Source organism: Actinokineospora sp. NBRC 105648, assembly GCF_030269645.1.
In the GTDB taxonomy this organism is placed as follows: domain Bacteria; phylum Actinomycetota; class Actinomycetes; order Mycobacteriales; family Pseudonocardiaceae; genus Actinokineospora.
Genome location: NZ_BSTR01000037.1, coordinates 1 through 46,932, shown reverse-complemented (window position 1 = coordinate 46,932; position 46,932 = coordinate 1). Strand labels below are relative to the sequence as shown.

Genomic DNA, 46,932 nt, shown 5'->3' with positions numbered 1-46,932 from the left:
CCCGACGAGGCCGCCCTGCCCAGCTGGGCCACTGTGCCCGGCCTGGCCCACTGTGTGCCCGGCCTGGCAACCGTGCTGGGCAAGCCGCTCTGCTCGGCTGGGTCACTGTGCTCGGTCGGGTCACCGTGCTCGGCAAAGCCGCCCAGCCCGGCGGGTCACTGTGCCCGGCCCGGGCCTGGCAACCGTGCTCGGCAAGCCGCTCTGCCCGGCCGGGGTCACTGTGCTCGGCCACGCCGCCTTGCTGGGCCGGGTCACCGTGCTCGGCGGGGTCACTGTGCCCAGCCGGGCCACCGTGCCCAGCTGAGCCATGGTGCCCGGCCAGGCCACTGTGCTCGGCCGAACCGCTGTGCCCGGCCAAGCCGCCCTGTGCGGCTGGGTCACTGTGCTCGGTCGGGCCACTGTGCCTGGCCTAGCTGCCCTGCTTGGCCGGGTCACGGTGCTTGGCGGGGTCTCTGTGCCCAGCCGGGCCACCGTGCCGGCGGGGCCACCGTGCCGGCGGGGCCACCGTGCCGGCGGGGCCACCGTGCCCAGCTGGGCCATGGTGCCCGGCCAGGCCACTGGGGCCTGGCCAAGCCACCCTGCCCGGCTCGGTCACGGTGCTTGGCCGGGTCACCGTGCTGGCGGGGCCACCCTGCCCAGCTAAGCCATGGTGCCTGGCCGAGCCGCCGTACTCGGCTAGGCCACTGTGCCCGGCCAAGCCCGCCCTGCCCGGCGGGTCACTGCGCCCGGCCTGGCAACCATGCCCGGCCAGGCCCCCTGTCCGGCGGGGTCACTGTGCCCGGCCTGGAAACCGTGCCGGCCAGGCCGCCTTGCCCAGCCGGTCACTGTGCTCGGCGGGGGTCACCGCGCTCGGTCTGGCCACTGTGCTCGACAAGCCGCTCTGCCCGGCGGGGCCGTGCTCGGCGGGGCCATCGTGCCCGGCCGGGCCACCGTGCCCAGCTGAGCCATGGTGCCCGGTTGGGTCGCCCCGCCTAGCCGAGCCGGCGGGCCGGATCCGGGCTGATCTGACCCGGTCCGGCCCAACCGGACCCGGTCTGGCTTGGCGCAGCCCGGCTTGGTTCGACCGGGCCGACCCGCCTGGCTCAGCTCGACTCAGCTAACCGGCCAGAGTTCAACCCAGCCCTGCCCAGCCCAGCCCTGCCCGAGTCCAGCCCGCCCCAGTCCGACCAGCCCGCCCCAGTCCGACCTAGTCCGACCCAGTCCGGTTGGCTCGGCCGAGCCTGGTTGCTCGCGCCGGTTGGCCTAGTCGATCAGCTGTATCTGACCGCCGTGACCTGAGCCAGTCCGGCCGTGCCGGTTTGTCTAGCGGTCGGCCGGAGCCGACCTCGCGCTGTACGACTCAGCCTGGTCTGGCCCGGCTGAGCCGACTCCTCCGTGCCGGTTCGGCCTGGCCGACGGCTGGATCTGGCGTCCCGCCCGATCCAGCTCAGCCTGCCTGGGTGGTCTGTCCCGGCTGTAATGCCACTGGCTCCCGCAGGGGTGCGGTGGCGAACGCCTGCACGCCCTTCTCGAAGGTCACTCGCGCCTGGAAGCCCAGCAGGTCTCGGGCCTTGGCTGGGTCCGCGACCACGTGCCGCACGTCCGCGGCGCGCGCGCCGCCCACGATGCGTGGTTCTGGGCCGCCGCAAGCGTTTGCCAGCTCGCGGGCCAGGTCGCCGACCGTGTGCGGGGTGCCCGAGCACACGTTGATCGGGATCAGTTCTCCGGCCGTGCCGGGTGATTCGCAGGCCAAGAGGTTGGCCAGGGCCACGTCCGCGGAGTGGACGAAGTCTCGGCGTTGGTCACCGTCTTCGAGGACCGTCGGCGCTTCACCGCGTGCCAGCGCGGAGCGGAACAGGGAGGCGACCCCTGCGTAAGGGGTGTCTCGCGGCATCCGCGGGCCGTAGATGTTGTGGTAGCGCAAGGCCCACACGTTCCCGTCAGTCTGCCGGGCCCACGCCGACGCGAGGTGCTCCTGCGCGGCCTTGGTCGCGGCGTACGTGCTGCGCGGGTCCATGGGCGCGTCCTCTGGCACCAGGCGCGACGCGAGTTGTGCCCCGCACACCGGGCACGGCGGCTCGTAGCGGCCCGCGTCGAGGTCGACGGTGGTGCGCTTGCCGGGGCGGACGACGCCGTGCTCGGCGCACTCGTACCGGCCCTCGCCGTAGACGACCATCGACGAGGCCAGCACCAGCCGCTGGACGCCTGTCCGGTGCATCGCGGCGAGCAGCACCGCGGTGCCGAAGTCGTTGTGCGAGGCGTACTCGGGGGCGTCGGAGGGGTCGAGCCCGTGCCCGACCACGGCGGCCTGGTGGCAGACGACGTCGGTGTCGCGGAGCAGGCCGGTGAGCAGGTCGGCGTCGCGGACGTCACCGAGGACCAGGTCGTGCTCGCGGGTCCACGGTGGTGGGTCGGCGTGGCCGTGTGCCTTGTCGAGCAGGTTGTCCAGCAGGGTCACCTGGTGCCCGCGGTCGGCCATCAGGTCGGCCACGTGCGACCCGACAAACCCCGCGCCGCCGGTGATCAGTACGCGCATGCCCAGGACGTTATGGCCGGTCCCGGGGGTCTGCCGCGCGGGCGGCGCGACCGTCACAGAACCGTCAGGTTTGGCCGGTCGGACTCAGGTCACCTTCAGCGGCTCCGCCGCGCGCGGAAGGCTACGGTTGCACCCATGGAACGCAGCGCGCAGCGGCTTGGCAGGGCTCTCGTCGTGATCGTGGACGACCGGGTGGCGCACGGGGAGCACGACGACACCGTGGGCCCGCTGGTGACGGAGTTGTTGGAGGAGGCGGGCTTCATCGTCGACGGCGTCGTCCCGGTCGAGGGCGAGACGGTGGCGATCCGCAACGCGCTCAACACCGCGGTCATCGGCGGTGCCGACCTGGTGGTGACCGTCGGCGGCACCGGCGTGTCCCCGCGCGACGTCACCCCGGACGCCACCCAGGGCGTGCTCGACCGCCCGATCCCCGGCATCGCCGAGGCCCTGCGCTCCTCGGGCCTGGCCGCGGGCGCCGTCGACGCGGGCGTCTCGCGTGGTCTGGTCGGCGTGTCGGGCAGCACCCTGGTCGTCAACCTCGCAGGCTCCCGCAGCGCCGTCCGGGACGGCATGGCCACCCTGTCCGCCCTGGTGCCCTACGTCATCGGTGAGCTCTCCGGCCTCTCCGGCCTGGAAGGCAACTGACCACACCCGCCCACCTGGGCCCCAGTCGGTGTCGGGGCCCAAGGTGCGCGACCATGGCGGCCATGCCCCACCCGCCCACCCACCCTGCGGACAGCCTGCCCGCGGACGATCGACGGCCGTCCCCACCCGAGCACGACCACCGCGCCGAGCCCGCGGGGTCCTCGACGGACGCGGCACCCGCGGAGGTCCAGGCACGCGGCCGCGAACCGTTCACCGCCGCCGACTCGGCCACGGCGCCGCTCGATCCAGCGTCCCCAGCCCCCGCCCCGGCGCGGGCCCCGGCCCCGGCCCCAGCGCTGGCTTCGGCTGACCCAGCCTCAGTCACCGCGGACCAGGTGCCGGTCCCAGTCACCGCAGACCCAGTGCCGGCAGTGGACCTCGCTCCGGCCCCGAACCTGGGCGCCGGCTCTACCTCAGACCCAGACTCTTCGCCGGCCCCAGCCGTGGCTTCGCTCGCGGACTCGACCCCCGGCCTGGCCCGAGACCCAGGCCTGATCTCCGGTCCTGCTCCGCTCACAGACCCGGCTCCCGCCTTGGACTCAGATCCAGGGTCGGTCTCCGGTCTTGCTCCGTTCGCAGACCCGACTCCCGACCCAGTCCCAGACTTGGTCGCGGGTCCTTCTTCGTTCGCAGACTGGGCCTCGGACCCAGACCCAGGCTTGATCCCCAGTCCTGCTCCGGTCGCAGACTCAGCTCCCGCTTTGGACCCAGACCCAGACTTGGTCGCCGGTCCTGCTTCGTTCGCAGAATCGGCCTCGGACCCAGACCCAGGCTTCATCCCCAGTGCTGCTCCGTTCGCAGGTCCGGCCTCCGCCTTGGACCCAGGCTCGTTCTCCGGTCCTGCTTCGTTCGCAGGCCCGACCTCCGGCTTGGACACAGACCCAGGGTCGGTCGCCGGTCTTGCTTCGTTGGCAGACTCGGCCTCCGGCTTGGACCCAGACTCGAACCCAGGCTCAGTCTCAGGCCCAGCGTCGGTTCCGGCCCCGGTCCAGGACTCGACCGTTGCCCCGCCCCCGCCACCGCCACTGCCCCCGACCGTGGGCTCGGGCTCGCCCCTTGGCTCGGGTGCTGATCTGGTCCCGGTCCCGCTCACTGACCTGGGCTCGGCTCCGGTCGCTCATCCGGACCCGGCCTCAGCGGAGGGTGTGTCGGCTGAGCGGTCTTCGGTCGCTCCGTCGTCCGACGCCGGTGGTCCAAAGTCGACCGAGCCGGCCGTCGAACACCCGAAGCGCGTGGACTCGGAGCCGTCAACCGCGGCCCGTGCCTCCCGCCCACCTCGGCGCCCGACACTGGACCAGATCTTCGGCGACGTCCTCCCGGACACAACCTCCGACGAACGCGGCTCATCGGCCCCCACCTCGGACGATTGGTACGAACGCAACCGCCCACCCCACCACGGCGGCTGACGTACCCACTCGCTCAGCCACTTCTCGGCAGAGACCCACCCCACCACGGCGGCTGGCGTACCTACTCGCTCAGCCACTTCTCGGCGGAGACCTGCCTCCACCACCCTGGTCCAAGCCGACATCACCTACTCAGCCACCCAGAGCGGCGTCGCCTACGCCGCCCAACCGACCAAGGCAGGGGGCGGCTCATGGATGTCGCCCACTGCCCGTTGGTGCGTGCTTCCGTGCAGGTTGCCCTGCCGACCCCGGCCGGGTCGCGATCCGTGGATGTCGCTCCCCAATTCGTAGGGGCAATGCCGTGCACAGGCTGCCCGCCCGCCGAGCTGCCAGTACCGCTTGGGCCGCGTGGTTCCGACTATGCGACCCGTCCGCCACGCAACCCGTCCGTTCCGCGACCCGTCCGCCACCCGGTCGGTTCCGTGAAGCGGTGGGACTCGCGACGCCGTGGGCCTGTGTTGCCGGTGGGCGATGTGCACGTCTGGCCTGCTGGAAGCGTGGTGGTGAACCGGCACCGCAGAAAGTTCATCCACCACGCCGGCCCTGGCTGGGTCAGCGGCTCTGCTGCTGGCGGAGCAGGTCGCGGATCTCGGTCAGCAGTTCGACATCGGTGGGCTCGGAGGGGCCAGGCTCCTGACCGCGCTTGCGGCGTTCCTGGATGTGCTTGACCGGCAGCACGATCACGAAGTACACGATCGCGGCGACGATCACGAAGTTGACCGCGGCGTTGATCACCGTCCCGAAGTCCATGAACGTCGACGGGTTGGTCCCGATGATGCGGAACCCGAGGCCCTCCGCGGCCTTGGTGCCACCCGCGGAGTTGATCAGCGGCTTGATCAGGCCGTCGGTGAACGAGGTCACGATCGTGGTGAACGCGGCACCGATGATCACCGCGACAGCCAGGTCGATGACGTTCCCGCGCATCAGGAAGTCCTTGAAGCCCTTCAGCACGTGCGCACTCCATTCTCGGCGGGACGGTGCCGTCACCGTCCGGGATTCGGGCTACCGGAGCGTAACCGCTACCTGTTGTCCCAGAGAGACTGAGGCGACCTGTGTCGCGGAATCCCTCATCAGGGCGATGACCACCAGGCTGCCCCGGCCGCCGCCGTCCTCGGGTGGGCGCACGGTGACCACTGCCGCGTCCCTGGCCAGCACGATCGGCCGGCCGGAGTCGGGATCGCTCGTGATCACGTCGACGCGCGCGCCCGGCCGCAACAGCCCCGCGACGCCCGGGTCGGCCAACCGCACCGGGACGGCGGCGGCGTCCTCGCCCATGGTGGCGGCGATGTTCTCCCGGCCCACCAACCGAACGCCGGTGATCGGCTCACCCGGGTCGATGGCGGCGGCGGGCACCCGCCCCGGGATCTCGTCCGGATTGGCGATCGCCGAGGGCGGGCGAAGATCAGGCGGCGCGCGCACTACCCGAACATCAGCCGCGGTGAGCGCGACACCGGGTGCTAGTGCGCGGGCGGCGACCAACAAGGGAACGGAGTCGTCCGCGGGCGGCGGTCGCAATGCGATTGCGGCCGCCGGGACAACGAGCGCCGCAGCGACTATTCGGCGGAGTGTTATCGCGCGCGGCAGGGGCGGGAGCAGGGCGCGCAGGCGGCTGAGGTCGGGTCGGAACATCGGATTCTCCCTGGTCGGATCGGTGATGATTCGACTTTAGGTGGGGAATCCGATGTTCGGCACCCGGTGTTTTCGAACTGTGGACGGGGCCGCTGATTGTGGATAAGTGCGGCCCTGTGCACAACTCAGGACGCCTTTGCCGCCGTTCCGCCACCATTGGACTTGGCGGGAGCCGCGGGCGTTGACGTGGGAGTCGCCGCCGGAGTCGACGGCGTGGGAGAAGAGGAAGGAGTCGACGATGACTCGGTCTTGGTCGTCGCGTCCGTTTTGGCGCCGCTCGTGGCCTTGGTGCCGGAGCGGCTGTCGTTGCGGTAGAAGCCGCTCCCCTTGAAGACCACGCCCACGGAGCCGTAGAGCTTGCGCAGGCGGCCGGAGCACTCCGGGCACTCGGACAGCGCCGAGTCGGTGAACGACTGCACCGCCTCGAAGCGGTGCTCGCATGCCGTACATGCGTACTGGTACGTGGGCACGAGGGCTCCCTTTCGAAACCTGGCACTCGGTCGGCGAGAGTGCCAACCGATTCTGCGGCAACGCGCAGGCGGAGCGCAAATATTCCAGCAAGAAGTCACACCCGCTCGGGCGGCCCCACCTATCGGGGCCGGCTTGGTCCCGGGCCCGGGCACAGCCGGTGAGCAGGGCAGATGTGAAGGAGGGAGCTTCTGGCGAGTGGCGTTCGCACCCGGTGGTGACCGGGCTGGGGCAGGTCGGCGGACTCAACCGGACCGAACCGGGCTCACGCTGGACCTAGCCGGGCCGACCGGACCGAACACCGCCGGACCGGACCTGGTTAGCGCTGGACCGAACCGGCCCGGCCGGACCAACCTGGCCGGACCAACCTGGCCGGACCAACCCGGACCGGTCCGGACCCGGCCAGACCGGATCCGGCTAGCCGGACCGGGCCTAGCCGCACCGGGCCGGAGCTGGCCGGGCCGGACCTGGCCGAGTTGCGGTGGGATCTTTGGCCGCGCTGGCGGGGACCTGGCCGGACTGGCGGGGACTTGGCCGTGCCGGATCGAACCTGGCTGGACGCGGCTGGGCCTGCCAGGACCAGACCTGCCAGGACCAGACCTGCCAGGACCAGACCCGGTGGGGCTTGATCAGTGCTGGCTGGACCTGGCCTGACCCGCCTCCTTGCCCCTGGTCGGGCTGGATCGGGGGCCGCACCTCAACCGATCGGCTGGAACGGGTCGGGTTGGTCGGACGTGGCTGGGCCTGGCCCCATCCCGCTGAGGCGGGGTGGACTGGACTCGGCCGGAGTGGGCTCGCGTTGGACTGGGCCTGTGCTGGCTGGCCTGGGTCGGGCTGGCTGAGCTGGGTCGGGCCGGCTGGGCTGGGTCAGGCTGGGTCAGGCTGGGCGGGGCAGGTCTGGACCTGGCCTAGGCTGACTGGGGCCGGGTCGACCCTGGGGCTGACCGGGCCACTGCCGCGGGGCCGTTACGAGGGAGGAATCACAGAGGCCGTGGTGTGCAGGCTGCGCTGTGGGTGGAACAGGCGTGACGAACGGAGGTGGGTCAGCGGAGGCGGAGGAGGCCTCGGGTCGGGGTGAGGACTCCGCTCATGCGCACGTCGTGGGGTTCGGCCGGGAGGACGTCGAAGAGCTCCGGGTCGCGCACCACGGCGATCAGCGGCGTGTCCGGGGCCGCCAGGGACAACGACCGGTCGTAGTAGCCGGCGCCGCGGCCCAGGCGGGTGCCGTGGCGGTCCACGGCCAGGGCCGGGACCAAGACCACGTCGGCGATTCGCAGGGCTGCCTCGCCGAGGCGTTCGCCGATGGGTTGGCGGAGGCCGTACGGGCCGGGGCGGAGGAACTCGTGGCCGTCGTACCAGGCCCAGTCCAGCGGCCCGGCCCCCGCGACGATCGGCAGCAGGATGCGCACGCCGTGCTCGGCGACCTCGTCGAGCATCTGGACCGACCCCGGCTCCGAGCCGATCGGCACGTAGGCGCACAGCGTCTGACCGCGGCTGACGACCCGGCCGCTGGTCAGCAGCGCCGTGAGCTGCATCGCCTCGTCGAAGCGGACGCTCGCGGGCACGCGCCGCCGCTCCGCGAGCAGCGCGCGGCGCCATTGGTCCTTGGTCCATGCGCGCGTCGCATCGAGATCACTCCCAGGCCCGGCCACACGTCGAGGTTAGGCTCCGTGTCCATGAGCGTGTCGACCGCATTCACCGCCGCCATCGTGCCCGCGGCGGGCCTGGGCACCCGGTTCCTGCCCACCACCAAGGCCGTGCCGAAGGAGCTCCTGCCGGTGGTGGACACCCCCGGCATCGAGTACGTGGCCGCCGAGGCCGCCGAGGCCGGGGCCACCCGACTGATCATCGTCACCTCACCCGGCAAGGACGCCGTCGCGCAGTACTTCCAGCCGCGGCCCGACCTGGAGAAGACCCTGGAGGAGCGCGGCAAGACCGACCTGCTGGCCAAGGTCCGCCGGGCCCCCGCCCTGCTCGAGGTCGAGACCGCCATCCAGGAGCAGGCGCTCGGCCTCGGCCACGCCGTCGGCTGCGCCGAGGGCAACCTGCGCCCCGAGGACGAGGCCGTCGCCGTCCTGCTCCCCGACGACCTCGTCCTGCCCACCGGCGTGCTCACCCGGATGGCCGCCGTCCGCGCGGAGAAGGGCGGCACGGTCCTGTGCGCCTTCGACATCCCGCGCGCCGAGATCTCCGCCTACGGCGTCTTCGACGTGGAGGACACCGACGACGCCGACGTCAAGAAGGTCAACGGCATGGTGGAGAAGCCACCGGCCGACCAGGCCCCGTCCACCTTCGCCGCGGCGGGCCGCTACCTGCTCGACCGGGCGATCTTCGACGCGCTGCGGCGCATCACCCCCGGCGCGGGCGGCGAGCTCCAGCTCACCGACGCCATCGCCCTGCTGATCGCCGACGGCCACCCCGTGCACGTGGTCGTGCACCGCGGCGGGCGGCATGACCTGGGCAATCCTGGCGGGTTCCTGCGCGCCGCCGTGGACTTCGCGCTCGACCATCCGGAGTATGGGCCGGGGCTGCACCAGTGGCTCCGGGAACGAATCAGCGCAGAGTAGACGAACAAAAGGTAACCGGATGAGGTCTGTCGACGAGCAACTCGCCAGGGCACTGGCGGCCGCGGTCCGCCCCGCCCCGGTGCGGGTGGCCATCTCCGAGGCGCAGGGTTTGCTCTGCGCCGAGGAGGTGGTGGCCGAGCGCGCCCTGCCGGGGTTCGACCAGGCCGCGGTCGACGGCTACGCCGTGCGCAGCGTCGACACACAGGGCGCGGGCAGCGAGCCGGTAGTGCTACCTGTCGTCGGTGAGATCCCCGCCGGTTCGCGCCAGCCGAGCAGGTTGCAGCCGGGGCAGGCCGTGCGGGTGGCGACCGGCGCGCCGCTGCCCACGCTGGCCGACGCGGTGGTCCCGGTGGGTTTCACCGACGGCCACCACTCCCGGGTCACCGTCAACCAGCCGGTTCCCTCGGCGGGTTACGTCCGGCGCACCGGTGAGGACGTGCAGACCGGTGACGTGGCCGTGCGCCGCGGTTCGGTCATCGGCTCGGCCCAGGTGGGGCTGCTCGCCGCGGTCGGGCGGTCCAAGGTGCTGGTCTACCCGCGGCCGCGGGTGTCGATCATCTCCGTGGGCGACGAGCTGGTCGACATCGACCGAACCCCTGGCCAGGGGCAGGTCTACGACGTCAACTCCTACTCCTTGGCCGCCGCGGCGCGCGACGCGGGCGCGGAGGTCAACCGCGTCGGGATCGTGCCCAGCGACGCCAAGCGGCTGCGCGAGGTGGTGGAGAGCAGGCTGCTGCTGGCCGAGATCGTGGTGATCGCGGGCGGCGTCGGTGGCGAGCTCTCGCACGAGGTCCGCGCCGCCATCCTCGAGCTCGGCGAGATCGACCTCACCCGGGTCGCCATGCACCCCGGTTCGGTGCAGGGCTTCGGCAGGCTCGGCCCGGACGCGGTGCCCACGTTCCTGCTGCCGGGCAACCCGATAGGCGCGCTGGTCGTGTTCGAGGTGATGGTGCGTCCCCTGATCCGCGCGGCCCAGGGCAAGCGCAACCCGCACCGGCGGGTCGTCTCCGCGCGGCTGCTCTCGCCGATCACCTCCACCAAGGGCAGGCGCGGCTACCTGCGCGGTCAGCTGCTGCGCGACGAGTCCAACGGCGAGTACCTGGTGCAGCCGCTGGGCAACTCCGGGTCGCACCTGCTCGCCTCGCTGGCCGAGGCCAACTGCCTGGTCCTGGTCGGCGACGACACCACCGACGTCGCGGTCGGCGAGCAGGTCCAGGTGACCTTCCTCGCACAGCGTGGCTAGCCCGCAGGCAGCCGGTCGGCACCCCGGTTGGCCCGCGCGCCTGGGCCCGCTGCGGGTGCCCGCCGGGGTGGTGGAGCTGCGCGGGCCGCGGCTGTTCGACGGCGGCGCGTGGAGCCGGGTCCGGTTGCGCGACCAGGCCCACCTGGAGAAGTGGGAACCGACCGCGCCGGGCGACTGGGCCGAGCGCAACGCCACCATCGCCTGGCCCGGCCAGTGGTCCACGCTGCGCGCGCTGGCCCGGCGCGGGATGTCGCTGCCGTTCGTGATCACGGTGGACGGCCGGTTCGCGGGCCAGGTCACAGTGGGCAATGTCATCCGGGGCTCGCTGTGCTCGGCGTGGGTCGGCTACTGGGTGGCCGCCGACCTCGCGGGCGGGGGTGTCGCGACGGCGGCGACCGCGCTCGTGGTCGACCACTGCCTCGGCGTGGCGGGGCTGCACCGGATCGAGGCCACCGTGCGCCCGGAGAACGCCGCCAGCCTGCGGGTGCTGGGCAAACTGGGCTTCCGCGAGGAGGGCCTGTTCCGCCGCTACCTCGACGTCGCGGGCGACTGGCGCGACCACCTGTGCCTCGCACTGACCACAGAGGACATTCCGGCCGGCCTGGTGCCGGGCTTGCTGGCCTGCGGGAAAGCCAGCCTCCCATAACGGTTTCACGTTCTGCGGCCGGTGAAGTTTGATCACACCCGTTACGGGGAACGGTCCACAAGCGAACTACCCGATCGAGTGGGTGGGGTCGGCGCGCCTCCGCCACGGGTGTGACTGTTGTGACTAACGTGGCGAACGAAGGACGCGCGCGGAGCCAAGCGAACGGGGAGGTGCCGGGACATGCCGAGCTCGTTGATCGTGGTCGGGCTCGTGGTGGCGTGGCTCGTCGTCCTCGTCCCCATGGTGGTCCGCAAGCGCCAGGAGATCGCTCGCACGGCCGACTCCGCGCTCGCCGCGCGCGTCGTGCACAGCGGTAGTTCGCACGACCTCGACGCCGACGACCTCGCGGCCGACGACGACGAGGAGGACACCCGGGAGGACCTCGTCATGCGCGACAGCACCGACGGTGCGGACCTCGACGAGGACCCCTCGACCGACGAGGCACCCGTGACCGCCCGCCGCTACCGGCCCGGCCGCGGTGGCTTCGACCCGGAGGCCGCCGCCCGCGCCGCCCGGGCCAAGTACGCCTTCCGCCAGCGCGTCGTGCTGCTCGTGATCATCGCCGCGGTCGCCACCGCCATCACCGCCGCGGTGGCGCTCCCCGCGCTGTGGTGGGTGCACGGCGCCCTCGACGTCGGCCTGGTCGGCTACCTGACCTACCTGCGCAGGCAGGTCCGCATCGAGGAGGAGATCCGCCAGCGCCGCGCGGCCCGCCTCGGCTCGGTGCGCCGCTCGCACGCCCGCCCGGCCACCGAAGAGGACTTCGACGCCGACGAGCCGCTCCGCCGCGAACACGTCACCACCATCCCCGCGCGCGTCGTCCACCCGGGCACCGTCGTCGTCGAACTCGACGACGAGGACCCCTGGTTCGACGAGCTCGGTGAGCCCGGCATGCCGCACTACCGCCGGGCGGTCGGTGAATGAAGGACCCCGTGACAGGGGGCGTGCTCGCGGGCTGCTAAGCTTCCCGAGCACAACCAAGGGGCTGTAGCGCAGTTGGTAGCGCGTCTCGTTCGCATCGAGAAGGTCAGGGGTTCGATTCCCCTCAGCTCCACAAGTGGGAGGCTCGTGCTCGCAAAGAGCGCGAGCCTTTCTTGTTCCGCGTGTTCTTTGGGGGCCGAGCCCCCAAGCCCCAGCCGGGGGCGTGCCCCCGGACCCCCGGTCGTGGTCGCGTCGGGTGGGTCGAGGTTCGAGTAAGTTGCCGGCAGTCCCTGCATTCGTGGCCCGTGCCGTAAAGGGGCGCGGGCGTTTCGCGTGTCTTGTGGGGGTGCAGCCCCCCCACGGCCTGTCCGGGGGCCTCGCATTCGTGGCCCGAGGTGGTTGCGTTGGGTGGGAACCGGTCGGGCGGGAGTGTTGTGGGTTTTAATGTTGGGTGTGGGTTGGTTTAGGCGGGATAGGCGGGATAGGCGGGGTGGGGGTGCGCCTGGGGTGCTTCCGCTTAGTGGTGGTGAGTTGGAGTGGGTGTCGGCCACTCTGGTGGCTCTTGGTGACTTGGGTGTTGACGTTGCCGATGTTGAGCAGTTGGGCGCCTTGTACGACTCGCAGCTTGGTGAGTGGGGGGTGGGTGGGGAGCACTTTGGCTTGGACCCGAATCCGACCATCAACCTGATCGGGATTGGGCTGGGGGAACACCTGGTGCGGCGTTGTGGTCTGCGCTGGGTGGTGGCCACGGACGAGCAGGGTGCTGAGATCGCTGTGCATGGTGCACCTGGTGATGTGTTGATCTACCCGACGAACGTGGTTGCGAAGCGTTGGGTCGCTCGGGAGCGGGGGTTCCTCCCGGGGTTCGCAGACCAGATCGCGCAACGGGTCGAGGAGATCCGGCGGGCGGGTTCGTGAGAGGTGGGCCGGCACCAGGTGGTCGGTCACCCGCTTCGTGTGCTCTTTGATCAGCCGAAGGTGGAGTGGGTGCGCCAGAGGTCGACGATGGTCGTGTCGCCCTCGATGGTGACTGTGTTGCCGCGGCCGTACAGGTAGGTCAGCAGGTTGGTGAGGGTGCCGTGCACGGTCGCCGTGGCGGTTTGGTCGCTGGGCTTGCAGACCAGGGCCGTGCCGGTGAGGTCGATGAACCAGGCGGTCGTGTCGGTGGTGAAGCGGATGGTTCGGTGGGGGCCGAGCAGGGCGCGGCGCTCGGGGTAGATCTCCAGCATCTCCGGGCGGGTGGCCAGGTCGAAGAACTCCTGGATCGCGTCGGCCGCCACCTCTGGCGCCACGGCGAACGGGGTGCCGGTGGCCAGGGTCGCGTCCGCTCGGTGGATCAGGGTCTCGTGGGCGAATCGGCGGGCGAGGAAGCTCGTGGTGCCGTTGGGGAACGGCGTCCAGACATCGGTACCGGCGCCTGCGTCGGTAAGAGCGGCGGATAGCGCTACCGCCTGCTTGTTGATCCAGGTGCCCAGTTCGGTGGCCTGGTGGTCTGTGTGTTTCGGGAGGGCGCGGAAGTGGGTGTCGGACGGCGGCTCTTGCGACCGGGTCCGCACGATCGTCTCGGCCCAGGAGAGCGCGCCGCCGAGGTGGCGGAGGAGTTGGCCGAGGTTCCAGTCCGGGCAGGACGGCACCGGGGCCGCGAGGTCCGCGTCGACGAGGGCGGGGTGGAGCAGGTGGGCCTGGGTGACGATCTCCGCGCAGTGGCGGGCGTAGGTCAGCGGCGGGATCTTGTCGGTCACGGTGGTCCTTACCTCGACGGGGTGGTCGTTACCAAGACGGAGCCGACTGCGCGATCTTGACACCGTACGGCGGGTGGACAGCGGATCGCACCGGCGTCAGGCTAGGGCTCGACTCGATCTTGTGGGGGTGCGGTGGCGGAGACCTGGATCCCGCGCGGGCGGCCGGACGCCTCCGCCGTGACGGGGGTGCTCTTCGCGCTCCCGGCGTTCGCGAGCAGCCTGGTGGTCGTCGCGCTGGTGGCCCGTCTGATCTGGCCGTCGACGACCTGGGCGGTCTGGCTGGTGGTCGGTCTGTGGGTGCTCTCCGGCGCCGCGACGTTCCTGCCGTGGGTCGAGAAAGCGCTCGCCCGGGCCATGTTCGACATGCGCCGCCCGACCGCGGCCGAGCTGCGCAGGCTCGGGCCGCACTGGGCGGCCGTGTGCGGGTCGGCCGGGGTGGACAGCGCGCGGTACACCCTTTGGGTCGAGCAGTCCCGCGACCTCAACGCGTTCGCCGCGGGCGGTCGTACCGTCGCGGTCACCCGCCGCGCACTGGACCTGCCGCCGTACGCGCTGGAGGCGATCCTGGCGCACGAGTTGGGGCACCACCTGTCCGGCCACTCCCGGGTCTCGCTGCTGGCCTGGTGGTACGAGCTCCCCGCGCGGGGAGCGATCTTCCTGGTCGCACTCGCCATGCGGGTCGTCCTGTTCGTCGGCAACGTCTTCGCCCGGTTCGGCAGCGCCGCGGGCGCGCTCGCCGCGTCCCTGCTGTCGCTCGTGATCCTCGCGGGGATGGTGTGGCTGAACCCGTGGTTGCTGCTGATGCCGCTGGTCAGCCCGCTGATGGCCTGGTCGAGCAGGCTCGGCGAGTACCGGGCGGACGCCACCGCGGCCCGGCTGGGCTACGGGCCCGCGCTGGTCGACGTCCTCTCCGGCCTGCTGACCGCCGAGCAGCGCACCCGCAGGCCGCTGCGGGTCCGGATGCTGGCCACCCACCCGGCTGCCGCCGAGCGGATCCGCCGATTGCGGAGCGCGATCTGAGGTTGCGCCGATAGTGTGACGGCATGGGGGTTGTGCGGCGGACGCCGTTCGCCGCGGTCGCGTTGGCTATCGGTTTCGTGCTGCTCGCGGTCGCGTACTGGCTCAACGGTCGCGGGCTGGGGGTAGATAGCTCGGTCTACCGCGCGGGCGCGTTGACGCTCTTACACGGGGATTCGCTCTATGCGCCGCTCACCACCGGTGAGGCGTGGGCGCCGCAGTTGCCGTTCACCTACCCGCCGATCGCGGGACTGGTGTTCGTGCCGCTGATCGCCTTGCCCGCGCAGCTCGCGTGGGGCGTGCTCGCCGCGCTGTCGACGCTCGCGCTCGGGTTCGTGCTCCACGAGAGCCTCCCGGAGCGGCTCCGGATCAGCTGGCGGTTCGGCCTGCTGCTGCTCGGCACGCTCCTGCTCGAGCCGGTGTGGCGGTCGCTCGGCCTGGGCCAGGTCAACGTGATCCTGATGGCGATGGTCGTCGCCGATGTGCTGCTGCTGCGCGGACGGCGCTACACCGGCCTGCTCATCGGGGTGGCCGCGGCGGTGAAACTGACTCCGTTGATCTTCATCGCGCACCTGGTGCTGACCAGGCGCTGGGCCGACGCCGCCCGCGCGCTGGGCACCTTCGTCGGGCTGAACCTGCTGGCCGCGCTCGTGCTGCCCGCGGACACGGTCCGGTTCTGGACCGAGGCGCTGATCGACGGCAACGACGCCACCACCAACTCGTGGATCGGCAACCAATCCCTCAACGGCTTCTTCCAGCGGCTGACCGGCGAAGGCCACGCTGCCCTGGTCCTCTACGCCGTCTCCGCCCTGGTCGTGCTCGCCTTAGGTGCATTGGTTGTCTTGCGGCTGCACTCGCAAGAGGACCACCTGGGTGCTCTATTGGTGACGGCGTTCACTGGCCTGTTGGTCAGTCCGGTCTCGTGGACACATCACTGGGTCTGGGTCGTCCCGCTGGCCGGGTACCTCTTAGCGCGTGGCAACTACTGGACCCTCTTAGCGCTGGCCGCCGTGTTCACGGGCTGGCAGTTCGGTCTCGTCCCGAGCGGGAACAAGAGCGAGCTGCGCTGGACTCTGCCGGACGAACTCCTGGGCAACGCCTACTTCCTGCCCGCTCTGGTGGCCACGCCGGTAGTCGTGATACTTGCGCTGCGCGGGCGTGCTCGCCGTGCTGAGGTGGTGGCAGGTTTCGCGGCGGCGAGGAGATGATGGTCTTGGCAGCGGACGCGCTCACGGTGGACGTCGCGGTGGTCGGGCTCGGCCCCGGCGGCGAGGCGCTGGCCACCCGGCTGGCCCAGGCCGGGCTGTCGGTGGCGGGCATCGAGTCCCGCCTGGTCGGCGGCGAGTGCCCGTACTACGCCTGCGTGCCGACCAAGGCCATGATCCGCGCCGCCGACGTGCTGGCCGAGGCCAGGCGGGTCCCCGACTTCGCGGGCACCGCGGAGGTGCACGCCGACTGGGGCAAGGTCGCTGCCCGGGTGCGCGAGGAGATCACCGACAACTGGGACGACCAGGTGGCGGTTGATCGTCTGGTGGCCGCCGGCGTCGAGGTCGTGCGTGGGCGGGCTCGGATCACCGCGCGCGGTGAGTTGGACGTCGACGGGCGGGTCGTCCGCGCGCGGCGGGGCATCGTGCTCAACCCGGGTACCGACCCGGCAGTGCCACCGGTGCCAGGTCTGGCTGACACGCCTCTGTGGACTAACCGGGAGGCGGTTAAAGCTACCGTTGTCCCCGAGTCTCTTATCGTCATCGGTGGCGGGCCGGTGGGCTGCGAGTTCGCCCAGGTCTTCTCGCGCTTCGGCGCCAAGGTGACGCTGTTGCAGTCCAACGAGCGCCTGCTGCCCGGTGACGAGCCGGAGTCGGGCGCACTGCTGGCCGAACGGTTCGCCGCCGAGCACATCCTGGTCAAGACCGGCGTGAAGATCACCTCCGCGGCGCACGACGGGCAGCGGTTCACCCTGGAGCTCGACGGCCAAGACCCGGTCAGCGCCGCTCAGGTGCTCGTCGCGGCCGGGCGCCGGTCCGACCTGGGCGCGCTGGGCATCGGTGTCTACGGGCTCGACGAGTCCGGCCGCGGTGTGACCGTGGACAAGCACCTGCGGGCCGCCGACGGGCTTTGGGCCATCGGCGACATCACCGGCGAGGGCGCCTTCACGCACATGTCCATGTACCAGGCCACGATCGCGGCGGACGACATCCTCGGCGTGGACAACCCGGGCGCGGTCTACCGAGCGGTGCCGAGGGTTACCTTCACCGACCCGGAGATCGGCTCGGTCGGCCTGACGGAGGCCGCCGCGCGCGACAAGGGCTTGAACGTGCGTACGGGTATCGCTCAGATCTCTTCGTCTACCCGTGGCTTCTTGCACAAGGCGGATGGCGTGATCAAGCTGATCGAGGACGCTGACCGAGGTGTCCTCGTCGGTGCGACCTCGGCGGGACCCACGGGCGGAGAGGTGTTGGGCGCCTTGGTCGTGGCGGTCCACGCGCAGGTCCCGGTAGACGAGTTGCGTCGGATGATCTACGCCTACCCGACTTTTCACCGCGCTATCGAGACCGCTCTCGCAGACCTGCGCTCCTAAGGTGCTGGCCGACGTCTTGCCGTACTTGGTCTGTCCGCATTGCGGTGGCGACCTCGCGTTGAGCGGGACTTCTCTGCGCTGCCCGAACCGGCACACGTTCGACATCGCCCGGCAGGGCTACGTAAGCCTCTTACGCGAGGCCACGTCGTTCACCGGTGACACTGCCGCCATGACCGACGCTCGCGCCGCCTTCTTGGGCGCGGGCCACTACGCGCCGATCGTGCAAGAGTTGCTGACCGTGGTACCCGGCCCGGGTTGTGTGGCCGACATCGGCGCGGGCATCGGGCACTACCTCGCCGCCGTGCTCGACCACTACCCGGACCGGGTCGGCATCGCCGCCGACGCGGCCAAGCCCGCCCTGCGCCGCGCGGCCAAGGCACACCCCCGGCTTGGCGCGGTGCTGTGCGACGCCTGGCAGCCGCTCCCGATCCGGAGCGGCTCGGTCGGGTTGGCGTTGAACGTGTTCGCCCCGCGCAACCCGGCCGAGCTGCACCGCGTCCTGCACCCCCTGGGCCGGATGGTGGTGGTCACGCCGACCAGCGCGCACCTGGCCGAACTAGTGTCCACAGTGGACATGTTGACCGTGGCCGAGGACAAGCGCGCGCAGGTCGCCGCCAAGTTGGCGCCCTACTTCGAGGCCGCCGACGAGGTCCGCCGCGACTTCCCGATGGCCCTGTCCCGCCGCGACGCCGCCGCCCTGGTCGGCATGGGCCCGACCGCGTTCCACGCCGACGCGGCCACCATCGACGCCCGGGTGGCCGGGCTGGCGGAGCCGGTCGCGGTGACCGGCTCCGTCGTCGTCACTACCTACCGGCCCATTCCGGCGAACGCCCGGTGAGCGCGAGCACCCGGTCGTGCAGCGGCGCGTCCGGCTCGACCGGCAGCCGCTCGGCGAACACCCCGTCCGGCCCCCACACGTCCTCCGGCCAGCGCGAGACGATCTCGATCAGCGCCTCGGCCAGGTCGTCGGCCAGTCGCACCTCGGTGTCGACCGCTTGGCCGAGGTCCCAGCCGTGCACCAGGGTGTCGCTGAAGTGGATGCCCAGCGCGATGGCGCCGTTGACGGTGCCCTGCGGGATCTCGTAGCGCGTTTCCAGCAGGCGGTCGTCGGTGAACGCCGCGATGACCGCGTCGGCGGTGCGCCGGAAGTCGGTGCGCACGTCCCCGGTCAGCTCCGGCACCGGCTTGTCGAACTTGGTCAGGATGTTGTGGTGGTTCTCGACCATGTGCTCGACGATCTCCCGCGCGGTCCAGCGCGCGCACGGCGTGGGGAGCGCGAGCTGGTCGTCGCTCAGCGTCTCGACCACCTGCCAGGTCGAGTCGACGGCGCGCGAGTACAGGGCCCTGATGTCCATTTTCCCCTCCAGAAAGTGTACGAACGATCGGTCGAATAGTTCCAGAAGAACGAACGACCGTCTAGGTTGTTTTCGTGGACGGCAGACTGGCCCGCGGCGCCGAGACCCGGCGCGCGACCCTGGCCCGGGCGGTGGACATCGCCTCGGTCGAGGGCTTGGACGGGCTGACCCTGGGCAGGCTCGCGGGGGAGCTGCGGCTGAGCAAGAGCGGGATCTTCGCGCACTTCGGTTCCAAGGAAGACCTGCAGCTCGCGGCCATCACCTTCGCTGAGGACGTCTTCGCCGAGCGCGTGCTCAAACCCTCGTTCCAGGCTCCCCGGGGGCGCCCTCGGCTGCTCGCACTCTTGGACCACTGGATGGAGTACTCGCGCAGCAGGGTGTTCCCCGGTGGCTGCTTCTTCTCCGCGATCACCGCCGAGTTCGACGCCCGGGAGGGTCGGGTGCACGACCTGTTGGTCCGTCGCAATCAGGCTTGGGTGGACCTCCTGAAGCGGCTGGTCCAAGACGCGGTGGAGGAGAAACACCTGCCTGCGGAGACTGACGTGGACCAGTTGGTCTTCGAGATCAACGCCTTTGGTCGCGCCGCCAACTTCGAGAGCGTGCTCACCGGGACGGATCTGCCCTACGACCGCGCGACCACTGCGGTACGTGCTCGGCTCAACGCGAACTAGCGAGCAGGCGGGCGTGGCGCGCGGTGGCGATCGGATACCGCGGGTCGGTCTTGGGCAAGACGTCCAAGAGGGTCTCCAAGACCTCTAGGTCCTCGGCGCCGGTAGGGCTTTGCGCGAGCGTCCAGAGGTCCTCGTAGTCGCCGGTGTCGATGACGGCACGGTGGACCGCGGTGACCAGTTCGTCGCGGTGGGCGCGGATCGCGGGGGAGTCGGAGCGAGGCAAGAGCGCACCGTATGACGCCGCCTTGCGAAGGGCGCCTGTGCGCAAGAGCGTTGGTAGAGCTAAGAAGTCTGCGGTTACGTCTGCTGCCAACCGATACGGGCGTGTCAAGACAACGCGCTCGCCCAGGGCTGTGCGCAGGCGATGCACCTCCGCGCGGGCAGTCACCGGGTTCCCAGACTCGCCAAAGAGGGACATGGCGAGTTGGTCGGCGGTAAGACCGTCGCGGTTAGCCGCTAGCAGGGTGAGGATTTCCGCGTGCCGTGGCGTAAGAGGTTGTTCGCGGCCGTCCAGCACCGCAACCGGGTGCGTGGCGCCCAGGAACTCCAAAGTCAGGCGGGGGCGGTGCAATGACCGTGGGACACCGCGCAAACGCAGCAGGTAGCCCTCTTCGAGCGGCTCGACCAGTGCCTCCCGGCCGTCTGGAAGGGACAGTGCGCCCGCCGAGACGTCCAAGCGCTCTGGGAGGGGACCGCAGGACTCGACGGCGAGGACGCGGCCGGTCTGCGTGAGCAACGCGCCCGCGCCGCGCAGGCTGAGCAGGTGGGGCAGGTTGCGCTGCCGGAGCTGCTCGTCGCGCGCGGCCATCCGCAGCCGGAGCTGACCCTCGGCCAGGTGCGCCGCCGCGGTCACCAGGGCCAGCGTGGCCGGGTGCCGCGTCCGCATCGGGCCGGTGATGTCGATGGCCCCGAGCACCGCGCCGGTGTCCGGGTCGTGCACCGGGGCCGCCGCGCAGGTCCACGCGTGGATGGTGCGGACCAGGTGCTCGGCCGAGTGGATCTGCACCGGCGCGTCCAGCGCGAGCGTCGTGCCCATCGCGTTGGTGCCCATCGCCTCCTCGCTCCACCGGGTGCCCTCGGCCAGCCCCACCCGGTCGGCCAGCAGCCGCACGTCCACCTGGCCCTCGCGCCAGAGGATGTTCCCCTCGGCGTCGGTCACGATCATCATGTGCATGGCCTCGTCGGCGATGCCGACCAGCGTCGAGCGCAGCACCGGGAGCACCGCGGCCAGCGGGTGCGCCGCCCGCACGTCGGCCAGGTCGGTGCCGGAGTAGACGATCGGCGGCAGGTGCCCGTCCGGGTCCACCCCACCCGCCAGCGACCGGCGCCAGGAGTCCGAGACCACCGGGCGCGGCGCGACCGGGCCCTGCTCGCCGCTGAGCACGGCCGCGTGGACGCGCCGCATGAGCTGCGCGTACTCCACCGGATCGGTCATCACCACAGATGATGCGCGCCGCCGGCCGCCCGCGGCAACCGTGCAACGTGACTGCAACCCTCCCGCGCCTAGCGTGGCGCACATCACTCCACCAATGGCGCAGGAGGCTGGCCCATGGCCACATACGCGGCCCCGGGGGCGGACGGCAGCGTCGTCCGGTTCGCACCCCGCTACGACCACTACATCGGCGGCGAGTACGTCCCGCCCGCCACCGGCCAGTACTTCGAGAACCCGACGCCGGTCACCGGCGAGGTCTTCACCGAGATCGCCCGGGGCACCGCCGCCGACGTGGACCGCGCCCTCGACGCCGCCCACGGCGCCGCGCCAGCGTGGGGCCGCACCTCGCCCGCCGAGCGCGCGGTCGTGCTGAACAAGATCGCCGACCGGATGGAGGCCAACCTCGAGGCCCTCGCCGTCGCCGAGACCTGGGACAACGGCAAGGCCGTGCGCGAGACGCTGGCCGCGGACCTCCCGCTGGCCGTCGACCACTTCCGCTACTTCGCCGGTGCCATCCGGGCGCAGGAGGGCGGCATCTCCGAGATCGAGGAAGGCCTGGTCGCCTACCACTTCCACGAGCCGCTGGGCGTGGTCGGGCAGATCATCCCGTGGAACTTCCCGATCCTGATGGCGGTCTGGAAGCTGGCCCCGGCGCTGGCCGCGGGCAACGCGGTGGTGCTCAAGCCCGCCGAGCAGACCCCGGCCTCGATCCACGTGCTGCTCGACATCATCGGCGACCTGCTGCCGCCCGGCGTGCTCAACGTGGTCAACGGCTTCGGCGTCGAGGCGGGCAAGCCGCTGGCCTCCAGCAGCCGGATCCGCAAGATCGCCTTCACCGGCGAGACCACCACCGGTCGGCTGATCATGCAGTACGCCAGCGAGAACATCATCCCGGTGACGCTGGAGCTGGGCGGCAAGAGCCCGAACATCTTCTTCGCCGACGTCGCCGCCGCCCAGGACGCCTTCTACGACAAGGCGCAGGAGGGCTTCGCGATGTTCGCCCTCAACCAGGGCGAGGTCTGCACCTGCCCGTCGCGCGCGCTGATCCAGTCCAGCATCTACGACCAGTTCCTCGGCGACGTGGTCAAGCGGACCGAGGCGATCAAGCAGGGCCACCCGCTCGACACCGAGACCATGATCGGCGCGCAGGCCAGCAACGACCAGCTGGAGAAGATCCTGTCCTACATCGACATCGGCAAGCAGGAGGGCGCCCGGGTCGCCACCGGCGGCGCGCGCGCCGACCTCGGCGGCGACCTCGCGGGCGGCTACTACGTGCAGCCGACGATCTTCGAGGGCGACAACAAGATGCGGATCTTCCAGGAGGAGATCTTCGGCCCGGTCGTCTCGGTCACCCGTTTCGACGACTACGCCGACGCGGTGAAGATCGCCAACGACACCCTCTACGGCCTCGGCGCGGGCGTCTGGTCGCGCGACGCGAACACCGCCTACCGGGCGGGCCGCGAGATCCAGGCCGGTCGGGTGTGGGTGAACAACTACCACTCCTACCCCGCGCACGCGGCCTTCGGCGGCTACAAGCAGTCCGGCATCGGCCGGGAGAACCACAAGATGATGTTGGACCACTACCAGCAGACCAAGAACCTGCTGGTCAGCTACTCCGACCAGGCCCTCGGATTCTTCTGATGGACCGGGTCGCGATGACCGAGGAGGCGGCGGTCGTCCTGCGCCGCCTCCGGGTCGCGCACGGGCCGCTGATGTTCCACCAGTCCGGCGGCTGCTGCGACGGGAGCTCGCCGATGTGCTACCCGGCGGGGGAGTTCCGGACCGGGGCGTCCGACGTCCTGCTGGGCAACCTCGCCGTGCCGGGCGTCGAGGAGGAGGTGCCGGTGTGGATGTCGGTCTCGCAGTTCGAGTACTGGCGGCACACCCACCTGACCATCGACGTCGTGCCCGGTCGCGGCGGCGGGTTCTCCCTGGAGGCGCCCGAGGGCGTGCGCTTCCTCATCCGCTCGCGGCTGCTCACCGAGGAGGAGCTGGCCGCGCTGTGACGGCGTCCCGGTGTGGCCCGGTTGGGGCGCACCGACCCCCGCACCGGGGCGCCACCGGGCGGGAATGTTTGCCGGGGTCGGTTCGTTGGTAGGCCTGTACTCGCTATGCCCCGGACTGAGGAGGCCACGTGGCTACGGTCGAACTGACCACCGACAACTTCGACGAGGTCGTGGGCGGTGGCGGAACCGTGCTGGTCGACTTCTGGGCGTCCTGGTGCGGCCCGTGCCGCCAGTTCGCCCCCGTCTACGACGCGGCCTCGGAGAAGCACGACGACATCGTCTTCGCCAAGGTTGACACCGAGGCCCAGCAGCAGCTCGCCCAGGCGTTCAACATCTCGTCGATCCCCACCGTGATGGCCGTCCGCGACGGCGTGGTGCTCTACTCCCAGCCCGGCGCGCTCCCCGCGCCCGCGCTGGAGGACCTGATCACGCAGGTGAAGGCGGTCGACATGGCCGAGGTGCACGCACAGGTGGCGGCGGCGCAGGCCGAGGGCGACGCCTAATAAGACCAGCAGGCGGTTCCAACGCACGAGCCCGGTGGGTAACCCCGCCGGGCTCGTTGCCGTTCAGACGACTACGGCGATAAGGGTGATCAGGAACGTAAGCGCTGCCAGAGCGGCTAAGACGATCGCGAAGGTGGGAGTGGGTTCGCTTATCTGTACCGGCTCTCTTACTACGGCGGGCGCTCTTACCGGTTCGGGTCTGGGTTGCTCCGCGAGCGCTACCCGAATCCGATCCGCTACCGCGGCCGCTTCCGCGCCCAGCCTGACTTCCACCGGTGCAGGGGAGTCGTCGAGCGAGCTCAGGTAGCGCTCGGCCAGGTTGTGCGCGAGCCGCGCCGCTTCGGAGTGTTCCCGCACGGTCGCGGTGCTGACCCGTCGCCGAAGAGTCGCGCCCGAGACTGGGAGACTGGGCAGGAAGACGATCTGTGGAGGGGCTGCTCCTTCCGGGCTCGTATCGGTGTGTTGGTACGTCGAATAGGTCCACGGGACCGGCCTCGGGTCGAGAGCGGCCCGTGCGGCGGCCACCAAGCGCACCGGGTCCGATTCGGCCGCGACCACGCTCACTAGCGCGGTCGGCTCCGCCAACAGCACCTGCACCAGTGCCTCGACCTCCGCACGCACCAGCTTGCCCAGCAGGTGGCACTCATCGAGGAGGCTCTTGGCGGAGAGCGGCATCAGGACGCCGGTCGGCGCGCCCGTCAACCAGCCCGCCCACGTGGTCAGCCCCACCGACAGCGGTCGCAGCGCGGCCACCGAACCGATCAGGCAGTGGCACGAGGTCCAGCCGGTGACCGGGGAGGCGGAGCGGCGCACCAGCGCCCCTTGGTCGCCGAACTCCAGGTAGCTGAACGCCTCCGCCGGAGCCCACTGCACGCCATCGACGCGGACTGGGGCGATCCGGACGTACCTGGTCAGCAGCTCCTGCCAGCGCACGGCCGAAGCCTCGAAGCCCGCCGAGGCCCGCGTTGTCGGCGGCCCGTTTTCCGGCCTGCCCCAGACCAGTTGGTGGACGAGGTCAGTCGACGGCGCGGAAGTCATAGCGGTCCCTGATCTCCTGGTTGAGGAACGTGCCCAGGCTCTTGGCCGAGGCGAACTGCCAGTAGATCTTCTTCGGCACGTCCAGGTACTGGTAGACGCGTCCGTTGTGGAACTCGACCTCCAGCACCCGGCGATCCGCGTCGTAGCCGACCGCGGCGATGCTCTCCGAGGTCACCGGCCTGCGGTCCATCAGGTGGGGCGCAGGATCGCGCGAAGGGCGTCCAGGACAGCCGGGTCCTCGATGGTCGAGGGCACCGGCTCGTCGCGGCCGTCGGCTATCCCGCGCATCGTCTTGCGCAAGATCTTGCCGCTGCGGGTCTTGGGCAAGCCGTCCACCACCGCCACGTCGCGGAACGCCGCCACCGGGCCGATCTCTCCGCGCACGGCGGCCACCAGTTCCTCCCGCAGCACCGAGTCCTCGATGTCCGCACCTGCCTTGAGCACCACGAATCCGCGTGGTACCTGCCCCTTCACCGCGTCGTGCACACCGATCACCGCGCACTCGGCCACCGCCGGGTGCGCGGCCAGCACCGCCTCCATCGAGCCGGTGGACAGCCGGTGCCCGGCCACGTTGATCACGTCGTCGGTGCGGCCCATCACGAACAAGTACCCCTCCTCGTCCAGGTAGCCGCCGTCGCCGGTCAGGTAATGGTCGGGGTAGCGGGACAGGTAAGAGTCGATGAAACGCTGGTCGTCCCCCCATAGGGTCGGCAGACACCCCGGCGGTAGCGGTAACCGGATCGCGATAGCGCCCTCCTGGCCCGCTGGCAGGGCAGCGCCATCGGCGTCGAGGACCCGGACGTCGTAACCGGGAACGGGGACGGTCGGGGACCCCGGTTTGACCGGCATCGGCTCAAGACCCCGCAGGTTCGCGCAGATCGGCCAACCGGTCTCCGTCTGCCACCAGTGGTCGATGACCGGGACACCCAGTTTCTCGGTGGCCCAGTGGTAGGTCTCCGGGTCGAGCCGTTCGCCCGCCAGGAACAGCGCGCGGAAGCCGCTCAGGTCGTACTTCGCCAGTTCCGACGCCGTCGGGTCGACCCGCTTGATCGCGCGGAACGCGGTGGGCGCGGTGAACAGCGCTTTGACGCCGTACTCGGCGATCACCCGCCAGAACGCCCCCGCGTCCGGTGTGCCGACCGGCTTTCCCTCGTACAACACCGTTGTCGCGCCTGCGATAAGAGGCGCGTAGACGATGTACGAGTGCCCCACCACCCACCCGACATCTGACGCCGTCCAGAACACGTCCCCGGGGTGGATGTCGTAGACGTTGGGCAGCGACCACGCCAACGCGACCGCGTGACCACCGTTGTCGCGGACGACGCCCTTGGGCTTACCGGTGGTCCCCGAGGTGTAGAGGATGTACAGCGGGTCCGTCGCCTTGACCGGCACGCAACCCACCGGCTCGGCCGTCGCCATCGCCTCGTCCCAGTCGACGCCGGTGGGCTCGGTCTCCACCTGCGGGCGGCGCAGCATGACGACGTGGTCGGGCTGGTGCGCCGAGATGGCCAGCGCCGCGGTGATGATCGGCTGGTAGGCCACCACCCGGGTCGGCTCGATCCCGCACGCGGCCGCCACGACCACCTTCGGCCGCGCGTCCGCCAGCCGGTCGGCCAGCTCGCGCGGGGCGAACCCGCCGAACACGACCGAGTGCACCGCGCCCAGCCGCGCGCAGGCCAGCATCGCCACCACCGCCTGCGGCACCATCGGCATGTAGATGACGACCCGGTCGCCGATACCGACGCCCAGCCCGCGCAGCACGCCCGCGAACCGGGCCACCAGGTCGGTCAACTCGGCGTAGGTGAACCGGGCTCGCGTCCCGGTGACGGGGGAGTCGTAGATCAGCGCGGTCCGCGCGCCGTGCCCGGCCGCGACGTGGCGGTCGAGGGCGTTGTGGCAGGTGTTCAGCACGCCGTCGGGGAACCAGCGGTAGATCGGGGCCGCGGTGTCGTCGAGCGCCCTGGTCGGCGCGGTGTCCCAGTCGACTGGCCCGGCGGCGGCCAGCCAGAACCCCTCGCGGTCGGCGAGGCTGCGCTGGTAGGTCTCGGCGTAGCTGCCCATCCACGGCCTCCGATCGGGTCCCCTGCCGATACCTTGCCACCGATCGTCTCGCCGAGCCCGGCGCGAACACGGGCATCGATAGACTGTTCGACGGACCGGGGTGTGCACGGCCACCACAACCCGGGGGGCACGTGTGACGTCCTGTGGACAAACGACCGGTTTCGGTCACAGCTCGACATACCCTGGAACCGGGTGCTCGCCACCTGGTCTCATTGGTGGTCGGGTCGATGGAGAGAGGAGCTGGTGGACGCGGTGCTGGAGCTCGCTGCTTCACTGCTGTCCTTCGCGCACAGCATCTTCGGTCCCGGGATCTGCCCCGGTGACTGGGTCTGGGCGACGAGCACCGCCGGTGCGCTGATCGCGCTGCTGCCGGTGCTGGCGACAGTGATCATCGCGCTGGTCCGCAAGATCACCGGCAACACCTACAACCTGGCCACCCTGATCGGGTTCGGCGCGGTCGGCGCCTTCGCCGCGTTCCTGATGCCGTTCCTGCTGTTCAACGGCATCAGCAGCGTCTACCGCGGCGTGTTCAACGGCGAGCCGGTCGGCTTCAGCGCGGCCGAGGTGCGCTCGTTCATGGAGGGCCACTGCTGGGTCGGCCCGCAGAACGAGTACCTGGGCGGCCGGGCCACCGGCTACGAGGTGCTCTTCCACCCGTACGAGACCTGGCCGATGTACCTCCTGCGGCTCGGCGGCCTGGTCGTGCTGCCCGCGGTGTGCCTGCTGTTCGTGCTGCTGCAGGCCAGGGCCGCGATGCGCCGCGGGCCCAAGTGGCCGAGCAGGCTGGTGTGGATCCCGTTCGCGCTGATGGCGCTGCTGAGCCTGCCGGTCGAGGCGAACACCGCGGCGCACCTGTGGATGGGCTTCCTGCCGATCAGCATCCTGGGCCTGGTGCCGGTGTACGTGATCGGCCCGCCCGCCTGGTCGGTGATCCAGCGCAGCTACCAGCAGCCGGAGCCGAGCGGCCCGCCGCCGCCCCAGCAGCACCCGCAGACCCAGCACCCGCAAGCCCAGCACCCGCAGTCGCAGCCGTACAAGCCGCCGCCTCCGCAGCAGCAGATCCCCAAGTACGTGCCGCCACCCCCGGTGCAGCAGAAGCCCCCGCCCCCGCCGGTGCGCAAACCGCCGCCGTACGTCCCGCCGCCCCCGGTCAACCCGACCCTGCGGGAGCCCGAACCCGACCGCGCCGCCCTCGCCCGGCTCGCCGCCGACCCCGGCCCGCTGCCGTTCAGCCCGCGCGGCGCCACCCCGCAGGCCCCGCCGATCAAGCCGTCCGGCAGCCGCTTCCGCCGCGTCCGCGCCCTCGGCCAGGGCGGCTTCGGCACGGTGTGGCTCGCCGTCGACACCCAGCTCGACCGCACGGTCGCGGTGAAGATGGCGCACGCCCCCGACGCCGAGACCGAGGAGCGGATGCTCCGCGAGGCCCGGGCCCTGGCCGCCGTGCACCACCCGAACTGCGTGCGGGTGTACGACATCGTCTCCGAGCCCGACGGCCTGGGCCTGGTGATGGAGTACATCGAGGGCCAGCCGCTGGCCGACCGGGTCACCACCGGCGGCCCACTCGACGACGTCGCCGTCGCCCGGCTGTGGATCACCATGGCGGGCGCCCTCTCCGCCGCCCACGCCAAGGGCGTCCTGCACCGCGACGTGAAACCGTCCAACATCATCATCGACCCGGACGGCAACGCGCACCTGATCGACTTCGGCATCGCCCGCTCCAAGGGCGACTCCACGCTGACCGCCACCGGCATGATGGTCGGCACCCCCGACTTCCTCGCTTCCGAGACGGCGGCGGGCGCCAACGCCACCCCAGCCTCCGACGCCTGGCAGTTGGCGGCGACGGTCAGCTACGCGCTCACCGGCAAGCCACCACGCGGCACCCGGGACAACGCCATGGCCGCCCTGATGGCAGCGGCCAAGGGCGAACCCCTCTCCGAACTCCCCGGCCGCAGCGCCCACCGACGACTCCTGATGGCATCACTGGACGGCGAACCCGCCCGCAGGCCGACACTGCGAACGGTGGCCCGGGAACTGAGCGACTGGCTGGCCCGAGAAGGCCACACCGAGACCGGCCCGGTCACCCAAATCGTGCGCCGCAAGGACATCGAAGCCGAAGACCGAACCCGCCCCATGCGGTAGTCGCGACCACAGCACCGCTCCACCAAAGCCTGCTGCCCCGCCCCCCGCAGAGCTTTCGCTCCATCCGCAAGGTCGCCCACCCTGCGCTGCTCCAGAGAGAAGCCCGGTCCAGCAGAGCCTGGCCCGGTTCGGCCCAGCTCGGTTCGGCCCAGCGCAGCTCGGCCCGCCTGGCCGAGCCCGGTTCGGCTCAGCTCGGCCCCGCTCGGCCTCACTCCGCCCAGTCCTGTTCTGCCCCACCCGCCAGCCCCGACCCCCTGTCCCCAGCCACCGTCGTTTTCGCGCCCTGTTCTTGAAGAAAGCCGACCCCGCTGGTACCGCCGGCCCCCGACGGACACTGCTCGATCTGGTGGACTGCCTTTGTGTGGGGTGGGGGACCCTGCAAACTTGCCGTGCGTGGGGATGCCCTTCACCCCACGCTTTTTCCCCACGCAGGGTCCCTAGGGGCCCCACGCAAAGGCAGTCCACCAGATCGAGCCCACCGCTCTACCCGCGGCACCCCAGACGACGAGACACCAGAAGAGCAACGGGACACCAAGAGCGACGGGGACGCCACAGGGCAGCCCAAAGACGCAGCCCGAAAGCAAGAAAGCACTGGGCAAGCGAGACCGCGAGCGGTAAGAAGCAGCCAGGAGGTGGCGTGTTGGCCGGTAGAGGGCTGCTGATCGCGCTAGTCGGCGTCCTGGCCCTGTTCGCCGACCGGTTCGTCAAGATCCCCGCAAACATCACCTCCTACGTCATCGGCGCCGCCATCGCGGTGATCGCCGTCGGGGTGCTGCTCCTCCTGGTCGACGCCACCGAGGAATGGGGGTTCGCGTTCTGGGGGTTGGCGGTCTGCGGGCTGGCGCTCAGCGAGTTGATCCACCCCTGGCTGCCGCCGGGGGTGCGCCCCTACGTGCTCTGGACCGGCCTCGGGATCGTGGTCCTCGGGGTGTTGGGCGCGCTCGCCGTCGGGTTGGTGCTGCTGGCCGAGGAGCAGGGCATGGTCTGGGCGGGCGGCCTGGTCGCCGCCCTGGGGGTGGCCGGGGTCGTGGTCGGGCTCAGCCTCGACCTGGGGCTCTGGCTGGACCCGGTGCTCGACATCGTCTCGGCCACGCTCATCCCGGCGGGCGCGACCTTGGCCGTCATCCCCGACGACGACACCCTCGACTACCGCGAGCTGTTGGCGGGCGGTGGGCTCACCGTCGCCATCGCGGCGCTGACCTCGGTGATCACCACCGATCCCGCCGCCTGGTTGTCGGTCCTGCTCGGTGGGGTCGCCGCGTTCGGGTGCTTCGCGGTCACCCCGCTCGCCTTCCGCGGGCGGACCGGGGCCGACGCGGTGCTGCTCGGCGCCGCGGCCTGCGGTGGTGCGGCGACGTTCGCGTTGATCGCCCTGCTCAGCGGGCGGGTCTCCGGCTGGTGGTCGCTGCCGGTGGCCGTGCTCATGGTCGCCGCCTGCACCGCCGCCGCCGTGGCCTACCGGCTCGCTTGGCGCATCACTCGGCAGCCGGTCCTCGAGCGCCCGGAGCTGCGGCTGGCGAGCTACCTCGCAGACCTCGCGACCCGTCCCGACCAGGCGTACCGGCTGCTCCCGCACAACTGGTGATCAGGCCTGGGCCAGGTAGTACTTCCGCACAGTCGTGGCGATCCGGCGTTCGCGCGCCAGCCCGTTCGCCAGTGCCGCCGCCAGCGCCGTCCGGCCGAGCGCGGTCAGCTCCCGCACAGCCTTGCCCCTGAGCATCATCGGTATACCGGCCGCGGCCAGGCTCATCGCCAGCAGCAGGCCCCACAGGTGGTCCGGGTCGGCCGACCGCAGCACCGGGTCGATGTCCCAGGCGGGCGAGAGCTCGCGGTACCAGGCCTCCTGGTCGGCCAGCAGGTCGGTGAAGTGGCGCAGGGCGCGCCAGCCCGCGGCCGCGTCGCCGTGGTCGAGCAGGGTGGCCAGGGCCGTCGCGGCGGGCTCGTCGCCCAGGGCCCGACCGATCCGGTGCACGCAGTGCACCCGGAGCAGCACCGGCAGGGTTCCGTTGGCGGCCAACGACTTCAGCTCCACCGCCACGTCCCGCACGGCCGCTTGGGCGACCAGGCCGTCGATCGCGGCCAGCCGGTCGTCGAGGTCCAGGGCCGCGTCGAGCACCCGGGAGCGCAGCGCCAGCCAGTTGGTCTCCGCCTGCCGCTCGGGCGCCGCGGCCACGTTGCGGACGAGGGCGAACGCGTCGGCGGTGCGGCTGTTGATCTGCTTGGGCGCGGGCAGGTTGCGGCTGCGCAGTCTGCGGTCGAGTTCGCGGTAGAGGGTGTGCATGGACAGCAGGCCGTTGCCGTCGGGGACGCCGCCGCGCAGCACGCTGATCAGTTCCCCGGTGAAGGCGGTGTGCCGTTCGCCCTTGGGGGCCAGCGCCGCCAGGTCGCTGGGTGCGGAGGCGAGTGTGTAGGCGCCCTGCACCTCGAACTGGGCGTCGGTGAGTCCGAGCACGTTGACCTGGCCCAGTACCCGCTCGGAGTAGCAGCTGTCGACGATGAGCACCTGCACTTTGGCTGGGCTGCTGAGCATGGCCGAGCGCAGCTGTTCGGTGCTCCAGACGTTGTAGTTCGGGTACTCCAGCTCGGTGTCGCGCATCGCCAGCCGGAGTCGGCCACTGTCGTCGAGCAGGCTGTGGCCGCTGAAGTAGATCAGCAGCAGGTCCTCGGCTGTCCGGGCGATCCGCTCGATCTGGGAGGTGCCGCTGGAGGTGTGGTCGTGCAGCACGTGGCAGGACGCCGGGTCCAGCCCACCCAAGGCCGGGTCGGTGAGCACCGCCCGCAGGTCCTCGACGTTGTTGCGCACGGACGGCAGGTCGGGCAGGGCGGGGTCGTCGTAGTGCGCGCTGCCGACCAGGATCGCCCGTGACCGGTGCGGGTCAGCCAGCCGCATCCTGGTCTTCCTCGTGCATGGCTTTGACGGCGGCCTCGATGAGCAGCCGCAGGCTCTCCGGGTCGGCCTTGATCCGCTTGCTGTCCAGCGACAGCGAGTTCTTGCCGATGGCCAGGTCCAGCTTGACGTCCGAGCGGCGGGTGCGCAGCCAGGTGCCGATCGAGGCGAGCAGCACGGTGAGCGCGCCGCCGCCGCTGACCGCCACGGTCAGGGCGTCCCAGGGCGAGCCCATCTCGTCCTCGCGCGGCGCCGCCTGGCGCATCCGGACCCGGCCGCGCAGCTCGTCCTCGTGGCGCAGCCAGTCGAACAGCGCCGTGATCGCCTCGCCGGATTCGTCGGCCGCCGCCACCTCTACGTCCATGGGGAGAACCTACCGGGGAGATCGTCCTACGCGGTCTGACTCGCGAAGGTCCGGCGGTAGTCCTTCGGCGCCACCCCGACGATCTTCTGGAAGTGGTGGCGCAGCAGCGCGCCGCTGCCGAACCCGCACCGGCGGGCGACCTCGTCGACGCTCATCGGGGTCTGCTCCAGCAGCCTGCGGGCGTGCAGGATCCGCTGCGCGGATAGCCACTTGTGCGGTGTGGTCCCGGTCTCGGCGACGAAGTGCCTGGCGAAGCTGCGCTCGGACATCCTGGCCCGCTGGGCCAGCGCGGCCACGCTGTGCTCCTCGGCCAGCGTCTCCAGCATCCAGGCCAGCACCGGCTGCAGGCTGTCGCTGGTGCACTCGGGGATCGGCAGGTCGACGAACTGGCGCTGGCCGCCGTCGCGCTGCGGCGGCACGACCATCCGGCGGGCGATGGCGGTGGCCGCCGCCGAGCCCAGTTCGCGGCGCACCACGTGCAGGCAGGCGTCGATGCCCGAGGCGGTGCCCGCGCTGGTGACGATGTCGCCGTCGTCGACGAAGAGCACGTCCGGGTTGAGCCGGGCGGCGGGGAAGCGGGCGGCGAACTCGGCCGCGTGCCGCCAGTGCGTCGTGCAGGCCCGGCCGTCGAGCAGACCCGCGGCGCCCAGGATGAAGGCCCCGCTGCACTCCGAGAGGAGCGTGGCCCCGCGCGCGCTCGCCTCGCGCAACGCGGCCAGCACCGCGGGCGGGTACTCGTCGCGGATGTAGGCGGCGGGCACCGCGACGAGGTCGGCACCGACCAGGGCGTCGAGCCCGAGCGGTGGGGTGATCGCCACGCCGACTTGCGCGTTCACCGGCTCACCGGGGTGCTCGCCGCAGACGCGCAGTTCCACCAGCGGCACGCCGTCGTCGGTCCGGTCGATGCCGAACACCTCGCACAGCACACCGAACTCGAAGGGCGCCACACCGTCGATGAGCACGGCCGCCACGGTCTTCAGCATGCCGCTAGCGTAGCTGGCAGGATTTTGTGGGACAAGGTCAGAACTGCCACTGTTGGCAGTAAATCCGCCATCGCAAACTTAGTGCCATGACTACCGCATTCGTCCTCGTCGCCCTGCTGGCCCTGCTCGTCTACGGGCTGGACCGCAACCACACCGCCGACCGCCCGACCACCCGGCTGGCCGGGTCCACTGACGTCGAGGACCGCGACCTCGTCCGGGTCACCGCCGAGCTGCGGGTGGCCGACCGGCGGGCCACCCGCGTCGAGCGGGTCAGCGCCAGGACGGCAACCACAGTTCGGCCTGCCAGCGCCACTCGGTGATCGAGTCGCCGTTGAGGATCGGCCACAGCCAGAGGAAGTTGGCCACCACCAGGCCCACGTAGAGGGCCACCGCGAGCAGGCCGGTACGACGGCGTTCCGGCCCGTCCTCGGGGGTGCCCAGCAGGTGCCCCAGGCACAGCGTGATGCCCAGCACCAGGAAGGCCGCCATCGGGGTGGCGTAGAAGAAGTACATCTGCCGGTCGAGCATGGTGAACCAGGGCAGGTACCCGGCGGCGTAGCCCGCGACCACCGCCGCGTAGCGCCAGTCCAGCCGGGCGAACATCCGCCACAGGCTCCAGGCCAGCACCGGCAGCGAGAGCCACCACAGCGCGGGCGTGCCGATCAGCATGGTGGCCGAGACGCACTTGCTCTCGCCGCAGCCGAGGGTGGAACCGTCGTAGTAGTAGAGCATCGGGCGCAGGCTCATCGGCCACACCCAGGGCTTGGACTCCCACGGGTGCTGCTGGTCCGGCTTGGTCACCAGGCTCGAGTGGAAGTCGAGCACCTTGTCGGTGTAGCCCCACAGCGAGCCGAGGGCGCCCTTGATGATCGAGATCGGGTCGCCGCCGGTGGTCTCCACCAGGTGCCGGTCGATGCCGGTCTCGCTGCCGAACCAGGCCCACCAGGTGGCCAGGTAGGCCAGCAGCGCGACCCCGACGAACGCCCACAGACCGGGCAGCAGGTCGCGGAACGCGGTACCCAGCCACGGCCTGCGCACACCGGCCGAGCGCCGCGCGGTGACGTCGAACAGGATGGTCAGCAGGCCGTAGCCCGCCATGAAGTACAGCCCGGACCACTTGACGCCGCAGGACAGTCCCAGCAGGACCCCGCCCGCGAGCCGCCACCAGCGGACGCCGAGCCGCGGGCCATAAGGGGAGTCGTTGATCCAGCCCTCGGACACCGCGATCCACAGCCGGTCGCGGACCTGGTCGCGGTCGAGCAGCACGCAGGCGAACGCGGCGAGCACGAGCGCGGCGTGGAAGATGTCGAGCATCCCCATCCGCGACTGCAGGTGCGAGACGCCGTCGGCGATCAGCAGCACGCCCGCGACCCCGCCGAGCAGGGTCGAGCGGGTGAGCCTGCGGGCGATCCGCACGACCAGGACGACCATCAGCGTCCCGGCCAGCGCGGCGGTGAACCGCCAGCCCCAGCCGCTGTAGCCGAAGAGGAACTCGCCGATCGCGATCAGCGACTTGCCCAGCGGCGGGTGCACGGTCAGCTCGAAGCCCGGGTTGTCCTCGAACCCGCCGTTGCGCAGCATCTGCCACGCCTGCGGGACGTAGTGCTTCTCGTCGAAGACCGGGGTGCCCTGGTCGGTCGGGAAGCCGAGGTTCTGGAACCGGACCACGGCCGCCAGCACGCCGATCACCGCGGTGACCAGCCAGCCGCGCAGCCGGTCGGCGGGCATCGGCTTGCCCAGCAGGCGCGTGCGCGCGACGTCGGTGGGATCGGCCGCCGGTGTCACCGGTTCGGGTGACGGTGCCCGGCTGGCCTCGTCGTCGACTACGAGGGCGCTCACGGGGGGAGATCGTAGGGTGCCAGGTGTGCGATCCGCGTCGGGAACTTCCGGATAGTGGTGAACCGGTATGTCGCCCACCGCCCGCTATCAACTGATCGTGTAGTTGTTTGCCCAGCTCAGGGCGGGTACAAGAGATCATATAGCCGGCGGCGCACGGGGGCGCCGGCGCTGAGCGGACGGGGTGCGGGGTGCCACCTGGACGGCCGACCATCAGGTCGCGACAGGTCGCCGGTGAGCTGCGCAGGCTGCGCAAGCAAGCGGGCTTCACCACCGGGGAGGTCGGCGCGCGGCTCGGGCTGTCGCAGGCCAAGGTGAGCCGGGTCGAGACCGGCACCAGCGGGCTGCGGCTGCGCGACGTGGAGGCGATGCTCGGGCTCTACCGGGTGCCCGAGCCGCGGCAGGAGGAGATCCTCGACCTGGTGCGCCGGGCGGCCGAGCCGGGCTGGGTGCAGGTGCACGGCCGCGGCCTGCCGGAGCAGTGGCAGACGCTGATCGACTGGGAGTCCAAGGCGATCAGCCTGCGCGAGCACCACCCGACCCTCGTGCCGGGGCTGCTGCAGACCGCCGAGTACGCCCGGGCCGCCATCCGCGACACCGCCCCGCAACCGCCCGGCGAGGCCGAGTTGGACAGCAAGGTGGCCGCCCGGCTGGCCCGCCAGGGCATCCTGAGCCGCGACTGCCCGCCCACCCTGCACGTGCTGCTGGGCGAGGCGGCGCTGCGGCTGCCGGTCGGCGGGCCCGCGGTGGCGGCGGGGCAGTTGCGGCACCTGGTGGAGGCCATCCGCAAGCCGCACGTGCTGGTCCAGGTCGTGCCGCAGGCGGCGGGCGCGCACCCGGGCCTGGAGGGGGCCTTCCTGATCATGGACTTCCCCCAGGACCAAGCCCTGGTGCACACCGAACACCGCACCCGCAGCCTCTTCCTCGACGACGACATCGCGGTGATCACCCACCGGCGGGCGTGGGAGCGCATCGCCACCACGGCGCTGCCGCTGCGCGACTCGGCGGCCTTCATCGCGGAGCTGGCCGACCTCGGTTCATAGCCGGATACGCTCCGCCGGTGCCACAACCGCACCTCCACCGGCCGCGCTGGACCCACGTGGTCGTCTCGGCGCTGCTGGTCTCGGCGCCGACCGTGGCGTTCACCTGGGGCGTGGTCCTGCTCGTCCTGGACCGGCCGGTCGGCGGGTCGATCGGGGGTCTCGCGCTGGTGGTCGGGATGTCGGTCCTGCTCGGCCACTCGTTCCGGTCGCGGCCGATGGCGGTCGGCCCCGACGGCTTGGTGATCACCCGCGACGGGGTGCGGATCACCCTGCGCTGGGCGGACTTCGCCGAGGCGCGCACGCGCTCGTTCGGCCGGGTGGAGCTGTGGTTCACCCGCGGCCTGGTGGAGCCGGCCAACGGCGACGGCGCGTGGGCGGTGCGGCAGGCTCGTCGCCGGGGGCTCCACCGCGCGGTGCGGCTGCACCCCTACTTCGCCGACTGGCGCACGTCCGAGGTCTTCGCGCTGATCCCCGGTGAGCGCTGCCGGCCGCACCGGGCCGGATACGCTCCCCCGGTGGCAGCACCGCTCGTCTACCGGCCGCGCTGGGCCTATGTCCTCGGTCTGGCGGTGCCCGCGACGGCGGTCGGCGTCGTCATCGGCTGGCTGGTCGTCTACCTGATCTACGTCGGCGCGGGCGCGCCGTTCCACCAGTCGGCCTCGGGGCTGGCCGCCATGACGGTCGGGATGGCCGCCCTGTTCTCCTACCTGCTCCGCTCGCAGCCGATGACCGTCGCCGCCGACGGCCTGTCGATCGACCGCAACGGTGTGCGGATCACCTTGCGCTGGGCCGACTTGGCCGAGGTGCGCACCCGGTCGTTCGGCCGGGCCGAGCTGTGGTTCACCGAAGCGCTGATCGAGGCGGGCGAGGGCACCCGCCCCAGGGTGGTGGCCCGACTGCGCAAGCGCGGCACCGCCCGGGTGGTGCGCTTGCACGCGTACTTCACCGACTGGCGGGCCTCCGAGATCGCCCCGCTGGTGGCGCGGTGAGCGGGCGCTTGGTGTTGGCCGCGACCCCGTTGGGCGAGATCGGCGACGCCTCCGCCCGCCTGGTCGAGGCGCTCGGGTCGGCTGATGTGATCGCCGCCGAGGACACCCGCCGCACCCGCAACCTGGCTGCCGCGCTCGGGGTGACGCTCACCGGAAAGGTTGTGAGCTTCTACGACGCCGTCGAGGCGTCCCGCGCGCCCGGGCTGGTCGAGGCGATCGAGGCGGGGCAGACCGTGCTGCTGGTCACCGACGCGGGCATGCCCAGCGTGTCCGATCCCGGGTTCCGGCTGGTCACCGCTTGTGTCGAGGCCGACCTGCCGATCACCTGCCTGCCCGGCCCGTCCGCGGTGACCACCGCGCTGGCGCTGTCCGGGCTGCCGTGCGACCGGTTCTGCTTCGAGGGCTTCGCCCCGCGCAAGCAGGGGGAGCGGCGGAAGTGGTTGGCGGTGCTGGTCGACGAGCCGCGCACCGCGGTGCTGTTCGAGGCGCCGCACCGGATCGCGGACTTCCTGGCCGACGCGGTCGAGGTGCTCGGCGGCGAGCGGCGCGCCGCCGTCTGCCGGGAGTTGACCAAGTCCTACGAAGAGGTCAAGCGCGGGACGCTTGCCGAGCTCGCCGAGTGGGCACATGAGGGTGTACGCGGGGAGATCACGGTCGTGCTGGCCGGGGCCGAGCCGCGCACGCTCGACCTGGACACCCTGGTGGGCCGGGTCCGCGCGCTGGCGGCCGAGGGCACCCGGCTCAAGGACGCCGCCGCGGAGGTGGCCGCCGCCACGGGCGTGAGCAAGAAGACCCTGTACGACGCCGCGGTGAGCCGCGCCTGAGCCACGCGGAGTGGTCAGCTTGGAGATCTCGGTCGGACCCGCCCGGCTGGTCGCGCAGATCACCGGCCACGAGTCGATCAACGGCACCGCCGACAAGTACGGCGTGCACGCCACCGACCTGGGCATCATGTGGGACGACGAGACCGGTCGCACGTTCGTCGTCTTCGGTGACACCTACGGGCAGGGCTGGTGCGGCAACGGCGCGGGCCCGAGCCACGGCAGCGACTGGCGGTGCAACTTCCTGGCCATCGCCGCCGACCGCGACCTCGACACCGGGCTGCGCATCGCCTCGGTGGTCGCGCGCGACGACGGCCACGCCCGGCAGATCCTCGACCGCGACCCCCGCCGCGACGAGGAGACCGTCATCCCGTGCGCGGGTGTGGCGATCGACGGCACGCACTACCTGCACTACATGTCCGTGCGCGCCTGGGGAACGCAGGGCAGGTGGGTCACCAACTACGCGGGGATCGCTGTGTCCACCGACGGCGGCGCCACCTGGGAGAAGCCGGAACGGTCCCGTTGGATCAACCGCGCCGAGCACGACCACCCGTTCCAGATGGGTGCCTTCGCCCTCGGCGCGGACTACCTCTACCTGCTCGGCACGCCCAACGGCCGCTGGGGCGGGGCGAGCCTGGCCCGGGTGGCCAGGGACCAGGTGCTCGACCCGCACGCCTACGACTACTGGACCGGCTCCGGCTGGTACCCGCGCGACCCGTTCCGCGCCGTCGCGGTCATGCAGGGGCCGGTGGCCGAGCTGTCGGTGGTCTACAACGTCCACTTCGGACAGTGGCTGGCCGTGCACCTGGACGAGGCCAGGGCCGCCATCGTGCTGCGCACCGCGCCCGAGCTCACCGGGCCGTGGTCCGAGCCGCGGGTGCTCACCAGCGGGGCGGAGTTCCCCGGTCTGTACGGCGGTTTCCTGCACCCGGACTCGGCCAACGGCGCGGTGATCCACTACGCGATGTCGCGCTGGGAGCCCTACAACGTCTACCTGGTGCGCAACGAGCTCACGCGCTCTCCCGGCTGAACGTCCGCACACCCCACAGCACGGATAGCGCTGTCATCGCGAACAGCACCAGTGAGCCGGTGAGCAACGCGTCGGTGGTGAACTCCCCGCGGAAAGAGGCCCGTTCGGCGTCTACGACGTGGGTGAACGGATTCCACCGCGAGATCCCGTAGAGCCATCCGGGCGCTAGACCCTGCGTGATCGGGATGACGATGCCGGACAAGAGCAGGATCGGCAGTAGAGCCGTGTTGAGGATCGCGGGGAACGCCTCTTCGCTCTTGAGTCGCAGTGCGAGCGCGTAAGAGCAGGACGACAGCGCAAGAGACAGCATCGCCACCATCAGCAGCGTTAGCGCTACCGCGCCCACCGAGGCCCTTAGGTCAAACATCAGGAACGCCAACACAAGGATCAACAACGCCTGCGCCACCGTCTGCACCGCGTCGCGCAGCACCCGGCCCAGCAGCAGCGCGGTCCGGCTGACCGGGGTCACCCGCATCCGCTCGAACGCGCCCAGCCGCAGCTCGGCCAGCAGGCCGAAGCCGACGAACGAGCTGCCGAACAGGGCCAGCTGGATGATCAGCGCCGGGGTGAGGATCTGCCAGGAGGTGCCCGGCGGGAAGCCCGGGGTGCTCTCGGTCATCCGCTCCAGCAGCGGTCCGAACAGGACCAGGTAGAGCACCGGCTGCAACAGCCCGATCATGATCCAGGCCGGGTTGCGCAGGGACAGGCTCATCGCGCGGCTGAAGATCAGCCAGGTCTCACGCGGCACGGTCGGCCTCCGGGGCGGTGGGCTGCTCGGCGTCGCGCAGGGTGCGGCCGGTCAGGGTGAGGAAGACGTCGTCGAGGGTGGGCTGCTGGACGCGCAGCGAGGTGGTGCCGATGCCCGCGCCGTCGAGGGCGCGCAGGAGTTCGGGCAGCGCGTCGTCGCCGCGCGGTACCCGGAACTCGACGGTGTGCTCGCCGGTCGCGACCTCGTCGGCCCCGGCGACCCGGCTCGCGATCTCGGTGGTCTTGACCAGGTCGGACGGTGCCACGCCGACCGCCACCAGGTCGCCGGACACCTGCGCCTTGAGCGCGGCGGGACTGCCCTGGGCGACGATGGCGCCGTTGTCGATCACCAGGACGCGGTCGCACAGGCTGTCGGCCTCGTCGAGGTAGTGCGTGGTCAGGAAGACCGTGGTGCCGTGGTCGGCGCGCAGGGCGCGGATGTGCGCCCAGAGGTTCGCCCGGCTCTGCGGGTCGAGCGCGGCCGTCGGCTCGTCCAGGAAGACCAGCCCCGGGTCGTGCACCAGCCCGAGCGCTATGTCGAGCCTGCGCCGCTGACCACCGGAGAGCGTCTTGATCGGCCGCTGGTCCAGCCCGGCGAGGTCGAGCCGCTCGGCCAGCGCGGCGCCCCGACGGCGGGCGTCCGCTTTGGACAGTCCGTAGAGCCTGCCCTGCAGTTCGACCTCCTCGCCGACCCGGGCCTCCGGCAGACCGCCGCCGCCCTGGGGGACGTACCCGATGCGCCTGCGGACCCCGACCGGGTCGCTCGCCAGGTCGATCCCGGCGACGGTGGCCCGACCGCTGGTCGGCGCGATCAGCGTGGTCAACATCCGCAGGGTGGTCGTCTTCCCGGCGCCGTTGGGCCCGAGGAAGCCGACCAGCTCCCCGGCCTCGACGTCGAGGTCGACCCCCCGAACGGCCTCGACTGCCCGACCCCGCGCCCGGAACGTCCGGGCGAGGCCGCGTGCCTCGATCATGGTGTACCCCCACTACTCAAATTTGACTACGCAGCCAGCATGGCTCGCGGGAGGTGTGTAGTCAAGTTTGAATAGTCAGGCGAACTCGCGGTTGCCCGGCTCGCCGTCGAGCGCGTAGGCGCCCTCGCCGAGCCTGCGCACCAGGTCGGTGGCCCAGGCGAGGTCGGCGTCGAGCTGCCCGAGCCACAGGTGGGCCTGCTCGCACACGTGCTCCGGCTTGAGCCCCGGCGGCCCGTCCTGCCACTGGCGCAGCTCGCCGCGCTGCGCGGTGAGCCCGTCGATCCGCTGCCGCAGCATGGCGACCGCGTCCGCCCGCCGCAACGCAGGCAACATCGAGATCGCGGCGTTGAGCATGAACGGGTCGCCCGGGACCGCCAACCCCTCCTTCACCAACCGCGTGAGCTCCTCACGACCCGCCTCGGTGATGGTGAAAGAGGTCCGGTCGGGACCCCCGTCGCCCTGCTCGACCTCGTCGACGAGCAGGCCGTCGGCCACGGCCTTGCGCAGGGCGTGGTAGAGAGAGCCGGGCTTGATCCGGGCCCAGGAGTCGGCCCGCCAGCTCAGCAGCTCGGCCCGGATCTGGTAGCCGTGCGCCTTACCCGCCCAGTGCACCACGCCCAGCACGAGCATCCGCGTGGCCGACATGGGTGTTCCTCCTGCTCACTGGACCGGCGACGACCCAAGGCTAGGCGGTCGCCGGCCCCGCACCCGCCCCCCGTGTCACGGGGTGTCACTTGCTTGATCGATGGTGGCACCGGGGTCTCAGCGGTGTCACTCGCGGACTAGGTGTGTCACCTCGAGGTCAGGTGTGTCACTTGGGGTGTCACTTCGCCCGCGGGTACTCGTTGCGGTGCGGACGACGCTCGTGTGCTGGTGGGCGGTGACCGGTGGTGGGACGATCGAGGTCGTGGCAGACCTGTCGGAGCCGACGGTGGAACGCCGGGGATTCCTGGTCGGGTCCTTGTTGGCCGCTGCCGCGCTGGTCCACCCGACAGCCCCGCCGCTCCGGTTCGTGACTGCCCGCGCGGGCTCCACCCGCATCGGGATGGCTGATGCGGAGGCGATCACCTCGACCGCCGAGCACTACCGGCGGCTGGGCAACCGGCTCGGTGGGGGCATGATCCGCGAGCAGGTCGTCCGGTTCGTCCACGGCGAGGCCACTAGAGCGCTGCACGGCGACTACACCCAGGACACCGGTCGCGCCCTGTTCTCCGCCGTCGCCCAGGCCACCCGGCTCGCGGGTTCGATGGCCGCCGAGGTCGGGCGGCACGCGTTGGCCCAGCGGTACTACGTCCAGGCGTTCAACCTCGCCATGCACGCCGACGACCGCCGCTACGCCGCTGAAGTCCTCACCCACGCGAGCAGGCTCGCGGTGCAGAACAGCCAAGCGGCGATGGACGAGCGGGACGCCCACCACAACGCGCGGCATGCCGTTGGTCTGGTGCGTGCGGCGCGGGAGGTGGGCGCCGGTGCCACTCCCGTCCTCACCACCCAGCTCCACGCCGTCGAGGCCCGTGGGCTGGCTCTGCTCGGCGACCGCGCGGCCACCACCGCGGCCGTCGACGCCGCTCTCCGCGCGTTCGACCGCACTGATCCGGCCCGGGAGCCCGCTTGGCTCGGCTACTACTCGCGCACCGAGCTCTACGGCGAGCTCGGCCAAGGCCTGCGGGACGTCGGCTGCCCGAACCGCGCCGTCGGGATGATCGAGCAGGCGCTGGCCGGCACCGACCCGTGGCGGACCCGCAGCCGGGCCTTCGCCCAGACCGACCTGGCCATGGCCTACCTCGCCCAAGGCGAACTCGAGGCCGCGGTCAGCGCCGCGGGCACGGCCGTGGACATCGCCGAACCGGTGGCCTCCCAGCGGATCTTCGACCGGCTCGCGGTGCTGCGCCGCCGCCTGCCCAGGCACCCCCGGGTGGCTGAGTTGGACCGGCGGATCGGCGGGCTCGGTACTCCTGTGAAAACCCGCTGGGAGACCTCCGTACGCTGAGTCCATGAGCGCCCCCGTGCTGACCGCGGTGGCCTGGCCCTACGCCAACGGCCCCCGCCATATCGGTCACGTCTCCGGATTCGGTGTCCCCTCGGACGTCTTCTCCCGCTACATGCGCATGTCCGGCCACCAGGTGCTCATGGTGAGCGGCACCGACGAGCACGGCACCCCGATCTCGGTGCAGGCCGACAAGGAGAACCTGACCACCCGCGAGCTGGTGGACAAGTACAACCGGGTCATCGCCGAGGACCTGCAGGGTCTCGGCCTGTCCTACGACCTGTTCACCCGCACCACCACCGGCAACCACTACCGCGTGGTCCAAGACCTCTTCACCGCGCTGTGGCGCAACGGCTACGTGCAGGCCAAGACCCAGATGGGCGCGATCAGCCCGTCCACCGGCCGCACCCTGCCCGACCGCTACATCGAGGGCACCTGCCCGATCTGCGGCTACGACGGCGCCCGCGGCGACCAGTGCGACAACTGCGGCAACCAGCTCGACCCGATCGACCTGAAGAACCCGCGCTCGCGGATCAACGGCGAGGTCCCGAAGTTCATCGAGACCGAGCACCTGTTCCTCGACCTGCCCAGCTTCACCGAGACGCTGGGCTCGTGGCTGTCCACCCGCACCGAGTGGCGGCCGAACGTGCTCAAGTTCAGCCAGAACCTGCTCGAGGACCTGCGCCCCCGGGCGATCACCCGCGACCTGGACTGGGGCATCCCGGTCCCGCTCGACGGCTGGCGCGACGCGCCGATGAAGCGGTTCTACGTCTGGTTCGACGCGGTGATCGGCTACCTGTCGGCCAGCGTCGAGTGGGCGCGGCGGACCGGCGACAAGGACGCCTGGAAGCAGTTCTGGACCGACCCGTCCCAGGCCTACTACTTCATGGGCAAGGACAACATCGTCTTCCACTCGCTGATCTGGCCGTCGCTGCTGCTCGGCCAGAACGGCGCGGGCGACAAGGGCGGCGAGGTCGGCTCGTTCGGCAAGCTCAACCTGCCGACCGAGGTCGTCTCCAGCGAGTTCCTGACCATGAGCGGGTCGAAGTTCTCCACCTCCCGCGGCACCGTGATCTACGTGCGCGACTTCCTCCGCGACTTCGGTCCGGACACCCTGCGCTACTTCATCTCGGTGGCGGGCCCGGAGAACCAGGACACCGACTTCACCTGGGACGAGTTCGTCCGCCGGACCAACTTCGAGCTGGCCAACGAGTGGGGCAACCTGGTCAACCGGTCGGTGTCGATGGCGCACAAGAACGTCGGCGCCATCCCGCGCCCGACCGCGCCGACCGCGGCCGACGCCGAGCTCAAGGCGCTCGCGAAGGCCGCGTTCACCACGGTGGGCGACAACCTGCGCCGCTCGCGGTTCAAGGCCGCCGCCACCGAGGCGATGCGGGTGGTCGGCGCGGCGAACAAGTACCTCTCCGACGAGGAGCCCTGGAAGCGCAAGGACGACCTGGAGCGGCGCGACACCATCCTGCACACCGCGCTGCAGGTGGTCTCGGACGCGAACACGCTGCTCACGCCGTTCCTGCCGCACTCCGCCCAGCAGGTGCACGAGCTGCTCGGCGGCAAGGGCGTCTGGGCCGCGCAGCCGGAGCTGGTGGAGGTCGACGACCTGGACAACGAGGGCGTCCGGTACCCGATCCTGACCGGTGACTACAAGGGTGAGGCGGCCCGCTGGGAGTCGACCGAGATCGAGGTCGGCAAGCCGCTGGAGAAGCCGACGCCGCTGTTCGCCAAGCTCGACCCCGAGCTCGGCGAGGTCGGTCCGGAGTGGGCGCCCGTCGTCAAGTGAGCACGCGCAAGGGTGAGCGACCACCGGTGCCGGAGCGCCTTCCGGCGCCGGTGGTCGACGCGCACACGCACCTGGACGCCTGCGGTGCCAAGGATTCCGCCGATGTGTCCACAATGCTCGATCGGGCCCAGGCGGCGGGTGTCGACCGGGTGATCACCGTCGCCGACGACCTCGCGTCGGCCCGCTGGGCGGCTGAAGCGTCCACTTGGGACGATCGGGTGTTCGCCGCGGTGGCGGTGCACCCGACCCGCACGGCGGAGTTCGGCGACGCGGACAAGGCGGTCGTCGAGGCGCTCGCCGGGCAGCCGCGCGTGGTGGCCGTCGGCGAGACCGGGCTGGACTACTACTGGGACTACTCGCCGCCCGCCGCCCAGCACGCGGCGTTCCGCTGGCACATCGACCTGGCCAAGCGGGTCGGCAAGCCGCTGATGGTGCACGACCGCGACGCCCACGACGACATCCTGCGGATCCTGACCGAGGAGGGCGCCCCCGATCGGGTGGTCTTCCACTGCTTCTCCGGTGACCTGGCGTTCGCCAAGGCGTGCGTCGAGCGCGGCTTCGTGCTCTCGTTCGCGGGCCCGGTGACCTTCCGCAACGCCGCGCCGCTGCGCGAGGCCGCCGCGTTCGTCCCCGCCGAGCAGCTGCTGGTGGAGACCGACGCGCCGTTCCTGACCCCGCACCCGTTCCGCGGCAGGCCGAACGAGCCCTACTGCGCCGCGTACACGCTGCGCGACCTCGCGGCACTGCGCGGGGACGACGTGGCCGAGCTGGCGACCGCGGTGTCCGCGACGGCCGACCGCGTCTTCCGGTTGCCGAGCGTGACATCAGACCTTGCGAACGGTAGATGATTGCGATGAATGGGGGATGGCAAGCCGCCGTCGAGGGTGTGACAGGACTCACGACATCGCCGGATGTGTTTGCGGATCACCCGTGGGCTCGTTACTGTCCCGTGACCGTACGACCCGGGACACCAGTCCGGGGTTGGCCCGGAGCAGGTCAGTACACGTCGGGGTGGCTGGCTGCGGGTCGTCGGAACACACGAAAGCGCGACAGTGCGCGCACGCGAGGGAGTGGGGACGGTGGCGATGAGACCGCTGGCCCCAGAGCGTGCGCACCCGGGGCGCGCCTTCTGGAGGAATCGACCCTGTGAGCGGTAAACAGACCGGCGGTTTCGACCGCCCCGGGCACGACAGCTTCGCCGACACCGACTGGTTCACCCCGGTCAAGGTCGGCACCGGCACCATCGACAGCGAGGCGGACGACTTCACCGCCTGGCAGTCGGAGTTCCCGTCCTTTCAGCTCGAGGACACCGGTTTCTCGTCCTCGCTGAGCATCACCGACCACGACGTCCGGCACGCGCTGGGCCCGCAGGCCGACGAGATCATGGCCTCGGCCGGGGTCGACGTCGACGAGCTGATCCGGCTGATCAACGCCGAGACCACCGTCCTGCCGGTCATCCCCGACGAGCTCTCCTCGTCCCCCCAGCCGCTCAAGGTCACCGACGAGCAGCCCCCCGGCCTGATCGCCGCGGTGAAGCGCTGGAAGGGCACCTTCCTCAAGGCCACCATCGCCGCGGTACTGGTCACCCTGGTCGGCGGCGGCGCCGCGGCCATCGCGATGAACAACACGGTGACCGTCGACGTCGACGGCCAGGCCCGCCAGGTCAACACCTACGCCGACACCGTGGGCGAGATCCTGGAGGAGGAGGGCATCTCGGTCGGGTCGCACGACTCGCTGAGCCCCTCCCCGACCGCCGAGATCGGCGACGACGGCAAGATCGTCCTGCAGCGCGGCCGCCAGCTGCACCTGACCGTGGACGGCGAGCAGCGCGAAGCCTGGGTGCGCGCCACCACCGTCGGCGAGGCGCTCAAGCAGGCCAACGCCCCGGTCAACGGCTCGTGGGTGTCGGTCGGCAACGAGGCCGCGGTCCCGCTCGAGGGCCTGTCGGTCGAGATCAAGACCGCCAAGTCGGTCACCGTGTTCGACGGCGGCGGCGCGCCCCGGTCGATCACCACCAACGCGCTCACCGTGCAGGACCTGCTCGCCGAGCTGAAGCTCTCGCTCGGCCCGGAAGACGCGATCACCCCCGGCGCCGACCTGAAGATCGTCTCGGGTGCCGAGGTGCGGATCAGCCGCACCGGCGTCACGGTGATCAACCAGACCGAGCCGGTCGCCCCGCCGGTGCAGAAGGTCGACGACCCCGAGGCCGACAAGGGCAAGGAGACCGTCGCCGAGCCCGGTGTCCCCGGCGAGCGCATCGCGACCTACCGGATCACCGAGAAGAACGGCAAGGTCACCAAGCGCGAGGAGATCGGCTCCAAGGAGATCCTGGCGCCCAAGCCCCGCATCATCAAGGTCGGCACCAAGAAGCCCCCGGTCCCGGACCCGGTGAAGACCCCCCCGGTCACCGACGGCTCCGCCTGGGACCGGCTCGCGCAGTGCGAGGCCACCGGCAACTGGGCCATCAACACCGGCAACGGCTACTACGGCGGCCTCCAGTTCGACGCGGGCACCTGGCGGGCCTACGGCGGCACCGCCTACGCGCCCCTGCCGCACCAGGCCAGCCGCGAACAGCAGATCGCCATCGCCACCAAGGTCCGCGACGACCGAGGCGGCTACAGCGCATGGCCCGCCTGCGCACGCAAGCTCGGCCTGCCCACCTGATCACCCGCTAGACGGCTCAACCACTGCTCCACGACAGGCCACCCCGCCCTCCGGCGCCGGTGGCCTTTGTCGTTTGCGGGGAGGTGCGGAGGGCGGACGAATTCCCAGCCCAGCCCAGCCCAGCCCAGCCCAGCCCAGCCCAGCCCAGCCCAGCCCAGCCCAGCCCAGCCCAGCCCAGCCCAGCCCAGCCCAGCCCAGCCCAGCCCAGCCCAGCCCAGCCCAGCCCAGCC

At 71.3% G+C, this 46,932-nt stretch carries 44 protein-coding genes and 1 tRNA gene; 27 read left to right on the top strand and 18 right to left on the bottom strand.

Going from position 1 to position 46,932, the window contains the following annotated elements; all coding sequences use genetic code 11:
* Positions 1-160 precede the first annotated feature (160 nt).
* Positions 161-304: a hypothetical protein gene (locus QSK30_RS26610; RefSeq protein ID WP_285506836.1), complete on the top strand. Its 144-nt coding sequence runs from the start codon at positions 161-163 to the stop codon at positions 302-304.
* A gap of 1,122 nt (positions 305-1,426) precedes the next feature.
* On the opposite strand, the gene QSK30_RS26605 is transcribed toward QSK30_RS26610, so the two are convergent.
* A complete protein-coding gene (locus tag QSK30_RS26605; RefSeq protein WP_285506834.1) occupies positions 1,427-2,515 on the bottom strand; it encodes an NAD-dependent epimerase/dehydratase family protein in 1,089 nt (362 codons plus the stop codon).
* 135 nt (positions 2,516-2,650) lie between these two features.
* On the opposite strand from QSK30_RS26605, the gene QSK30_RS26600 reads away from it, so the two are divergent.
* Entirely contained in the window at positions 2,651-3,160 is a 510-nt protein-coding gene (locus QSK30_RS26600) for a MogA/MoaB family molybdenum cofactor biosynthesis protein (RefSeq protein ID WP_285506832.1), read from the top strand.
* 1,955 nt (positions 3,161-5,115) lie between these two features.
* On the opposite strand, the gene mscL is transcribed toward QSK30_RS26600, so the two are convergent.
* The 4 genes from mscL to QSK30_RS26580 all read right to left on the bottom strand — a co-directional run bounded on the left by mscL (position 5,116) and on the right by QSK30_RS26580 (position 8,312).
* Positions 5,116-5,514 carry a large-conductance mechanosensitive channel protein MscL gene (gene mscL, locus QSK30_RS26595; protein ID WP_285506830.1) on the bottom strand — a complete coding sequence of 133 codons (399 nt, stop codon included), beginning with the start codon at positions 5,512-5,514 and terminating at the stop codon, positions 5,116-5,118.
* 51 nt (positions 5,515-5,565) lie between these two features.
* Entirely contained in the window at positions 5,566-6,192 is a 627-nt protein-coding gene (gene cpaB, locus QSK30_RS26590) for a Flp pilus assembly protein CpaB (protein WP_285506828.1), read from the bottom strand.
* Between the two features lie 125 nt (positions 6,193-6,317).
* Positions 6,318-6,662, bottom strand: a complete 345-nt coding sequence (locus QSK30_RS26585; protein ID WP_285506827.1) for an FmdB family zinc ribbon protein — start codon at positions 6,660-6,662, stop codon at positions 6,318-6,320.
* A gap of 1,041 nt (positions 6,663-7,703) precedes the next feature.
* Positions 7,704-8,312 (bottom strand): 5-formyltetrahydrofolate cyclo-ligase, encoded by a 609-nt coding sequence (locus QSK30_RS26580; protein WP_285506826.1) that lies wholly within the window; start codon positions 8,310-8,312, stop codon positions 7,704-7,706.
* A gap of 24 nt (positions 8,313-8,336) precedes the next feature.
* Between QSK30_RS26580 and QSK30_RS26575 the strand changes: the two genes are divergently transcribed.
* The 6 genes from QSK30_RS26575 to QSK30_RS26550 all read left to right on the top strand — a co-directional run bounded on the left by QSK30_RS26575 (position 8,337) and on the right by QSK30_RS26550 (position 12,955).
* Positions 8,337-9,227 (top strand): UTP--glucose-1-phosphate uridylyltransferase, encoded by an 891-nt coding sequence (locus QSK30_RS26575; protein WP_285506825.1) that lies wholly within the window; start codon positions 8,337-8,339, stop codon positions 9,225-9,227.
* A 19-nt stretch (positions 9,228-9,246) separates the two neighbouring features.
* Positions 9,247-10,470 (top strand): molybdotransferase-like divisome protein Glp, encoded by a 1,224-nt coding sequence (gene glp / locus QSK30_RS26570; RefSeq protein WP_285506823.1) that lies wholly within the window; start codon positions 9,247-9,249, stop codon positions 10,468-10,470.
* On the top strand, positions 10,463-11,116 hold the full coding sequence (locus QSK30_RS26565; protein ID WP_285506821.1) for a GNAT family N-acetyltransferase: 654 nt from the start codon (positions 10,463-10,465) through the stop codon (positions 11,114-11,116). The genes glp and QSK30_RS26565 overlap by 8 nt, the downstream gene beginning before the upstream one ends.
* Positions 11,117-11,296: 180 nt before the next feature.
* The gene (gene sepX / locus QSK30_RS26560; RefSeq protein ID WP_285506819.1) at positions 11,297-12,040 is read left to right on the top strand and encodes a divisome protein SepX/GlpR; all 744 of its coding nucleotides are present in this window, start codon (positions 11,297-11,299) and stop codon (positions 12,038-12,040) included.
* Between the two features lie 57 nt (positions 12,041-12,097).
* Positions 12,098-12,170, top strand: a tRNA-Ala gene (locus QSK30_RS26555).
* Positions 12,171-12,577: 407 nt separating this feature from the next.
* The gene (locus QSK30_RS26550; protein ID WP_285506818.1) at positions 12,578-12,955 is read left to right on the top strand and encodes a DUF3806 domain-containing protein; all 378 of its coding nucleotides are present in this window, start codon (positions 12,578-12,580) and stop codon (positions 12,953-12,955) included.
* Between the two features lie 50 nt (positions 12,956-13,005).
* On the opposite strand, the gene QSK30_RS26545 is transcribed toward QSK30_RS26550, so the two are convergent.
* Positions 13,006-13,779 (bottom strand): maleylpyruvate isomerase family mycothiol-dependent enzyme, encoded by a 774-nt coding sequence (locus tag QSK30_RS26545; protein ID WP_285506817.1) that lies wholly within the window; start codon positions 13,777-13,779, stop codon positions 13,006-13,008.
* Between the two features lie 132 nt (positions 13,780-13,911).
* On the opposite strand from QSK30_RS26545, the gene QSK30_RS26540 reads away from it, so the two are divergent.
* Genes QSK30_RS26540 through QSK30_RS26525 form a run of 4 tightly spaced genes read left to right on the top strand, consistent with a single transcriptional unit; the run spans position 13,912 to position 18,212 of the window.
* On the top strand, positions 13,912-14,799 hold the full coding sequence (locus QSK30_RS26540; RefSeq protein WP_285506815.1) for a M48 family metalloprotease: 888 nt from the start codon (positions 13,912-13,914) through the stop codon (positions 14,797-14,799).
* 23 nt (positions 14,800-14,822) lie between these two features.
* Positions 14,823-16,004, top strand: a complete 1,182-nt coding sequence (locus QSK30_RS26535; protein ID WP_285506813.1) for a glycosyltransferase 87 family protein — start codon at positions 14,823-14,825, stop codon at positions 16,002-16,004.
* Positions 16,001-17,374, top strand: a complete 1,374-nt coding sequence (locus QSK30_RS26530; RefSeq protein WP_352231626.1) for a dihydrolipoyl dehydrogenase family protein — start codon at positions 16,001-16,003, stop codon at positions 17,372-17,374. Before QSK30_RS26535 ends, QSK30_RS26530 begins: the two co-directional genes overlap by 4 nt.
* Before the next feature lies 1 nt (position 17,375).
* Positions 17,376-18,212 (top strand): putative RNA methyltransferase, encoded by an 837-nt coding sequence (locus QSK30_RS26525; RefSeq protein ID WP_352231625.1) that lies wholly within the window; start codon positions 17,376-17,378, stop codon positions 18,210-18,212.
* On the opposite strand, the gene QSK30_RS26520 is transcribed toward QSK30_RS26525, so the two are convergent.
* The gene (locus QSK30_RS26520; RefSeq protein WP_285506810.1) at positions 18,178-18,729 is read right to left on the bottom strand and encodes a TIGR03086 family metal-binding protein; all 552 of its coding nucleotides are present in this window, start codon (positions 18,727-18,729) and stop codon (positions 18,178-18,180) included. The two genes, QSK30_RS26525 and QSK30_RS26520, sit on opposite strands and share 35 nt — an antisense overlap.
* A gap of 74 nt (positions 18,730-18,803) precedes the next feature.
* On the opposite strand from QSK30_RS26520, the gene QSK30_RS26515 reads away from it, so the two are divergent.
* Positions 18,804-19,400, top strand: coding sequence for a TetR/AcrR family transcriptional regulator (locus QSK30_RS26515; protein WP_285506808.1), 597 nt, complete (start codon positions 18,804-18,806; stop codon positions 19,398-19,400).
* Here the strand turns inward: QSK30_RS26515 and QSK30_RS26510 are convergent.
* Complete coding sequence (locus QSK30_RS26510; protein ID WP_285506806.1) at positions 19,387-20,835, bottom strand: GAF domain-containing protein; 1,449 nt, start codon at positions 20,833-20,835, stop codon at positions 19,387-19,389. The two genes, QSK30_RS26515 and QSK30_RS26510, sit on opposite strands and share 14 nt — an antisense overlap.
* Before the next feature lie 114 nt (positions 20,836-20,949).
* Here QSK30_RS26510 and adh point away from each other — a divergent pair, with 114 nt between their 5' ends.
* The 3 genes from adh to trxA all read left to right on the top strand — a co-directional run bounded on the left by adh (position 20,950) and on the right by trxA (position 23,341).
* A complete protein-coding gene (gene adh / locus QSK30_RS26505) occupies positions 20,950-22,473 on the top strand; it encodes an aldehyde dehydrogenase (protein ID WP_285506805.1) in 1,524 nt (507 codons plus the stop codon).
* Positions 22,473-22,838, top strand: a complete 366-nt coding sequence (locus QSK30_RS26500; RefSeq protein WP_285506804.1) for a DUF779 domain-containing protein — start codon at positions 22,473-22,475, stop codon at positions 22,836-22,838. The genes adh and QSK30_RS26500 overlap by 1 nt, the downstream gene beginning before the upstream one ends.
* 128 nt (positions 22,839-22,966) lie before the next feature.
* Positions 22,967-23,341 (top strand): thioredoxin, encoded by a 375-nt coding sequence (gene trxA / locus QSK30_RS26495; RefSeq protein WP_285506802.1) that lies wholly within the window; start codon positions 22,967-22,969, stop codon positions 23,339-23,341.
* Between the two features lie 63 nt (positions 23,342-23,404).
* On the opposite strand, the gene QSK30_RS26490 is transcribed toward trxA, so the two are convergent.
* The 3 genes from QSK30_RS26490 to QSK30_RS26480 are packed head-to-tail and all read right to left on the bottom strand — an operon-like array spanning position 23,405 to position 26,440.
* Complete coding sequence (locus tag QSK30_RS26490; protein WP_285506801.1) at positions 23,405-24,379, bottom strand: hypothetical protein; 975 nt, start codon at positions 24,377-24,379, stop codon at positions 23,405-23,407.
* Positions 24,357-24,554, bottom strand: a complete 198-nt coding sequence (locus tag QSK30_RS26485; RefSeq protein WP_285506800.1) for a KTSC domain-containing protein — start codon at positions 24,552-24,554, stop codon at positions 24,357-24,359. Before QSK30_RS26485 ends, QSK30_RS26490 begins: the two co-directional genes overlap by 23 nt.
* A gap of 14 nt (positions 24,555-24,568) precedes the next feature.
* Positions 24,569-26,440: a propionyl-CoA synthetase gene (locus QSK30_RS26480; RefSeq protein ID WP_285506799.1), complete on the bottom strand. Its 1,872-nt coding sequence runs from the start codon at positions 26,438-26,440 to the stop codon at positions 24,569-24,571.
* A 243-nt stretch (positions 26,441-26,683) separates the two neighbouring features.
* On the opposite strand from QSK30_RS26480, the gene QSK30_RS26475 reads away from it, so the two are divergent.
* A complete protein-coding gene (locus QSK30_RS26475) occupies positions 26,684-28,579 on the top strand; it encodes a serine/threonine-protein kinase (RefSeq protein WP_285506798.1) in 1,896 nt (631 codons plus the stop codon).
* Between the two features lie 637 nt (positions 28,580-29,216).
* A complete protein-coding gene (locus tag QSK30_RS26470; protein WP_285506796.1) occupies positions 29,217-30,164 on the top strand; it encodes a hypothetical protein in 948 nt (315 codons plus the stop codon).
* Here QSK30_RS26470 and QSK30_RS26465 read toward each other — a convergent pair whose 3' ends face one another.
* Genes QSK30_RS26465 through QSK30_RS26455 form a run of 3 tightly spaced genes read right to left on the bottom strand, consistent with a single transcriptional unit; the run spans position 30,165 to position 32,813 of the window.
* Positions 30,165-31,469 carry a caspase family protein gene (locus QSK30_RS26465; protein ID WP_285506795.1) on the bottom strand — a complete coding sequence of 435 codons (1,305 nt, stop codon included), beginning with the start codon at positions 31,467-31,469 and terminating at the stop codon, positions 30,165-30,167.
* Positions 31,456-31,830, bottom strand: a complete 375-nt coding sequence (locus QSK30_RS26460) for an effector-associated constant component EACC1 (protein ID WP_285506793.1) — start codon at positions 31,828-31,830, stop codon at positions 31,456-31,458. Before QSK30_RS26460 ends, QSK30_RS26465 begins: the two co-directional genes overlap by 14 nt.
* A gap of 26 nt (positions 31,831-31,856) precedes the next feature.
* Positions 31,857-32,813 carry a GlxA family transcriptional regulator gene (locus tag QSK30_RS26455; RefSeq protein ID WP_285506791.1) on the bottom strand — a complete coding sequence of 319 codons (957 nt, stop codon included), beginning with the start codon at positions 32,811-32,813 and terminating at the stop codon, positions 31,857-31,859.
* An 86-nt stretch (positions 32,814-32,899) separates the two neighbouring features.
* Between QSK30_RS26455 and QSK30_RS26450 the strand changes: the two genes are divergently transcribed.
* Positions 32,900-33,133: a hypothetical protein gene (locus tag QSK30_RS26450; RefSeq protein WP_285506790.1), complete on the top strand. Its 234-nt coding sequence runs from the start codon at positions 32,900-32,902 to the stop codon at positions 33,131-33,133.
* On the opposite strand, the gene QSK30_RS26445 is transcribed toward QSK30_RS26450, so the two are convergent.
* Positions 33,084-34,652 carry a dolichyl-phosphate-mannose--protein mannosyltransferase gene (locus QSK30_RS26445; protein ID WP_502871889.1) on the bottom strand — a complete coding sequence of 523 codons (1,569 nt, stop codon included), beginning with the start codon at positions 34,650-34,652 and terminating at the stop codon, positions 33,084-33,086. The genes QSK30_RS26450 and QSK30_RS26445 overlap by 50 nt on opposite strands.
* A 188-nt stretch (positions 34,653-34,840) precedes the next feature.
* On the opposite strand from QSK30_RS26445, the gene QSK30_RS26440 reads away from it, so the two are divergent.
* Genes QSK30_RS26440 through QSK30_RS26425 form a run of 4 tightly spaced genes read left to right on the top strand, consistent with a single transcriptional unit; the run spans position 34,841 to position 38,532 of the window.
* Entirely contained in the window at positions 34,841-35,692 is an 852-nt protein-coding gene (locus QSK30_RS26440; RefSeq protein WP_285506788.1) for a helix-turn-helix domain-containing protein, read from the top strand.
* A 17-nt stretch (positions 35,693-35,709) separates the two neighbouring features.
* Positions 35,710-36,681 carry a hypothetical protein gene (locus tag QSK30_RS26435; RefSeq protein WP_285506786.1) on the top strand — a complete coding sequence of 324 codons (972 nt, stop codon included), beginning with the start codon at positions 35,710-35,712 and terminating at the stop codon, positions 36,679-36,681.
* Positions 36,678-37,505, top strand: coding sequence for a 16S rRNA (cytidine(1402)-2'-O)-methyltransferase (gene rsmI, locus QSK30_RS26430; protein ID WP_285506784.1), 828 nt, complete (start codon positions 36,678-36,680; stop codon positions 37,503-37,505). Before QSK30_RS26435 ends, rsmI begins: the two co-directional genes overlap by 4 nt.
* 19 nt (positions 37,506-37,524) lie before the next feature.
* Positions 37,525-38,532, top strand: a complete 1,008-nt coding sequence (locus tag QSK30_RS26425; protein ID WP_352231624.1) for a glycoside hydrolase family 183 protein — start codon at positions 37,525-37,527, stop codon at positions 38,530-38,532.
* Here QSK30_RS26425 and QSK30_RS26420 read toward each other — a convergent pair.
* The 3 genes from QSK30_RS26420 to QSK30_RS26410 form a co-directional block, all read right to left on the bottom strand.
* Positions 38,513-39,280, bottom strand: coding sequence for an ABC transporter permease (locus QSK30_RS26420; RefSeq protein ID WP_285506782.1), 768 nt, complete (start codon positions 39,278-39,280; stop codon positions 38,513-38,515). The two genes, QSK30_RS26425 and QSK30_RS26420, sit on opposite strands and share 20 nt — an antisense overlap.
* Positions 39,270-40,253 (bottom strand): ATP-binding cassette domain-containing protein, encoded by a 984-nt coding sequence (locus QSK30_RS26415; protein ID WP_285506780.1) that lies wholly within the window; start codon positions 40,251-40,253, stop codon positions 39,270-39,272. Before QSK30_RS26415 ends, QSK30_RS26420 begins: the two co-directional genes overlap by 11 nt.
* A 75-nt stretch (positions 40,254-40,328) precedes the next feature.
* Complete coding sequence (locus QSK30_RS26410; RefSeq protein WP_285506778.1) at positions 40,329-40,898, bottom strand: PadR family transcriptional regulator; 570 nt, start codon at positions 40,896-40,898, stop codon at positions 40,329-40,331.
* Between the two features lie 100 nt (positions 40,899-40,998).
* On the opposite strand from QSK30_RS26410, the gene QSK30_RS26405 reads away from it, so the two are divergent.
* From QSK30_RS26405 to QSK30_RS26390, 4 genes are all read left to right on the top strand, one after another.
* The gene (locus QSK30_RS26405) at positions 40,999-42,243 is read left to right on the top strand and encodes an NsdA family TPR-like regulatory protein (RefSeq protein ID WP_502871888.1); all 1,245 of its coding nucleotides are present in this window, start codon (positions 40,999-41,001) and stop codon (positions 42,241-42,243) included.
* A 4-nt stretch (positions 42,244-42,247) separates the two neighbouring features.
* The gene (gene metG / locus QSK30_RS26400) at positions 42,248-44,038 is read left to right on the top strand and encodes a methionine--tRNA ligase (RefSeq protein ID WP_285506773.1); all 1,791 of its coding nucleotides are present in this window, start codon (positions 42,248-42,250) and stop codon (positions 44,036-44,038) included.
* Positions 44,035-44,886: a TatD family hydrolase gene (locus tag QSK30_RS26395; protein WP_285506771.1), complete on the top strand. Its 852-nt coding sequence runs from the start codon at positions 44,035-44,037 to the stop codon at positions 44,884-44,886. The genes metG and QSK30_RS26395 overlap by 4 nt, the downstream gene beginning before the upstream one ends.
* Positions 44,887-45,184: 298 nt before the next feature.
* A complete protein-coding gene (locus QSK30_RS26390) occupies positions 45,185-46,702 on the top strand; it encodes a resuscitation-promoting factor (protein WP_285506769.1) in 1,518 nt (505 codons plus the stop codon).
* Positions 46,703-46,932: the final 230 nt, after the last annotated feature.

Excerpts from the sequence above, each read along its gene's own strand:
- QSK30_RS26605 (WP_285506834.1), bottom strand. The coding sequence starts at position 2,515 with ATGCGCGTACTGATCACCGGCGGCGCGGGGTTTGTCGGGTCGCACGTG.
- QSK30_RS26600 (WP_285506832.1), top strand. The coding sequence starts at position 2,651 with ATGGAACGCAGCGCGCAGCGGCTTGGCAGGGCTCTCGTCGTGATCGTG.
- cpaB (WP_285506828.1), bottom strand. The coding sequence starts at position 6,192 with ATGTTCCGACCCGACCTCAGCCGCCTGCGCGCCCTGCTCCCGCCCCTG.
- QSK30_RS26575 (WP_285506825.1), top strand. The coding sequence starts at position 8,337 with ATGAGCGTGTCGACCGCATTCACCGCCGCCATCGTGCCCGCGGCGGGC.
- glp (WP_285506823.1), top strand. The coding sequence starts at position 9,247 with ATGAGGTCTGTCGACGAGCAACTCGCCAGGGCACTGGCGGCCGCGGTC.
- sepX (WP_285506819.1), top strand. The coding sequence starts at position 11,297 with ATGCCGAGCTCGTTGATCGTGGTCGGGCTCGTGGTGGCGTGGCTCGTC.
- QSK30_RS26535 (WP_285506813.1), top strand. The coding sequence starts at position 14,823 with ATGGGGGTTGTGCGGCGGACGCCGTTCGCCGCGGTCGCGTTGGCTATC.
- QSK30_RS26530 (WP_352231626.1), top strand. The coding sequence starts at position 16,001 with ATGATGGTCTTGGCAGCGGACGCGCTCACGGTGGACGTCGCGGTGGTC.
- QSK30_RS26520 (WP_285506810.1), bottom strand. The coding sequence starts at position 18,729 with ATGGACATCAGGGCCCTGTACTCGCGCGCCGTCGACTCGACCTGGCAG.
- QSK30_RS26510 (WP_285506806.1), bottom strand. The coding sequence starts at position 20,835 with ATGACCGATCCGGTGGAGTACGCGCAGCTCATGCGGCGCGTCCACGCG.
- adh (WP_285506805.1), top strand. The coding sequence starts at position 20,950 with ATGGCCACATACGCGGCCCCGGGGGCGGACGGCAGCGTCGTCCGGTTC.
- QSK30_RS26500 (WP_285506804.1), top strand. The coding sequence starts at position 22,473 with ATGGACCGGGTCGCGATGACCGAGGAGGCGGCGGTCGTCCTGCGCCGC.
- QSK30_RS26490 (WP_285506801.1), bottom strand. The coding sequence starts at position 24,379 with ATGACTTCCGCGCCGTCGACTGACCTCGTCCACCAACTGGTCTGGGGC.
- QSK30_RS26480 (WP_285506799.1), bottom strand. The coding sequence starts at position 26,440 with ATGGGCAGCTACGCCGAGACCTACCAGCGCAGCCTCGCCGACCGCGAG.
- QSK30_RS26465 (WP_285506795.1), bottom strand. The coding sequence starts at position 31,469 with ATGCGGCTGGCTGACCCGCACCGGTCACGGGCGATCCTGGTCGGCAGC.
- QSK30_RS26460 (WP_285506793.1), bottom strand. The coding sequence starts at position 31,830 with ATGGACGTAGAGGTGGCGGCGGCCGACGAATCCGGCGAGGCGATCACG.
- QSK30_RS26455 (WP_285506791.1), bottom strand. The coding sequence starts at position 32,813 with ATGCTGAAGACCGTGGCGGCCGTGCTCATCGACGGTGTGGCGCCCTTC.
- QSK30_RS26450 (WP_285506790.1), top strand. The coding sequence starts at position 32,900 with ATGACTACCGCATTCGTCCTCGTCGCCCTGCTGGCCCTGCTCGTCTAC.
- QSK30_RS26415 (WP_285506780.1), bottom strand. The coding sequence starts at position 40,253 with ATGATCGAGGCACGCGGCCTCGCCCGGACGTTCCGGGCGCGGGGTCGG.
- QSK30_RS26410 (WP_285506778.1), bottom strand. The coding sequence starts at position 40,898 with ATGTCGGCCACGCGGATGCTCGTGCTGGGCGTGGTGCACTGGGCGGGT.
- QSK30_RS26405 (WP_502871888.1), top strand. The coding sequence starts at position 40,999 with ATGGTGGCACCGGGGTCTCAGCGGTGTCACTCGCGGACTAGGTGTGTC.
- metG (WP_285506773.1), top strand. The coding sequence starts at position 42,248 with ATGAGCGCCCCCGTGCTGACCGCGGTGGCCTGGCCCTACGCCAACGGC.